This window comes from Alteromonas sp. KUL106 (assembly GCF_009811415.1).
Classification (GTDB): domain Bacteria; phylum Pseudomonadota; class Gammaproteobacteria; order Enterobacterales; family Alteromonadaceae; genus Alteromonas.
In genome coordinates this window covers 1-57671 of record NZ_BLIG01000058.1, presented here as the reverse complement: position 1 = coordinate 57671, position 57671 = coordinate 1, and the positions used below count along the sequence as shown (strand labels likewise).

Genomic DNA, 57671 nt, shown 5'->3' with positions numbered 1-57671 from the left:
AGCTATCGTCTACGCGGCTTTTCCACCTCGTTTTTTAGCTGCGCTAGAAGAATTAATTTTTGCTACTAACTCTTCATGGTCGAAATCATCAACATTGATTGTACGAAGTCTGCCGGCTTCGGTTTTACGAAGTAGGGCGGCTTCTTCCTCGTTAATAATTTCTTCGGCGAGGGCTTCGTCAGCAAGCACGTTAAGACGCGTAAAGGGAAGTTTCGCTTTTTTGTGTTTGCAAATACGATCGAAGATAGGCTCGCATGCCAACACGTCGTCGAGGGTCTGCTCAAGATCGCCGAACAAGCTGCCTTCTTCACGGCTTAGATATTGACCATAGCCTAAGCGGCTACGCGCCGTTGAAGGCGTTTGGAGCATTTGAGCAATCGCATGCTCTGTCTTGTCAGACGGCTTACCAATACGACGACCAAACGGAATGACCATCACACGAAGTGCCGCAGCAATAGCGCGGTTAGGGAAGTTCGCTAAGAAGTCGTCAATTGCGGTTTCGATATCGTGTAACGTAGTTTGCATTGCCCAGTGTAGAAGAGGAAGATCCTCTTTTAGGCGACCCTCTTCGTCAAAGCGCTTGAGGGTTGTGCTGCCCATATATAGGCCACTGAGAATATCACCTAAACGTGCAGACAAACGCTCGCGACGCTTAAGGTCTCCGCCAAGTACACCCATAGAAACATCGGTTAACAACGCAAGGTTAGCACTATAGCCTTGTAGAAGCTTGTAGTAACGCGCAGTTTCGTCTGTAAACGGTGCATTGCTAAACGCACCATTAGTCAACGAGAACCAAATACTGCGAACAGTATTTGCGACAGCAAAACCTATGTGACCAAACACGGCTTTATCGAAAGCCTTAAGCGCTTCTTTCTTATCTTCGATAGAGGCTGCTTGAATTTCCTTAAGCACGTATGGATGACAGCGCATAGCGCCCTGACCAAAAATCATCATGTTACGTGTAAGTATGTTAGCACCTTCTACAGTGATTGATACGGGCACGCCTTGATAACCACGACCTAGGTAGTTATTTGGACCAAGCATGACGCCTTTACCACCGTGGACATCCATCGAGTCATTAATAATCTGACGCATTTTCTCGGTTAAGTGGTACTTACAGATAGCAGAGATAACTGAAGGTTTCTCACCTAGGTCAACACCTACCGTTGAAAAGCGGGTTACACCATCCATCAGATATGCATTACCGCCAATACGCGCAAGCATTTCTTCCACACCTTCCATATGGCCAACTGGCATACGGAATTGACGACGAATGCGTGCGTATGCACCTGTAGCAAGTGATACTGATTTTGCGCCACCAGCGGCAGATGAAGGAAGAGTAATACAGCGACCTACCGACAAACATTCAACCAGCATACGCCAGCCGCGTCCCGCCATCTTCGGGCCACCAATGATATAGTCGATCGGCACAAAGATATCTTCACCCTTAATAGGACCATTTTGGAATGGGGTATTAAGTGGGAAATGACGACGACCAATTTCTAGGCCTTTGGTATCGCGAGGAATAAGGGCGCAAGTAATTCCTGGCTCTTTGTTATCGCCAAGAAGACCTTCAGGGTCTTGAAGTTTAAACGCGAGTCCGATAACCGTAGCAACAGGCGCAAGGGTGATGTAGCGCTTGTTGAAAGTGAGGCGCATACCCAATACTTCTTCGCCATTCCATTCGCCTTTGCAAACAATACCCACATCAGGAATAGCGCCTGCGTCTGAACCGGCTTCTGGGCCAGTCAGAGCGAAACAGGGGATCTCTTCACCCGCGGCAAGGCGAGGTAAATAATGATCTTGCTGCTCTTTCGTTCCATAGTGTTGAAGTAGCTCACCCGGACCTAACGAGTTAGGCACGCCAACCGTGCTAGACAACACAGCACTAACACCCGCAAGTTTCTGTAATACGCGCGACTGTGCGTATGCAGAAAACTCAAGACCGCCGTATTCTTTTTTGATAATCATGGCGAAGAATTTGTGTTCTTTTAAGAACTGCCAAATTTCAGGAGAAAGATCCGCGTCTTTATGGTTAATTTGCCACTCATCAACCATTGAACATACTTCATCACATGGACCGTCTAAAAATGCTTGCTCTTCAGCAGTCAAGCGACCCTTAGGAATGCGGTGTAGTTTGTCCCAATCTGGCTTACCGCTGAAAATATCGCCATCCCACCAAACAGTACCGGCATCAATTGCCTCTTGTTCAGTACTCGACATCTCAGGCATAACTTTGCGGTAAAAGGCGAGAAGCTTTTTAGAAATATGTTGTTGTCTGATATTTGATAATGTGAAAGGTAGCGTCAGAGCAAGAAACACTACCCAACCCAACAGGCCAATGTCGCCGAACAGGGTGCCTAAAATCATCACACCCGCGCCCATAGCAACAGCTGTCACTAAGCTGGTACGTTGATAACTAGCAATTGCTAGCGTCAGAACGACCAATAAAAACCATATAAAATCTGCCATACTTCACTCCTGAAAGGCGTTGAACGTTACGCTTGTCATGTTAAAAACTCTACCAATCGCTCTATTTTGTTAGACAATTTTCGAGGTCAGACCAGCATGCTGTAAACCTATTATTTAACAGGTCAAAGATCAAGATTTTTACATGAATATTCTATTAACAAAGATATAAATAGTAGGTTGACGCTCTAGAGATCTGTACTAAGTATAGCGCTTAGTTATAAATTCAATTAAGTAAATAAATTTTTTAATAAAAAGGAATTCAAGATGGAATGGAATAATGCGAAGGCTCAAAACAATAAAACCCGTCGACCTTTGAGTAGCCGGCGGGTTTTTATTATTAACAACTCAAACAACTAGCTTAGAAATGTGGCTGAACACTTATATGGTAGTGCCATTTTACTGCATCTCGAAAGACTTAAGTTTAATGTCGCCTTGTTCATCGCCTTCTTTAAATTGTTGCAATCTAACCAGAGTGTAATTTAACGAAGGAGCGAACCAAGCAAAAGTTTCTCGCGTTTTCGATTCTCGAATCAGCTTAACTTTGACGGTTTCGATTTTTCCGTACGGTAAGGACAGCACTTCTTCATCTACAACTTGGACACCATAGTGCCTGAGTTCGCCGCGGTAATTAACAAAGTTATAGTCCAACGACGTTTCACCTTGCGCCAAACGTTTGGCAAGGTCAATTCGATAGATTTGGTTGTCAAATTCGCCGTTCCAGTTAAATGTGTCGCCATTTTCAACGGAAATTTTGCCATCGCCTTGATGACTGAACGTCACTTTCAGTTCTTTATCTGGACCAGTGCCTGAGCGATTGTAGTAATACTCCGACGGTATCACTGTGTTTTCGTCCACAGTGAAAATAGAGTGTTCGCTACGTTTGTCGGATAAAAAAAACTTCGACACCTTTGACGTATAAATTAAAGAATACTGCTGCTCGCCTAACTTAGAAAGTTCGATATTTGCTTCGCCAACATCGTCGCCCCATTTGTAAGCCGTATAGGTTGCTTTATAAGGCTGAAGCGGTAGCGTGGTGCTTGAGTTGGCCTGTGAGGCGACTGAAAGCGAAAATGCTAGCAGTGCGCCTAACGCAAAAGGCTTAGTCGTTTGCATAACCAGATTCTGGAAGTTCTTGCTCATCTAAAACTGCCTTATTGTCTCGCATCGAAAGTCGTCCTGCGCAAAACCAAGAGAGCACAAGTGGATAGATGCGACGTTCCTGTTCTTGAACACGCTCAGCCAAGTCGTCGGCGGTGTCTTCTTTAAACACTGGGACACGGCTTTGAATAATAACGGGGCCGCCATCAAGTTCCGGTGTTACAAAATGCACGCTGACACCATGCTCTTCGTCGCCATTGTCGATAGCTCGCTGATGTGTGTTCAACCCTTTGTACTTTGGCAACAAAGATGGATGAATGTTCACTAATTTTCCAGTAAAGCTGTCAACGAACTCTGGCGTTAAGATGCGCATAAAGCCCGCAAGAACTACACAATCGGCGCCAAACGCATTGATTTGGGCTTTTAGTGCTTCGTCATAAGATTCTCGAGATTCGAAACCAGTATGGTCTAAACATACCGCTTCAATACCGGCTTCTCTGGCGCGCTCTAATCCGTAGGCAGTAGGTCTGTTACTAATAACACCGCTGATTTGGGCGTTAAGACGCCCAGCCGTTATCTCATCAATAATCGCTTGCAAGTTACTTCCGTTTCCGGAAATAAGTACGCATAGTTTGGTTACCGTATTACTCACGCGTTGATCTCTACTTGCTCGTCGCCATCTTTCGCTTCGATGTCGCCAATCACCCACGCATTTTCACCGTGCTGCTTAAGAATATCCAGCGCTTGAGCCGTGTCGGCTTCGTCAACAACAATAACCAGGCCTACACCGCAGTTAAAAGTGCGGTACATTTCATGGCGAGTAACGTTACCATTCTCTTGTAACCATGAAAAAATACCAGGCCATTTCCACGTGCTCTCGTCAATGACTACTTTTGCATCATCAGGAAGTACGCGAGGAATATTTTCCCAAAAGCCACCGCCTGTAATGTGAGAAATAGCGCTTACCTGTACTTCTTCTAGTAGTGCCAAGACCGACTTAACATAAATGCGAGTAGGCTCTAGGAGGTGTTCAATGATTGGCTTACCGTTGAGGTCGGCATTCACATCAGCGCCGCTCACTTCGATAATCTTTCTTACTAATGAATATCCATTAGAGTGTGGACCTGAAGACCCAAGGGCAATAAGCTTCTGACCCGGTTTAACGTTGCTGCCATCGATAACTTTGTCAGCTTCAACAACACCTACGCAGAAACCCGCAATGTCGTAGTCGCCGTCGTGGTACATGCCCGGCATTTCTGCAGTCTCACCACCAATAAGTGCACAACCTGCTTGCTCACAGCCCGCACCAATACCAGTAACAACGGATGCGGCTACATCGACATCAAGCTTGCCTGTGGCATAGTAGTCCAAGAAGAACAATGGCTCAGCGCCTTGCACGATAAGATCGTTAACACACATTGCAACCAAGTCGATGCCAACACCATCATGGCGGTTTGCATCCATCGCAACTCTTAGTTTTGTGCCCACGCCATCGGTGCCTGAAACAAGTAGCGGCTTCTTGTATTTAGTAGGCAGTTCGCATAATGCTCCAAAGCCACCCAAGTTACCTTTTACTTCTGGTCTATGGGTTTTCTTGGTAACAGATTTAATGCGTTCAACAAGTTGATTACCTGCATCGATATCTACGCCTGCATCTTTGTAACTTAAAGAGGTTTTATTTTCGCTCACGGTTGGGCCCTGAAACTAAGAGGTAGAAAACCGCGGATTCTACCAGCAAGTCTGCACAAGTCCAATTTGTGACGGCTATTTTATGCGCTTTTTGATCTTTTTTATTTTAAGGGTGAAATTAAATTCAATATAAAAGACAATAGCAGACTATTTTGGTGAACATCTTGCTTGATAAAATGCTATGCCTTTGAAGTAGGGCAGGGAGTTCGGCAGTGCAACAGCCATGTCGAGTGGCGTTGAGAATTATAAACTGTCGGTTTGCTAGGTAAGGAATTGATTTTGAGAGAGTATGGAGTGTCAATGTTAACGGCAGTAGAACGCAACACCAATAAAGGCAACAGAAAAAGATGGCGTTGTAAGCAGTTTCTGGGGCTCTCAATAATTGCTTTGCTCAACTATACAACCCTTGTAGATGCTGCCCAGCGCGTTGTGGTGAATGAAGCCCAAATTCAAGTGGACGACCAATCGCAGAAGACGCAACAAGCCGCCCAGAAAAAAGCGTTGAGACAGGTATTTGTAAAAATGTCTGGTAGTACACGGGTCCTTGAGAATGCGGGTATTCGCGCGGCGCTAACCTCACCTCAGTCATTGCTTCGCTCTTATCGTTTTGCATTTGAAAATGGTAGAACCTATTACGTTGCCGAATTTGATCAAACTAAGCTAAGTGAGCTACTGCAGCGCGAAATGCTCCCACTTTGGGGCGACAGACGACCTGAGACAATAGTTTGGCTTGCTAAAGAGGACGAAAGCGACGCACGAATTATTCTAGATGAATCACTCAATACGGAACTTCAGCACGCCCTTAAACAGACTGCGAAAGAGCGAGGAGTTCCGCTGAGTTTACCTTTGATGGATCTCACCGACAGTGTAAATATTTCTACTTATGATGTGTGGGGGCGATTCGCGGGGCCGTTGCGCACAGCGTCTGTACGTTACAATGTTGATAATATCATTGGAGCACGTGTCTATCGAAATGATGCTAGTGCAATACCCGATTTACCTGATAACGCTGTGCCATCGGGAACGGTCGAGTCTTTAGATGATGTGCTTTCTGATGAAACACTCACAAATGAACAAGACGTGGATGCGGTTGACGCTTTGTCAAATAATGAGAATAACGATTTCATTGATCAGCAAGCCATTCAAGCAGAACAAGCGAATATTGAAACACCTGTCACAGCAGAAGATAGCACACTCATTCCCTTTACCATGGATGAATTTGCTGATTATGCTAAGCGTGCCGAAGAGGGTGAATACGCGCTTGATTGGGTGTTCATCGGTGGTGGTAAGGTCAGTTACGGTAGCATTTATGGTGATTCTCCCGAAGCGCTAGGTAGTCAATTAGTCGATGCTTATTCGAATTATTTGTCTTCACTTTATGCCGTTGTTGGTATTGAGGCTTCAGAGCGAGAAGTAGTAAACGTGTCAATTGCAAACATTGGTTCGATAAGTAGCTACGCCAGTGCTACCGATTATCTCAACAGTTTGAGCGTTATTGAAAGCGCCTCATTAATTGAGCAATCTGGCTCGGTGGCCGTCTACTCGTTAACGCTGATTGGTACGTACGATGATTTACTCAACAGCATTAAACTTGAAAGTAAGCTTCGTCCTGTTACCGATGCGTATGGGCAGACCGTAAAAGGGCACAGTTTCTATTGGAACAAGTAAACTAGTATGCAGCTGCCTTTGCCAGTAACGTTACCCGTAGACGAAAATTTTGATAGTTTCGTCAATACGGGCAATGAAGAAGTGGTCTCGGTGCTCGAGCAGATTGCAACTGCACTGCCACACTGGCGTCAAGCAATTGGTCTGGGACCGCTTGCGTCACTTCAGCTGCCGTTGCTTACTCTCTTAGGCAGCAGTGCCATCGGTAAAAGTCATCTACTTTTTGCTACATGCCACCAGTTGGCGAGTAAAGCAGTGAGTCATCTTTATCTGAATTTAAATGACTATAAGGCATGGTCTCACGATATTTTTGAAGGGCTTGAAAACCTCTCACTCATTGCGTTAGATAATATTCATGCAATTGCTGGCGATACAGATTGGGAAGAAGCATTATTTGATTTGCTTAACAGAGTTGTAGAAACCAAACACGCATTGGTTATTTGTACAAGTCACTTAGGACCTTCAAATCCTGCGTTTACGCTACCGGACCTGAGATCTCGTTTAGCATGGGGCGTCATTTATCATGTGAATCAACTTGATGATGCAGGGCGAGAAGAGGCGGTTCGACTACGTGCAGAAGAACGTGGACTGAAGCTATCTAAGCAAGCCAGGCAGTTTCTCTTACATCACAGTGATCGAGACTTAAAAAGCTTGATGTCATTACTGGCACGATTAGATACACGTTCACTTCAAGAACAAAAGCGTCTCTCGGTCGCTATGGTTAAACGAGAGCTTAATCTCAAAGATCAATAAGCCGTTAGCGCCGATTTCTTCGACTATTCGTAAACATACCTAATTTGCTGAGACGTTTAGCAAACACCAAAAACTACTCATTTGCTTTCCTGTTACCAGTTCGTGACGTTACTTTGAACTCTTCGCTCACCGACATCGTGTTCTCTTTGCTTAAATGATGTGCTGCACCTTCGATGTGTTCAAAGTTATTATTATTACCTGATTGGGTATCGGGGTGATTACTTGAGGCTGAGTCTCGCCAGCTGATATTTGTTGGAAGCATGAAAGGCGCTGGCAGTGAAGCCTGAATACTGGGTATATCCAATTCGGGAAGTATTCTACTAGCCACATAATCAATGCGCATAGTGACATTGTCACCGCTTATGCGATTTCGTTGCGCCCACGTCGGTATAAAACTGCCATCTTCTAACGTATCTCGGGAAAAGACACCAACATCAGCTTCGGCTTGTAGGCGGTACAACATCATGAAGCGTTCAAAGAGCATTGCGAGATCTTCACGTTCGGTGAGATAGGCATATAAATCTATCGCGCCATCGTCCTCAAACCAATTAGCGACCTGTTGGGCGGTGTAATTTCGTTGCGTGCTAGATGCGGTGACGCCGCCAAATCTTACTTCTGCAAGCGCGTGTAGCTGAGATGACGTAAGGGGAAGAGCAGTCGTCAGTCCTGTTGAAATAGGAGAACGGTCGTCAAAGGACGAAAGTGGGCTTGCACTGCCATTGAGTTGCTGCCATTCAGTATAGTCAAAAAAGTCATTTGCGTGAGCAAGCTCATGATACAAAAGATAGCTTAGGGCCGCTTCAACGTCGGTTCCGTTTCTGGCCTGCCTTTGCGCGATATCTGAGGTATTGATGATCGGAAAATAGTACGCGCCATTCTTCACGTAGCGCCATGACGTTGTAAAGTCGAGATCGTTACCGAAACCACTTCTATAGTCTGGGCGCGTGTTTAACGTATCCCTTTCTTCGGGGGTTCGCCATAGGTTGTTTGCGTCCAAGTAAATGGCGCCTGTTGCTACCCAATAAAACGATGGGCGAATGTCGTAAGAAATAACGACCGCCGTGGTTGCACGAAAAAGTTTTAACATATCTTCCTGTGTAGAAGAGGTTTCTAAAAACGCCTTAAACGCATCACCCATCCAAGGATGAGAAACGTATGTTCTATCAAGAATATCGTCTATCGATGGGGTTTCACCGACTTGGGCTATAAGGGGTAAGGTGGAAAATGTGCAACTATTCGCCACTTGATTATTATAGACACATGCTTGTAGGGCTTCAGCATAAGGGCTGTCAGCGCGATAAGGCATCATATGAGCACTGACTGTCTCAGGAATTGTCGCCTCATCGTCTACAAAGAAACCGTTGCTGTTGATATCAATATTCTTAACGAGTACTTGCGCAGTGTCGACAAGTGTTTCGCCATTAGCCAGGGTGACAGCACTTTCTATTTCTATCACGGTGTCGCTATTAACACTTGGTGCCTGGAAATAGATTGAGTGAGAATAATCGCCATCATCATAGTCAAATTGGCTTACCGCAGGCCCTTTTATTTGACGCCAATCAATCGCTGTAATGTCCAAGTTTTCCGCTCTAACCGTATCCACTCGCAATGAAACTCGGCCGCCTTCTGAGGCTTCATGGCCTAAACGCAAAGCGGCGAGCGGGGCTGAATTTTCATCGACCTGCAGTGTGATGCTGTCAGAGACGCGAGTGCCATTCACAAACACGGCATTAACCGTTATGTCATAGCTACCCGATGCATGTACGTCGAAACCTATTGCTTGGGTATGGGCGTTGAGAGGCTGTTGTGCTAGGCCTGAAACATGCCACTCGATGTCGCGAATAGCTGTGCCGGTCGGTGACATTACAACGAAATCGACAGTGTCCCCAGACATTGCACCCTCGGGGCCCAATATATTTACAGTCAGCGGTGCTGAAGGTGTTGAAGGTGAAACATCATCGTTCGACCCTGAACCGCCACAGGCCGTCAGCAACGTCAATGAGACAAAAAGCGAACCAATTTTAGAGACGCGATTTCTCATATCAACCCCCTCATTACATGCAAAGCTACAGACTGCATCTTTTTCAAGTACTCGTTTTACAGAATATTATTGCTGACCTTGTTCGAAGCGTGCTTTTTCTTCTGCCATCTCGTCTTTTAACTTCTTTATCCCTAGACCTAGTTCTCTGCCTCGCTTTCTAGCGAAGGCACTGCAGCCGATAAACATACCGGTACAAAGCACGATTTCTATCACTGCATACCAGCGTTCATCGGGAACGGCGTATACAACAGTGCACCCGTGAATAAGGTAGAAAAGAACGATAAAGTTTGCCCACGCATGGGTATAGGGTTTGCCTTTCAGAACGCCCCAGTACGGTAACAATAAAGGTAAAATGTAAAATAAGGCAATGAAAAGCGGCGAGTACGTATGCATTTTAATAAATGTGAACTGCCACAACGTTATCCAAACGATTAATCCAGTGTGACTAATGAGTGCTAGATAGCGAAAAAAGCGCGTATCTGATGCCATGTTATTTCTCCGATAAGATCGTGTTTCAAATGATCTGTAAATTTTCGTTGTTAGGTGTCGTGCTCAAGTTTTTTCGCCAATATCGCTAGCCGCTTTCCTTGTGCAAAGCACAGCGCTTTTTCGTCTGCGCTTAGTCTATCTGGCGCAGCATTGCCCGAATGTGCTACATGGGTCACACCGTATGGTGTTCCGCCCGTTGTCGTGTTGTGCAGTTCCGGTTCACTATAGGGTAAACCGCAAATCACCATGCCATGATGCATCAACGGAATCATCATTGAGAGAAGCGTTGATTCTTGACCACCATGCATAGATGACGAGGATGTAAATACACACGCAGGCTTATTGATAAGAGAGCCTTTTAACCATTGACTGCTTGTCGAGTCTAGAAAGTGCTTAACAGGCGCGGCCATGTTGCCAAAGCGAGTAGGGCTGCCAAGGGCCAAGCCACTGCACTGCTCAAGCTCCTGAAGGGTTACTTCTGGGACATTATCGCACGCCTCTTCTGATGCATCACGACCCTCTTTTACTTCGTTGATACTTTTGACAGTTCGCACGATTACCGGCGTATCTTGCGAAGCGATTCCTTGAGCTATGGCGTCAGCCAAGCGTTTGGTGCTGCCGTGCCGGCTGTAGTAAAGTACAAGGATAGGGCGCACTAGAGTATTTCCAACACTGACTCAGGTGGGCGGCCAATCCTTGCACTGTCGCCGTTAATGACAATTGGACGTTCAATTAATTTTGGTGAGGCCGACATTGCCTCAAAAAGCGCTTCGTTGGTCACTCTACTGTCGCCTAAATTCGCAGTCTTATATTCGTCCTCTTTGATACGCATCATTTCTCTGACCGATTCAACGTTAAGTTTTTTAAATATATCTTTTAGCTCTTCAACGGAGAGAGGGTGCTTTAAATACTCGACGATGACTGGCGAAATGCCTCGTTCTTCTAAGAGAGCATGAGTTTGTCGACTCTTGGAGCAACGTGGGTTGTGAATAATAGTGATAGCTGTCATAGATATCCCGATCGTAAGTTCATTTTGTTTGGCGCGAACTATTGCGTTTTTGTCATAGAATATCAAGCAGTTTACCGACAAGAGCACGCTTAAGAGTGCAACATTAAAAATCGAAGCGAGAATCAAATCTATTTTCTGCGCGACAAAATTAAAATAGAGATAGAAAATAGAATCTGGCACTATGGATTCAGTTCAGGCTATTTGGATTATCAAAAGAATTTTATGAGTGTGTCAGCATCACGCGTACCTGGTACAAAAGCCAAATTCTTCCTTACTCTGTTCCTAGTTGCTGGGGCTGCACTCGCGGGTATGTTTACCTATCAATCACTTTTGCACGATTTTGAAACGTTAGACGGTAAAACCTATCGTTGGAAAGCATTACAGGGGCAGTGGGTAGTGATTAATTATTTTGCTCCGTGGTGTGCGCCTTGTCTTCGTGAAATGCCCGAACTGGCGGATTTTAATTCGTCATTGCCTGAAAAAACGCGACTTTTTGCCATCAACTATGACCCGAAAACCCCAGTTGAACTGGCTGAAATGACGAAGGCCTTTAACATTACAATACCCGTTATCGTGAGTGCTAAAGATACGATTCTTCCAATGAAAAAACCTCCCTATTTACCTGCCACATTTATTGTTGGGCCAGACGGTAAGGTGGTTGACACCATAATGGGGGAGTTAACGGCCGAGCACCTGCGACAGCGGCTAAAAGAGCTTAAAGGCGCTCACTGATTCAGTGATTAGCGTTTACAACCGTTCTAGCCTTTCTTCTTGGTCTCTAAATTGCTTTATTCTTGCTCTTATTCTTTGCTTTTCCAGATGGTCCTCTCCTGCAAAGTTGTAGGCATACTGTAATTCGTCAACTGCACGATTATAGGCCCCATAAAGCGCGTAAACCTCGGCTTTACTCTGATGCATTTGAGAGAAGCGCTTTGATTTTTGATACGCTTCACTCATTAGTTGATGCGCAATTTGATAATCTTTTTTAACGAGTAAAAAATCTTTCAATAGAGAAATAGCGTCTTCGAAGCGTTGTGCGCTAATTAACGCATTTGCCTGATTAAGCGCTAATACCTGGTTTCTTGGATTATGCTCTACATGGGGACTCAACAAATTCACAGCTTTGAGCGGTTCACCCAAAGAAATATAAATATCAGTCAGAGCATCTAGATAGAAAAGGTTGCTGCTGTCGCCCGCTATTAGCTCGTCCATGATCGCTTTTGCTTTTTCCGTTTCTTCTTCGCGCATGTAAGCCAGCGCTAGACCGTAAAGCGACGCCTCTTTGCTGCGCTGGACACTTTGCTGCACCGCTGCTTCATAGTATTCAACAGCGTAATCGGCCTTGAATGAATAGCGCGCTTTTATTCGCGCTTTAGCCAATTCAAATTGTTTATTAATGGGAAGGAACCGGCGAGGATAATCACCCGCTCGGCTTCTGGCATCAGCAATCCTAGTCTCAGTTAAGGGGTGCGTAAGAAGTCGCGCGGGCGGACGGGATACCATACGGTACTCTTCAGCCATGGTTGAAAAGAAAGAAGCCGCGGCGTTAGGATCAAAACCAGCTCGTGCTAGCATAGATATACCAATGCGGTCAGCTTCCTGTTCATTCGTACGTGTGTAATCGATTTGTAGCTGAGCTGATGCGGCAGAACCTGCCTGCATTGCAGCAATGCCTGCTTCGGGATTGGCCATGGCTATAAGCACACCACCTATAAGCGACGCTAACGCTAAAGGTGAAGAGCGCTGTTGCGCCTGCATACGCCTTGCTATGTGACGCTGAGTTACGTGAGAAATTTCGTGCGCCAGTACAGAGGCGAGTTCACTTTCATTTTCGGCCCGTCGCATTAGCCCAGTATGAACCCCGATGTGTCCGCCAAAAAAAGCGAAAGCGTTTATGGCGTCGTTATTGACCCAAAAGAATTCAAACGGGAATTTCGCATTGTCTGCATGAACGACTAAGCGGTTTCCCAAATCCTGTAAATACTCGTCGAGCACAGGGTCTGAAATGATTGGGCTTTGTCCGCGCATTTGGCGCATAACGGCATCGCCCACAATCATCTCTTTATCAAGTGATATTGCATCTGAGGCAACAACGCCAATCTCGGGAAGCGCGTTTTTATTACTGTATTTGGCATCTTGCGCTACAGCCGTTAAGCTCGAGGTGAGCAGGAAGGAGAGGGCAACCAAAGATGCTGAAATCTTATTTTTCATGAACCTACAATTATTGTACACGTTTAATAAGCTTAAGCTAGGTGAGCAGGAAGGAGAGGGCAACCAAAGATGCTGAAATCTTATTTTTCATGAACCTACAATTATTGTACACGTTTAATAATGCTTAACGCTTAGAGCACTAAGTTGCTAAACAGTTTCAAATTTTCTCGTTTCTTACAAGCTTTCTTTTCAAAGAGATATAATGCCGATGTTATAACACTTATACTATTTTAGTTAATTCGCCTCTCCTTGTTTCTAGTATATTGATATTCAAATAGAGAAGGCAGAGATGATCGTATACGGTAAAATCATCATACCAGTTTGATTTTGAAAGATTCTTAAGTTCTACTTGTTGCTAACTGATAGTGCTATCAACTATGATGCGTATCCTATTCTTAGTTACTTCTGGGCGTGTTTATGATTAGCGTTTTTGGTCGTTGGTACCGACGCAAATTTTCCGATCCTGATGCAGCGATGCTGCTCATTCTTATCCTTATAACAACGGCCGTTTTGCTATTGTGGGGCGGATTAATCATGCCGGTGTTGGTGGCGGCAGTGATTGCCTATTTGCTTGACTGGCCCGTATGTCGGCTGGCGAATATTGGCGTTGGAAGAACGGTAGCATGCGGTATTGTGATGCTTGGTTTTATTACGATTACCATTTTTACGCTCATCGGTCTTGTGCCCATAATCTCAAAACAAAGTGTTAATCTAATCCAAGAAACGCCACTTATTTGGCAAAAAGCACAGGAATGGATATTAACCCTGCCTGAAAAATACCCCGATTATGTACAGGTATACCAAATACATCAAATGATGGAGGGGCTTAATGACAAACTCGTTGAAGTAGGCGAAACCCTTATTTCGGCATCGTTTAGCAATATTGCCAACTTCGCAGCACTCCTTGTTTATGTGATCCTTGTGCCTTTAATGGTATTTTTTATGTTAAAAGATAAGCTCTTTTTTCTAGAGAGTATCTCTCGCTTACTCCCGAAAGAGCGCCGCCTGATCACACAAGTTGGCCACGAAATGAATGCGCAAATTGCTAATTACATTCGCGGGAAGGTAATAGAGATTATCATTGTGGGTGCCGTTAGTTGCGTCACATTTGTGCTTATGGATTTGCGTTACGCAATTTTACTTGGCGTTTTAGTGGGGTTCTCTGTCCTTATCCCTTACATAGGCGCGGCTGTTGTTACGATCCCAGTGGCGGTGGTGGCTATGTTTCAATGGGGTATATCGCCAGAGTTTTGGTATCTGATGATAGCCTACGGCATTATTCAAGCATTGGATGGAAATTTATTAGTGCCATTGCTTTTCTCTGAAGCGGTGAGCTTGCATCCCCTGTATATTATCGTCGCGGTGTTAGTATTTGGCGGTTTGTGGGGGTTCTGGGGCGTGTTTTTCGCTATCCCGCTGGCAACCTTGGTCAAAGCGGTCATTACTGCCTGGTCGAGCAACCCGGTAGTGGTACCTGAACAAGCCCAGTAGTCAGTCAATTAGGTTACACGTAACCCTTTTAAAGCGAAGTGCTGTTATCAACGTGTTCAACGTTTGCACAAGATTTCAATTCGTAAAAAAGCCTCGGTAAAGTTAACACTTCCGAGGCTTTTTTAGTTGTTGGTGCGAGCTTTAGCTATTTAAATAATCTAAGACGACGGTGTGGTGGTCTTTTGTTTTAAATTTATTGAAAACGTGTTCCACAACGCCGTTTTCGTCAATTAAAAAAGTGAGACGGTGAATGCCATCGTATTCTTTACCCATGAATTTCTTGGGGCCCCATACGCCAAACGCGTCAGCAACAGCATGGTCTTCGTCGGAAAGCAGAGTAAAGTTAAGGTTTTCTTTCTCAATAAACTTTGGAAGACGCTTCACCGCGTCAGGGCTAATACCAAGCACTACCACATTTTTTTCTTGGAGGTCTTGATTAACATCGCGCAGGCCTTGAGCTTGCACAGTACACCCTGGCGTCATTGCCTTTGGGTAAAAGTACACCAACACTTTTTTGCCTGCAAAATCGGTGAGAGATACGGTTTGGTCTTCGTGGTTCTGCAATGAGAATTGCGGCGCTTTGTCACCAGCTTGTAACGTTTTCATTGGGATCCTTTTTCTGTTTATCTACAACTTTGCCTGTCACGTTTAACGACGCAAACAGGGTCATTAGATCAGTTTCTAATGTGTCTACATTTTCGTTAGTGGGAAGGGACACTACGAACTTACAGCGCATATTATCCTTACCCGTCACTTTATCTTTAAACGTGCGCTGTCGAAATGCGCTTATCATAGCGTGACGCTCTGCAAAAAAGCCGGTCACTGACTTAATAAGGCCCGCAGCATCTTCACCGCTAAATTCAACGTTAAAAAGATGGGCGAGATTTTGTTTTTCGTGGTGGCTTGTGCGCTTCATCATCGACAACAAATCAAGTCGCTGAAACAAGGTCGGGAGAATACACTCTGCCTTAGTTATCGCGCTTTGCGTTCCCTCAATGATCATAGTCAATGAGAACTCTTTGCCATAGATGGCCTGCCTACTATCAAGAATATTGCACTGTGCTTCCGATACGGTAGTAGCAATTTCACTCAATATACCCGTATTGTCTGTACCTAGAATGGTGACGATAAGTTGGTGTTTCGACATCTACTTCACTTCAATGGTAACAATGGCGAGATGTTAGCACAGAGTTTTTTTGGAAGTCAGTGCATTTTTGAGGCCTTTGAATAAGATATTGTCAAATACTTATCATTTTACACGCGCTATTACTTGTGTTTAAGCACTGACATATTTACCATGTGCGCTCACATTTTGCGGAGAGATTATGTTTACTGGTAGTTACGTAGCACTCGTCACGCCGATGCTCGAAAACGGCGATATTGATTACAAGTCTTTAGAGAAACTTGTGAAGTTTCATGTAGAGCAGGGCACTCACGGAATAGTGTCGGTTGGAACTACTGGTGAGTCAGCAACCCTACCTTTCGATGAGCACATCGAAGTTGTTAAAGAAACCGTGGCAATGGCGTCTGGTGCTATACCCGTTATTGCCGGTAGTGGCGCGAACTCGACAGCCGAGGCTATTTTTCTTACTGAGCAACTAGGCTCAACAGGCATCGATGGTTTCTTGAGCGTTGTGCCTTATTATAACAAACCTCAGCAAGCGGGTATGGTGGCGCATTTTAATGCTATTGCAGACGCCAGTGATTTGCCCGTTATATTGTACAACGTACCGGGGCGCACGGTTGCGGACATGTTGCCTGAAACGGTAGCAAAGTTAGCGGTACATCCGAACATTGTTGGATTGAAAGACGCGACGGGTAATATAGCGCGCCTCAAAGCAACCCAACCTCTTGTTCCTGATGACTTCGTATTATTAAGCGGTGATGACGGCACAAGCTGCGAGTTTATGTGTGAAGGTGGTCATGGCGTAATCTCAGTTACTGCCAACATCGTACCACAAGCCATTTCAAAGATGTGTGAAGCAGCATTGAATGAAGACTTTGACACCTGCCGTGATATTGATGAGACGATAAAGCTGCTTCATAGCGAACTATTTATAGAGCCTAATCCAGTAATGCCTAAATGGGCATTGTATAAAATGGGCATGATGGAAAGCGCTGTTATGCGTTTACCAATGGTTTTACCGGAACTATCAAGCCAAAAACGTATCGAAGAACTACTAAAAAAATACGCATTGATTTCTGGTTAATAAGGAATACAGATGAAAAGAACGCTGGCTATAGCAAGTTCAGTAGCGATGGTTGTACTTGCAGGTTGTTCAAGCCAAATAGATAGAAAAACCGCGTCGGGCAGCTACGAATACTTAAAAACAAAAGAAGTAAAGCTGTTAGAAGTGCCTTCTGAACTGGAGACGCCAACGTTTTCACGTGATTTTGAAGTGCCTGCATTAGGTCCGAAGGCTGACCCAAGTCTTGTTGGTAAGTCATTGGCTGTTCGCTCGCCTGCCTTGGTTCTCCCGCTTGTTACGGGTTCACATGTTGAAGAAGGTAAGAATTCTGCAACAATTTGGTTTGATCAGGTAGACGACAGTCAGCCGTTAAGCCAAGCTATTTGGAACTCTCTTTTGAGCTTTCTAGACGAGCAGGGAATTGGTGTTGATAGGTTTAGTCCTGAAGAAAAAGTGCTAGTGACTGACTGGATCGTCATCAAAAAAGAAATCGAAGGTCCGTGGTACAGTTTCACTGACGAGGAAAGCGAGATTGGTGAACGTTTCGAGTTCAAGTTAGACGTAAAGCCGCACGGCCGAAGCGCTGCATTGACCGTAGATCTGAAAGATTACATGCAAACCATAAATGGTGATGTGGTGTCTGAAGTATCTGCTATTGAAGAACGACGTGAAGAAGTTGAGGTACTTAACCAAGTCATCGGCCATTATGAGTATCAGATTCAATTAGCCGAGACTCGACGAATTGCTCGTATACGTCAAGGTATCCAAACAGAGATGGGCTTTAACGATGATGGCGACGCGGCTTATATTGTTGAAGCGCAGTACGATGTAGCGTGGCCGAGAATGTTGCTAGTGCTGCGTAAGCTTGGCTTTGACGTGAAAGATTTAGATAAATCCAACGGCCTGCTATTCGTCACCTATAATGGTGACCAGGGTAGCTGGTGGAACGGTTTATTCTCAAGCGATGATAAACTTCTTAAAAAGGGTGAGTATCGCTTGAAAGTTGCAAGAGCGGGTGCGGATCGCACATCAGTGACTTTCATGAATAATGAGAGCGTGCCGTTTGAAGCAAATCAGGTTTCCGACCTTTACAGTGCATTTGTTGAGGTCATGTCAGAAGATAATCTTGATATATAACTGAGACTGAGAATGGAAAAACGTGACGAGCTTTACCGTGGTAAAGCAAAAACTGTTTATTACACTGATGATAGCGATAAACTGATCCTTCACTTTAGGAACGACACTTCGGCGTTTGATGGTGAAAAAATTGAGCAGTTAGAGCGTAAGGGTGAAGTAAATAACAAGTTTAATCACTTTATTATGACGAAGCTTGAAGAAGCGGGTATTGCAACGCAAGTTGAAGCGCTGGTTTCTGATACTGAGTCATTGGTTAAAAAGCTCGACATGATACCTGTTGAGTGTGTCGTGAGAAACTTGTCGGCGGGCTCTTTGGTACGCCGCCTAGGTGTGGAAGAGGGCAAAGAACTTAACCCACCAATTTTCGAGTTCTTTCTTAAAAACGACGCTCTGCATGATCCTATGGTCAATGATTATCACATCTTATCTTTTGGTTGGGCCACAGAGGCTCAAATTGCTGAGATGAAAGCGTTGACGTTCAAAGTAAACAGCGTGCTAAAAAACTTGTTCGATGAGGCGGGAATGCTGCTTGTGGACTACAAACTAGAGTTTGGCGTCGATAAAGATGGCAATATCGTTTTAGGTGATGAATTTACACCTGATGGTTGTCGATTGTGGGACAAAGAAACCCGTAAGAAGATGGATAAGGATCGCTTTAGACAAGGTCTAGGTTCTGTTGTCGAGACTTACATTGAAGTGGCTGAGCGCTTGGGTTTATCGTTGTAACTCGCCACGTTTTACCAACTTTTTAAAAGAGGACCTAGGGGTCCTCTTTTTTTATTTTGTTTTTCTTGATAAGTAGCGCAAACTGACCAACAAAGCCAAGCCATTCCTGCATTCCCACGCTTTGCTAGGAAACTTGCCAGCACCCTCTGAGTAGGCAATTATCTATGCGGATTAATGGTATAAAACGCACGGGTAATAATTGAACGTCTCCGTGTTAAAAGAAACTATCGATTCACGATGCGTAAGTAGAAGGAATTTGAAAGAAGCGCAGTTATCGATATAGCACGGTGAGGCTATACAGAACAAAGGTCGAAATAAGGAATATATTCGTGTTAAGAATACTCGTGTTAGTGTCTATCGCTATGTTTGCATTTGCAGCAAACTCATTGCTTTGCCGTATGGCACTTACCAGTACATCAATTGACCCTGTTAGCTTTACTTTATTACGATTAACAAGCGGTGCAATAGCACTTGCTATGCTATCTTTTATCGCGCTGCGTCGTAATGGCAGTAATTGTCCATCATCAAACCTATGGCGTGGCCTCACCAGCAATGCCAGCGCATTAGGTGGCGTTACGCTGTTCATTTATGCGATATGTTTTTCTTACGCGTATATTTCGATGTCTACCGGAACGGGGGCTTTGCTTCTATTCGGCGCTGTTCAACTTTCTATGATCTCAGTAGGCCTTGCAAGGGGAGAACGATTTAAAAGGCGACAGTGGTTAGGTTTTGTATTGGCGTTTACTGGCTTGATCATTCTTCTTCTTCCTGGAGCATCGGCTCCTTCATTGTTCTCTGGTGCTGTTATGACTCTTGCTGGTGTAGCTTGGGGCGTGTATTCGTTGGTGGGTAAAAAGAGTACGTTTGCTCTTCTCGCTACGTCAGGGAATTTTATCTTGGCGACTTTGCTGTGTATGCCACTTATTCTTGTTGTTTTGTGGATAGATGAAGGGGTATTTAGTCTTGATATAGCCGGAATAGGGTATGCACTCGCTTCGGGGGTTTTTGCTTCTGGCTGCGGTTATGCCATTTGGTACGGCGTATTACCACTAATAAAGTCAACCACTGCTGCTACCGTTCAACTCAGTGTCCCTGTTCTCGCTTCACTTATGGGGTGGGTAGTGTTAAGCGAGGCGTTGACGATGCAAATAGTTATTGCTTCTTTCATTACTTTAGGAGGCATCTCCTTGGTAATGAGAAAATAAAATTAAAAATACGTAGCTATCGGTTTAAGAAAACGCTCTTTTTATCACCGTTCGATGTATTAAAAGATTATTAAGGTAGTATTTGAGCGTTTCGAGGATGACAACGAATCGAACATCATTTTTCACAATTAAAGCGGTTAAAGCACCTATTGCCGAGCAGTCTAATTTATCATCAAATGATACCGCTACTGCTTGCAAGGACTGAAGTGAACTAATTCTAAAAATAATGTAATCTCAAGCGTTTATTTAGGGTGGCACGTGTTGTTATCTGGTATAAACGCTAAACCGCTGGCGGGAAATGTGTTTACGAAGGAGTGAGTTTTGAAGTTACCCCCAACTATTCTAAACGATCATGAAAGGGTTAAGGTTGTAGAGCGCCTTGGTCTACTTGACACTTTACCCGAAGAGCGTTTCGACCGATTTACTCGTTTGGCGTCCAGTATCTTCAACTGTCATTTTTCGACAATCGCGCTCATCGACGCAAAAAGACAATGGTTCAAGTCTTCAGTTAATCTTGATATGAGTGAGACCGAGAGAGAACTTTCATTCTGCGCTCATACGATAGCTCAACGAGATGTACTGGTCATATCTGATACTCACAAAGATATTCGATTTAAAAACCATCCTTTCGTTACAGAACATCCGCATGTCCGATTTTATGCTGGGGTTCAACTAATTGTAGAAGGTCAGCCAGTTGGAACCCTATGTGTTTTCGACAGCGTGGTAAAAACGTTTGAAAAGGACAAAATTAAGCAACTTATCGATTTAGGTAAACTTGTTGAATCTGAGCTTGAACGCCAGCAAATTACAGAATTGTCGAACAAGCTCGAGGAGTATCAGCGTCGTTTGGCACAGACAGAGAAAATTACGCGGGTAAGAAGCGCAATATTGGAAAAAGTGGTTAATGCCGAGTCACTGCAAACGGTGTTAAACGATATTGTTTATGCTATTGAAGCTGAATTCACCGATCAAATATGCAGTATTTTGTTGCTAGAAAAAAACAGGCTAAAGAAAGGGGCAGCGCCTTCACTGCCTGATTTTTATAATGAAGCTATCGATGGTGTTGAGATAGGGGATGGTGTGGGCTCCTGTGGGAATGCCGCCGCAACTAATACTCTGACAATTGTAGAGGAGATAAGTACACATCCGTTTTGGGCTGAATGGAGAGAGTTAGCTGCAAAAGCGGGAGTAGGCTCGTGTTGGTCACAACCTATCCACGATTCTAAAGGGGGCGTTATTGGTACTTTCGCCATCTACCACAAAAACAAAGCTATTCCTTCTTCAGAAGAGATAGTGTTAATTGGACAGTTTGCACATCTTGCAAGTATTGCAATAGAGAGAGAGTTAGCAAAAGAGCTTATTTGGAAACAGGCGAACTTTGATGTGTTAACAGGCTTACCTAATCGCCACCTAATGCTTGATCACTTAAAACTTGCGATGGCCTCAGCCGATCGCGAAAAAGAAAAAATAGCGGTTATTTTTCTGGACTTAGACAATTTTAAAGATATCAACGACGCGCTCGGCCACGAGGTTGGCGATAAGTTACTGATAGAGTGTGCCGCACGCATTGCTAAGGTGTTACGCGCCAAAGATACAGTGTCTCGGTTAGGCGGTGATGAGTTTATTATTATACTCAATACCATTGCTGGTTTGAGTTCAATAGAAGCGGTAGTGCATAAAATAGTCGACGCTATTGCTAAACCCTATTTGCTGAATCATGAACGTGTACACTCTAGCGCCAGCTTAGGAATAACGATATATCCAGACGATGCCAGCGATATAACAAGCGTGTTAAAAAATGCAGATCAAGCAATGTATGGCGCTAAAGCTAAAGGTAAAAATAGTTACCAATATTACACGCACGAAATGCAGGCGGCGGCAATAAAAAGAATTACATTACTCAATGACCTTCGTTATGCGGTAAAAAATAAAGAGTTGTTCATTGAATATCAACCTATCCGTAGCTTTGATAGCAATAAGGTTGTGAAGGCCGAGGCGCTAGTTAGATGGCAGCACCCCACGAAAGGAAGAATTCCCCCAGACGAATTTATTCCACTTGCTGAGGAGTCGGGCTTAATTATCGAAATCAGCAACTGGGTGTTTGATGAGGTGTGTAGGAATATAAAAAATTGGCAGGCGCGTTTTAGTAGCGAACTACAAATTAGTATCAACACGTCACCTAGCCAGTATTCTAACGCAGAATCGAATATCACAGAGTGGCTAAAACTATTATTAGATAGAGGCATATCAGCGCGCTCAATTCTGTTGGAGGTAACAGAAAACTTGTTAATGGAAGCGAACGACATCGTGTCTAAAAAACTCTTTGAATTTAGGCAGGCCGGGGTTGATATCGCTTTAGATGATTTCGGAACGGGCTTTTCTTCTATTTCGTATTTGAAAAAATTTCCAACCGACTTCATCAAAATAGACAAAAGCTTTGTCAAGTCAATGACGGATGTGAGCAACGATAAGATTTTGTGTGAAGCTATCATCGTCCTTGCAAAAAAACTTGGTATCAGTGTGGTAGCCGAAGGCGTTGAAACGCAAGAGCAGTATGGGATTTTAAGGCAAATGGGGTGCGACTATGCACAAGGCTATCTAATTGCACGGCCATTGTCTGAAGATGATTTTGAGGCTTATTTAGTGACACATTAGCGCAGTTAACGCTGCGCTAATGTATTGGTATCTCTTCGTTATGAAAGTGTGGCAAGAGATTTGCCGGAGTACGTTTCAAGTTCCTCTGTGCGGTTTTCTTTTATCTTGTTAGCCCAATTAGCATCCTGAAGAAGAGCTCTGCCTACAGCAACTAAATCAAATTCTCCAGCGTTTAAACGCTCAAGTAGGTCATCAACAGAACGCGTACTAGAATCTTGCCCTTTGAACGCGCCAAAAAAATCATCATTAAGACCCACCGAGCCTACAGTTATTGATGGTTTGCCGGTTATCTTTTTAGTCCAACCGGCAAGGTTTAAATCGCTACCTTCAAATTCATTTTCCCAGTAGCGGCGCTGTGAACAATGAAATATATCGACACCCGCATCGCTTAATGGGGTTAAGAATTGTTCAAGCTCTTGAGGAGAGTGAGCGAGTCGTGCGGTATAATCCTGTTGTTTCCACTGCGAGAACCTTAGAACGATGGGAAAATCAGAACCTGTGGCTGAACGGATAGCTTTAATAATTTCTACGGCAAAACGACCACGGTTTTCCATATTTCCGCCCCAGCTGTCAGTGCGTTGATTAGTGCCTTCCCAGAAAAATTGATCAACAAGATAACCATGGGCACCGTGTATTTCGATGCCATCCATACCTATTGCTTTTGCGTCTGACGCAGCTTGAGCAAATGCCGCAATCACAGCTTCAATATGCTCAACACTCATAGGCTCAGCGCCTTGCTTACCGGGCTTAAAGAGGCCAGAAGGTCCTGCGCTAGGAAGTTCAGGGTAGGGCGCTTTTTCTGCAACACGTGCCATTCCTACGTGCCACAACTGAGGCATTATTTTTCCACCCACACTATGTACTTCATCAACAACCTGTTTCCAACCAGCGAGTGCTTGCTCTCCATGAAATTGAGGAATATTTCCATCCATCGTTGCTACTTTATCATTTACCGTCGTGCCTTCAGTAATGATGAGCCCTGTACCCCCTTGAGCTCGGCGTTTGTAATAAGCTGCAACATCAGCCGTCGGTATTCCGTTGGGGGAAAATTGGCGTGTCATCGGCGCCATTACTATGCGGTTATTTAATGAAAGTTTATTGTTCGAAAAAGGCGTAAACAGTGCGTTAGCTGCCATCTTTAATTCCTGAATATTATTGTGCTTGTAAGGCCTTCTTGGTACTAAACTTAGCCTGCACTTTGCTGTGTCGGACAAACAAACTCTGAAAAAACAGTTGTGTTTTTTCACTAGCTAAGCGCTATGCAGATCGTACCCAAAGAAGGATGAGCCAAAAGGACCACGTAAGATGTTTGATACTACTGAGGGAAGGCGTCAAGTCAATTTTCAAATGTTGATAGTACGCCATAAGTAAAAGTGAATTATAGCGCTTCACCGAGAAGCGCATTTCTAGAAAGAGTATTCATCAATCAAGAATTTCAACGATTTCTCTGGTGGCTTGGATGAGCCGTACGACTTTGTTTTCGATTCGCACTGTAACCAGTCCGTCATCACCTAAGGGAACAATGACACGAGCGTGATCGTAAACATGTTTGTCTAAACGATTGCCAACGGATAACTTCTTCTCCCAGCCTGGCGGCAGTTCGCCCGTGCGCTCATATTTTTTCTCAATACAGCGACAGTGCCTATGAATGGTAAAATCTTCATTGTTTTCCTCTCAAATTACAAAAAAGTATCACGCTACCTTTGCTGCTAGAAAGCCGCATTTTGGAACCAAAAGTGTTAAATACTTGGTGCTCAGCGCATTTTTCAAGTCGAAAAGTAACGTTTTTAGCCATGCAGTTTCAACACGCCATAGTTTTATTTGAGCGAAAACTGTGCCAGTGAAGAGATATAACCTAGAAAAAGCGTAAGATCTGTAGGTCAGGTCATGCTACATTTGAAAACTCGCTTGAATCAGGTGTTTAGTTGATAAAAATTGGGGATGGGGTAATGAGTGAAATCGCATTTACGCGTGAAGAAAAGGTGGCGTTAGTCGCAAAACTGCAACGTTATTTTGACGACGAATTAAATGTGGATCTCGGACAATTCGACGGTGAATTTTTGCTTGATTTCATTGGTAAGGAAATTGGAGCATCGTTTTACAACAAGGGCGTAGATGACGCAAGAACTGTTGTGGCCTCCCGACTTCAAGTTATCGATGAAGAACTATATGCTATTGAAAAGGCCGTATAGATTAGGTGTTTGAACTAAATCAAGCCTGCGGTATGCAGGCTTGATTGTATTACTCTTTTATAATTCCTGAGCGGTAGGACGAATGATCATCTCGTTGATGTCCACATCACCGGGTTGTTCAATGGCAAATGTTACTGCGCGGGCGATTGCATCTGCGTCAATGGCTTCGTTGTACATATCTTCCGCCATCTGTTTTGAGTCTTTATGAGAAATATGGTCGGTTAATTCGGTAGCGACTGCGCCGGGTGAGATATTGGTTGAGCGAATCTCGCCATTAGATTCTTTTCTAATACCCTCGCTTATCGCCTTGACGGCAAATTTAGTGGCGCAGTACACCGTAGCACCAGGAAATACCACATGACCTGCAACCGAAGACAGGTTAATAATATGGCCGCTTTTCTGTTCACGCATTTGTGTGAGCACCGCTGCAACGCCGTACATAACACCTTTAATGTTTACATCGATCATCTGATCCCACTCGTCAACTTTCATCTCATCAAGCGGTGCGAGAGGCATCAGGCCTGCATTATTTACCAGTACATCAATGCGTCCATATGTCGCTTTGGCAGCGTCTGCAAGCGCCTGTACGTCATCTTTTTTTGTGACGTCTACAGTTTTGTATATCGCTTCGCCCCCCGATGAAACAATCTCATCGACAAGTTTCTTTAAGCGTTCTTCTCGGCGGGCGGCAAGCACTAATTTTGCGCCTTTACTCGCCAACATTTTGGCCGTCGCCTCGCCGAGCCCACTGCTAGCGCCTGTAATAATGACAACTTTCCCAGATATTTCACTCATAACATTTTCCTTACGTTTGGTCATAAGTTAATTCCTACGTATGGATAGTGAACTGGATTACTTAATAGAAAAATTTGATAAGGCGTTGTTGTTCAAACGAGTGAAAAAGAGGCTTCGCTTTTACAGACAATGGATGGGGTGAGTGCGTGTCAAAGTGGAACTTTAATTTTTAGTGGACATTTAGCCACACAGCAGCATGGGAGTATTTCGTCGTCGTCAATAAAGGCAAGGGGATCGGTCGTGTACTCGACTTCGCCTTCAATGAGCTTAGTTCTACATGCACCACAAAAGCCTTCACGGCAATGATAATGAATATGAACGTCAGCTGCTTCAAGAGCGCTTAAAATAGTGGTGTCAGAAGAGGCATGGATCTCGCCCACATCGACAACGTCGATGCGGACGGATTTTTCATTGCTATTCATTGAGCTGTGGTTTTACAGCTCAAAATCGGCAAAGTCGTCTTCGCTTACTGCTGAGTCAATCTGACCCACAAGATAAGAGCTGATTTCAGACTCTTGAGGGGCAACCTGAACGTTGTCAGAATTCAGATAGTTATTCATCCACGGAAGAGGGTTGCTGCTGATATCAAAGGGGGCGTCTAAACCAATTGCGGACATACGTTGATTAGCAATATATTCAACGTATTGGCAAAGGATTTCTTTGTTAAGTCCAATCATTGAACCGTTTTGAAACAGGTAGTCAGCCCACTGCTTCTCTTGCTCAACGGCATTCATAAAGATGGCTCGAGCCTCATCTTTACACTCTTCTGCAATTTGTGCCATTTCAGGGTCGTCTTTTCCCTTAGCCCACAGGTTCAGGACGTGTTGTGTTGATGAAAGGTGAAGGTTTTCATCTCGTGCAATTAACCGAATAATTTTCGAGTTACCTTCCATCAATTTTCTTTCAGCAAACGCAAAGGTACAGGCAAACGATACATAAAAGCGGATCGCTTCTAATGCGTTTACAGAATTCATACAAAGGTAGAGCTTCTTTTTAAGCTCGTACATGCTGATGGTGTGTGCTGTACCATTAACAGTATGAACACCTTCGCCCTGGGTCTGCCAAAGCTGAGTGGCAAAAATTAAGTCATCGTAATACTTAGAAATGTCTGCAGCACGACGCTTAATTTCATCGTTCACGACGATATCTTCAAAAATTTCACTAGGGTCTGAAAACAAATTACGCAAGATATGCGTGTATGAGCGAGAGTGAATTGTTTCAAAGAAAGACCATGTTTCTACCCACGTTTCCAACTCTGGTAGTGAGATAATAGGTAAGAACGCGATGTTCGGGCTACGACCTTGTACAGAATCTAACAGCGTCTGATACTTAAGGTTTGAAATGAAGATGTGCTTCTCTGGATCGGTTAACTTCTGAAAATCAACCCGATCGCGAGAAACATCAACTTCTTCAGGACGCCAAAAGAAGCTAATTTGTTTCTCAATAAGCTTTTCGAATATGGCATGCTTTTGCTGATCGTAACGTGCAACGTTTACCGGATTACCGAAAAACATCGGCTCGATCAATGGATTGGTACTTTGCTGATTGAACGTAGTATATTTCATGATGGCCTAACTAAAAACTTAGTGATTAACGCGTATTATTGTTTGTGTTCTTGCTGCGAAACTTCAATGGCAAATGCAGTTAGCTCCTTTAACGCATTTACCATCTAAACAGTGGAGCGTGCCTTAAATTTTACACGCACCGCCTGCACAATCATCATCTTCCTCTACCACCACTTCTTCCTGACGTGGCATTGGCTCACTCGCTTTTGCGTCTAACGCAGATGTGTCCGATGCGCCGTCACGAGTGTTATGGTAGTAAAGAGTTTTAACGCCAAGCTTATACGTAGTAAGAAGGTCCTTAAGAAGAAGCTTCATTGGTACCTTGTTACCTTCGTAACGGCTTGGATCATAATTTGTGTTTGCCGAGATAGTTTGATCGATAAACTTCTGCATGATACCAACAAGTTGCAGGTAACCGTCGTTTGAAGGAATATCCCAAAGTAGCTCGTATTGGTCCCTAAGCGTTTCGTACTCAGGTACAACTTGCTTAAGAACACCATCTTTGCTCGATTTAATGCTGATAAAACCACGCGGTGGCTCAATGCCGTTTGTCGCGTTAGAAATCTGAGAAGACGTCTCTGACGGCATTAATGCTGACAGCGTAGAGTTACGCAAACCGTGAGTTTTAATTTCTTCACGAAGTGCATCCCAATCGTAATGAAGTGGTTCATTACATACGCTATCAAGGTCTTTCTTGTAGCTATCAATAGGCATAATACCTTGAGAGTACGTGGTTTCATTAAACTTAGGACACGCGCCTTTTTCTTTAGCCAGGTTGTTTGACGCTTTCAGTAGGTAATACTGCATTGCCTCAAACGTGCGGTGGACAAGAGCATTTGCACTGTGGTCTGAGTATTTTACGCCATTTTTAGCCAGGTAGTAGGCAAAGTTGATAACACCAACACCCAGCGTACGACGACCCATTGTTGCGTTATATGCAGCAGGAACTGGGTAGTCTTGGTAATCAAGTAGGTTATCTAGCGCACGTACTGCAAGATCAGAGAGTTCTTCAAACTCGTCCAGTGATTTAATCGCACCTAGGTTAAACGCTGACAGCGTACAAAGTGCAATTTCACCGTTTTCGTCATTAACATGCTGCAGCGGCTTTGTAGGAAGTGCGATTTCGAGGCACAGGTTGCTCTGACGAACTGGCGCTACTTCTGGATTAAACGGGCTATGCGTATTGCAGTGGTCAACGTTTTGAAGATAAATACGACCGGTACTTGCTCGCTCTTGCATGAACAAGCTGAACAATTCCATCGCTTTAATTTGCTTTTTACGGATGCTGTCGTCGTTTTCATATTTAACGTATAGCGCTTCGAACTTCTCTTGATCAGCGAAGAATGCATCGTAAAGACCAGGTACGTCAGAAGGGCTAAATAGTGAGATATAGCCGTCTTTCATCATACGCTGGTACATCAGTTTGTTGAACTGAACGCCGTAATCTAGGTGACGTACACGGTTTTCTTCAACACCACGGTTGTTCTTTAGCACTAACAGTGATTCCACTTCCATATGCCAAATAGGATAGAACAGCGTAGCGGCACCACCGCGAACACCACCTTGTGAACAGCTTTTAACGGCTGTCTGGAAATATTTATAAAACGGAATACAGCCTGTATGGAATGCTTCACCGCCACGAATAGGGCTACCTAGTGCGCGAATACGGCCTGCATTTACGCCGATACCAGCACGCTGGCTTACGTATTTAACAATGGCACTTGCCGTTGCATTGATTGAGTCTAAGCTGTCGCCGGTTTCGATAAGTACACATGAACTGAACTGACGCGTTGGCGTACGTACCCCCGCCATGATCGGCGTAGGTAAAGAAAGTTTAAATGTAGACGCGGCATCATAAAAACGACGGATGTAGTCCATCCGTATAGCTTTGTCATAATTTGCAAACAGACAGGCTGCGACAAGGATGTAAAGAAACTGCGCGCTCTCATAAATCTCGCCAGTAACGCGGTTCTGGACAAGGTACTTACCTTCAAGCTGTTTTACGGCCGCGTAGCTAAAGTTCATGTCGCGCCAATGGTCGATGTACGTATCCATTTCTGCAAATTCTTCAGCAGTATAATCTTCAAGCAAGTGTTTATCATACTTACCCATATCAACCATTTTACCTACGTGCGCAAGCAATGAAGGTGGCTCGAACTGACCGTAGGCTTTTTTGCGAAGATGAAAAATTGCTAGGCGCGCAGCTAAGTACTGATAATCAGGAGCGTCAGTAGAAATGAGATCAGCCGCTGATTTGATCAGTGTTTCGTGTATTTCACTGGTATTTATACCGTCATAGAACTGGATCTGAGCCTTTATCTCAACCTGTGATACAGAAACGTTCTTAAGTCCCTTTGCTGCCCACGTAACGACTTTGTGAATTTTCTCTAAGTCGATTGTTTCTTTTTCACCGTTGCGTTTGGTGACGAATAAGTTGTTGTTCATGTTGCTGGCCGTTTGTCTGTTAGCGCTTGATGCGAGGGCGGTAGAACGCCCATTTTCTTTTTAATTATCGTGTGAACTACTGTCATTTAAATTGGCTCACGCCAAATAACGATTCACTCAAAAGCGGCCTAAACCAAAACTTTAGAAGTTCAAAGTAGAGACTGCTTTGTCATTTATTTAACTGCTTTTTTCTCAGCGAATTTGTCGTCGCATTAACGCGATGAGATCTTTCATCGGTTCGAAGGCTGCGATCTGGCGATCCTGTGAATGGGTGTGGATCGCTTGCTGAATCAAACACAAGATAGTGAGGTTTTAATCGTATTGCAACCCAATATCTGGTGGTATTTCCAGCACTCAAACTGGCATGAAATTTATGTTAGTAACGACTAACTTTTTAGCGTTCTACAAGCATTAAATATCGGGATTGCAAGCATTTTAAATAGAATCTTTGCCATAAAAATTAATTTATTCTTAAGATTCAATTTTTATAAAAACACGATATATGGTGTTTAAAATATGCACGCAACCCAAGATATAGTGTTAATTTAGTCTTGCGCCACAGTATATAGTAAGTAGTTAACGTCTACGTTATTAGACGAAAGATAAAAACCCTGAGAAATGGGATCCATGTGAAGTCCTGTCATGTCGCGGGGCAATAAACCCGCTTTATCAGTCATCGACATAAGTTCGGAGGGTTTTAAAAATTTGTTGTGATCGTGGGTACCTTTAGGCACAAGCTTAAGTACGTACTCAGCGCCAACTATTCCCATTAAATAGGATTTTAAGTTTCTATTAAGCGTGGAAAAGAAAACATGACCACCGGGTTTAACCAACTTCGCACAAGCCATAACCACAGAGGCAGGGTCGGGCACGTGCTCAAGCATTTCCATGCAGGTTACCACGTCAAATGCGCCTGCATTTTGTTGTGCAAAGTCTTCAGCGGTAGCACAAACGTAGTCGACTTTTACTCCAGATTCTAGGCCATGCAGTTTAGCCACTTCCAACGACGCTTCCGCCATATCTAAGCCTGTAACAGACGCGCCAGCGCGGGCCATCGATTCAGCTAATATGCCGCCACCACAACCAATATCGACAACTTTTTTGTCAAAGAGTCCTTCGCTGTGCTGATTAATAAAATCCAGGCGCAGGGGATTAATAAGATGGAGAGGTTTAAATTCACCTTCGGGATCCCACCAGCGAGAAGCCAGTTCAGAAAACTTATTAATTTCATTTTGATCTACGTTCGTCATGAGTAAAACAGTCCTTAATCTATCTCTTTTTAAGATATCCCAAATCAGTTAGGTGTTTCACTGTTTTTAGATCGATTTAGTGTTTTTCTATGAGAGGCTGAGCGAAAAATAATCGCTTGTCTTTTTGTTAACTAATAAGCGTAATTAACCGCTACATAAATCTGTTATCAAGTGGTACACTCGAACAACGATTATGACCCACATAATAATAACAGTGCGCGCCCAGTCTTATTTCTACAATGATGTAATGTAAGGCGCTGGATAACGCAGAACAAACCAAAAAAAGGGATTAAGCAGTTTATGTCTGATAACGCTAAAGAAATCCTCCCCGTTAATATCGAGGAAGAGTTAAAGAACTCATACCTTGATTACGCGATGAGCGTTATTGTCGGGCGAGCCTTGCCTGACGTAAGAGATGGCTTGAAGCCAGTGCACCGTCGCGTGCTGTTCGCAATGAACGAACTGAAAAATGACTTTAACAAGCCATATAAAAAGTCTGCCCGTGTGGTAGGTGATGTAATAGGTAAGTATCACCCACATGGTGACTCTGCGGTCTACGATACGATAGTCCGTATGGCGCAGCCGTTCTCTCTCCGTTACATGTTGGTAGACGGGCAGGGTAACTTTGGCTCAGTTGACGGCGACTCGGCTGCTGCTATGCGTTACACCGAAGTTCGAATGGCCAAAATTGCCCACGAACTTCTCGCTGATCTGGACAAAGAAACGGTAGATTTTGTACCTAACTATGACGGTACAGAATTTATCCCAGAAGTACTGCCAACCAAAGTTCCCAATCTTTTGATTAACGGCTCTTCAGGTATTGCGGTAGGCATGGCAACGAACATACCGCCTCATAACCTCACTGAAGTGATTAACGGTTGTATTGCCTTAATCCAAGACCCGTCGATTACGATTGACGACTTAATGACGTATATACCAGGCCCTGACTTCCCAACAGCGGCAATGATCAGTGGTCGTAAAGGAATTGAAGACGCTTACCGTACTGGTCGCGGCAAGATTTACCTTCGCGCTAAAGCTGACATCGAAACTGACGCAAACGGCAAAGAAACGATTGTCGTCAACGAGATCCCTTATCAAGTCAATAAAGCACGTCTTATTGAAAAGATTGCAGAGCTTGTTAAGGAAAAACGTATCGAAGGTGTTTCTGCGCTTCGCGATGAGTCTGATAAAGACGGTATGCGCATTGTTGTTGAAGTTAAACGCAACGAATCTGCCGAAGTACTACTCAATCATTTATACGCCAATACTCAGCTTCAAACAGTATTTGGTATCAACATGGTTGCTCTGGATAACGGCCAGCCCAAAGTATTTAACCTAAAAGAAACGTTAGAGTGCTTTATTCTTCACCGCCGTGAAGTAGTGACACGCCGAACGGTGTTTGAATTACGCAAAGCCCGAGACCGAGCTCACATTCTAGAAGGTTTGGCTATCGCACTGGCTAATATTGACCCAATTATTGAGTTGATAAAAGCATCGCAAAGCCCAGCTGACGCCAAAAAATCCTTAGTTGCACAAGGCTGGGATTTGGGTGACGTTGCACAAATGTTAGAGCGTGCAGGTGATGACGCGGCGCGTCCAGACTGGCTGATGCCGGAATTTGGTATCCGCGACGGCAAGTACTATCTGACAGAACAGCAAGCCCAAGCTATTCTTGACCTTCGCTTACATAAGCTAACGGGTCTAGAGCACGAGAAGATCCTTGAAGAATATAAACAACTTCTTGAGCTGATTGCTGAATTACTTCACATATTGAACAGCCCAGAGCGTTTAATGGAAGTAATTAAAGAAGAACTCGAAAAGATTCGTGATGAATTTGGTGACGAGCGCCGCACAGAAATTACTGCCGCAAGCCACGATATCGATATCGAAGACCTTATCGAACAAGAAGATGTTGTTGTGACGCTCTCTCGTGAGGGTTACGTTAAGTATCAAAAACTGACTGATTACGAAGCGCAGCGTCGCGGCGGCCGTGGTAAATCTGCAACGAAGATGAAAGATGAAGATATCATCGAGAAACTCTTGGTGGCTAACACGCACGACCACATCTTATGCTTCTCTACCCGTGGACGTTTATACTGGCTGAAGGTCTATCAATTGCCGTTTGCGAGCCGAAACGCACGTGGACGCCCAATTGTAAACATTCTTCCTTTAGAAGATAACGAGCGCATTACCGCTATTCTTCCTATTAAAGAATTTGAAGAAGGCAAGTTCGTGTTAATGGCTACCGCAAACGGTACTGTTAAAAAGACTGATCTGAGCCTATACTCTCGCCCTCGTTCAAGCGGTATTATTGCTGTTAATCTGAATGAAGGTGATGAGTTGATTGGTGTCGATATTACCCACGGTGATGACGACATTATGCTGTTCTCTGACGCGGGTAAAGTCGTTCGCTTTAATGAAAAGCTTCGCGATAGTGAAACGGGTGAAGTCAAGCGCGATCCCGAGACGGGTGAAGAGCTGTTAGCACTTCGTCCTATGGGACGTACCGCAACAGGTGTTCGTGGTATTCGCCTACAAGATGGTCAAAAAGTGGTTTCACTGATTGTGCCTAAAGGTGATGGACCCATCCTCACAGCGACAGAAAACGGTTTTGGTAAACGTACACCGTTAGAAGATTACCCAGCTAAGAGCCGTGCAACACAAGGTGTTGTTTCTATCAAGGTATCTGAGCGTAATGGTAAAGTAGTTGGCGCTGTACAAGTCGATGAAAGCAATGAAATAATGCTTATCAGTGACCAAGGTACACTGGTACGAACTCGAGTGGGTGAAGTATCGGTCGTGGGTCGTAACACACAAGGCGTTCGCTTAATACGGACAGTTGAAGGTGAACACGTTGTAGGGTTACAACGCATTGAAGAAGTTGACGAGTTACAAGAATTAGATGAAGACGGTAACCCGATAATTTCAGAAGACGCAGCAGAACAAGCAGAAACTGCTGTTCAAGAGCAAGATAACACCGCACAAGACGGTGAAAGCTCAACGACAGAAGAGTAGGGATAACGCGCGAGAAATATGTCTTGCGCATTGTCAGTGTTCTTTAAAACAAGCGGCTTTAGCCGCTTGTTTACCTAATAGCCCTCGAAAGTAAAGCAAACTCGTGGGTTAAACGGTAATTATCTACAGGTGTTGAACAACGCGATGAAAGAGGTTTTTAACTTTAGTGCTGGCCCGGCCATGCTTCCTAAAGAAGTGATGCTAAAGGCTCAAGCAGAATTTACAAATTGGCGCGACTTAGGCTGTTCTGTGATGGAAGTTAGCCACCGCGGCAAAGATTTCATTGAGATTGCAGCGAAGGCTGAACAAGACTTGCGCGATTTGCTATCCATTCCGAATAACTACCACGTACTTTTCACCCATGGTGGGGGACGCGGACAATTTGCTGCAGTGCCTCTCAACCTGTCAACTGCCAACGATACCAGTTTGCACCTAGTGAGCGGTTCTTGGTCAAAAGGCGCGGTAGACGAAGCGAGCAAATATAATACTGCAGTGGTTGTCGGTGAGGTGTCTGAAAAAGATGGCCTACATTACATTGCACCGCCTCAGTTGAGTGATATTGACCAGTCTGCAGCATATTATCACTTCTGTCCTAATGAAACGGTTGACGGTATTGCTTTTGATTGGTTGCCAGAGTCAGGTAACGTGCCGCTGGTATCGGATATGTCTTCGACCATATTGTCTCAGCCGTTAGACGTGGCAAAGCACGGTGTTATTTATGCTGGCGCGCAAAAGAATATTGGCCCAAGCGGTTTGTCTGTAGTCATCGTTCGCGAAGACTTAGTCGGCAAAGCGCGTAAAGAAACGCCGTCTATCTTCGATTACGAACTCGCCGCTAAATCAGACTCGATGTACAACACACCGCCGACGTTCTCATGGTATTTAGCTGGTCTTGTCTTTGAATGGTTAAAAGAAATGGGTGGCGTTGACGCTATGGCGAAGCGAAATGCGGAAAAAGCCGCACTTTTGTATTCAGCTATCGACAGTTCAGATTTTTATTCAAGCAAAGTACATCCAGATAATCGTTCCAAAATGAACGTACCGTTTCATTTGGCAGACCCAGAATTGGATAAACTGTTCCTTCAGCAGTCGCAAGAAGCGGGCTTACTTGCATTAAAGGGACACCGTTCGGTAGGGGGCATGCGTGCGAGTATTTATAATGCAATGCCTGTTGAGGGCATTGTTGCGTTAGTCGAGTTTATGCGCGAATTTGAAAGAGTGAATGGATAAAATGGAGCAGTTAACATTAGACCCGATTGCAAAGGTATCGGGAGAGGTCAATGTACCTGGCTCAAAAAGTCTGTCTAATCGCGCACTATTACTTGCCGCGTTAGCTGAAGGTGAAACGGAACTGACCAACTTGCTTGATAGCGAAGATATTGAGCATATGCTTAACGCATTAACCAAGCTTGGCATACACTACCGCCTTAGCGAAGATAAAACGCAATGCGTGGTGCAAGGAAACGGTGGCGCCTTTAATGTGGCTGAGCCGTTAGAACTTTTCTTAGGCAATGCAGGTACAGCCATGCGCCCATTATGCGCTGCGCTCGCAGCGAGTAATGTTGATACCGTACTGACGGGTGAACCGCGTATGGAAGAGCGCCCAATTGGCGACTTGGTCGATGCACTGCGCGAAGCCAATGCCGAAGTAACTTACCTTAAAAACGAAGGTTACCCGCCACTGCAAATTAAAGGTAAAACATTAAACGGCGGCGAAATGTCCGTTGACGGCAGTGTTTCTAGTCAGTTCTTAACAGCACTTTTAATGGCTGCACCGTTATTTTCAGGTGATGTGACCATTCGCATCAAAGGCGAATTGGTATCTAAACCTTATATCGATATTACCTTAGACACCATGGCTAAGTTTGGTGTGACGGTCAAAAACGACAGCTACCAAACCTTTACGGTTTCTGGTGATGCTAAATATGTTGCGCCAGGTAAATTTATGGTTGAAGGTGATGCTTCGTCGGCATCGTACTTCCTTGCAGCCGGCGCCATCAAAGGTGGTACGGTACGCGTAACCGGAATTGGGCAAAACAGTATTCAGGGCGACATTCGCTTCGCTGATGTGCTTGAAGCCATGGGTGCGAAAGTGGTGTGGAACGATGAGTATGTTGAAATTACCGGTGCGCCACTGAAAGGCGTGAACATGGATATGAACCACATTCCAGACGCCGCTATGACAATTGCCACTACAGCATTATTTGCTGAAGGTCCAACTACTATAACCAACATTTACAACTGGCGGGTTAAAGAAACTGACCGACTTGCGGCGATGGCAGCTGAACTTCAAAAGTTAGGTGCGAAAGTGGAAGAAGGACATGACTATATTACGGTGTGGCCAACGGATTCGCTAAAACACGCAGAGATTGATACGTATAATGATCACCGCATTGCTATGTGTTTCTCGCTGGTTGCTCTGAGCGATACGCCGGTAACGATCAACGATCCTGGTTGTACCCGTAAAACGTTTCCTGACTACTTCACGCGCTTCAAAACGCTTTATAACGCGTAAGGGAAACTCGTCTAACAAATGCAGCGTTTGTCATTTATTCGCTGCAGACTTGTTGATCTGTGTCAGACATTATCCGAATGTTCAATGCCACTTGATGTAGGTGGCATTGCTTATCCTGTGCTAAAGCGTATAATTACGCGCGATTTTTGTAATTTAAATGATGGAGCAGGTATGCATTCCACACCCGTAGTCACGGTTGACGGTCCAAGTGGTGCTGGCAAGGGTACTTTAAGTAGTTTGCTAGCAAAGAAGTTAGGGTGGCATTTTCTAGATAGCGGCGCAATTTACCGCGTACTAGCAGTTGCTGCACTTCACCACGACCTACCGTGTGATGATGAAGAATGTGTTGTTCCTCTAGCAACCGGTCTTGATGTAAGTTTCGAGACGAATGGCGATACTACCCGTATTATTCTAGAAGGCGAGGATGTCACTGACGATATTCGCACCGAAGAGGTTGGAGCGGTAGCATCAAAAGTTGCAGCACTGCCCCGCGTTCGCGAAGCATTGTTGCGCAGACAGCGTGCCTTTCAGCAAGATCCAGGATTAGTTGCGGATGGTCGCGACATGGGAACAGTTGTATTCTCTGATGCGCCTGTAAAGATTTTCCTTACAGCGAGCGCAGAGGCCCGCGCTGAGCGCCGTTATAGCCAGTTGAAAGCAAAGGGCATGGATGTTAATATTGCGCGCCTTTTAACCGATATCAAAGCGAGAGACGAGCGTGATACACAGCGAGCGGTCGCGCCATTGGTACCGGCACAAGATGCAGTAATTATAGATTCAACGGACTTGGATATTGACCAAGTCTTTGAAAAAGCGATGGATATTATCTCCTCACGCCTTTAATGACGAGAGCCGAACGCATCCAAAGCAGTGTTGCTACAGGGAGTGGCGACGACATTTAATAACCCCGCGTTATCCGGATAAGAAGCGTGGATATCAACTTAAAAGTTTATTTGAGACTTATGACTGAAAATTTTGCACAACTTTTTGAAGAAAGCTTACAAGAACTAGAAACACGTCCTGGTTCAATTGTAAAAGGTACTGTTGTTTCTATCGACAAAGACATCGTTCTTGTTGATGCAGGCTTGAAATCAGAAAGTGCTATCCCAGCTGACCAATTTAAGAACGCTGAAGGCGAACTAGAAATCGCTATCGGTGACGAAGTAGACGTAGCACTAGATGCAGTTGAAGATGGTTTCGGTGAAACGATTCTTTCTCGCGAAAAAGCGAAGCGTCACGAAGCGTGGGTTGAGTTGGAAAAAGCTTACGAAGATAAAGTCACTATTAAAGGCGTTATCAACGGTAAAGTTAAAGGCGGTTTCACTGTAGAAGTTAACAGTGTACGCGCATTCCTTCCTGGTTCTCTTGTTGACGTACGTCCAGTACGTGATACTACGCACCTTGAAGGCAAAGAGCTTGAGTTTAAAGTTATCAAGCTAGATGCGAAGCGTAACAACGTTGTTGTTTCTCGTCGTGCAGTTATCGAAGCTGAAAGCAGCCAAGAGCGTGAATCACTACTTGCTAACCTTGAAGAAGGTCATGAAATCAAGGGTATCGTTAAGAACCTTACCGATTACGGTGCGTTCGTTGACCTTGGTGGCGTAGACGGTCTTCTACACATCACTGACATGGCTTGGAAGCGCGTTAAGCACCCAAGTGAAATCGTGAATGTTGGCGACGAAATCAACGTTAAAGTACTTAAGTTCGACAAAGAGAAACAGCGTGTATCTCTTGGTATGAAGCAAATGGGCAACGATCCATGGCAAGAAATTGCGTCTCGTTACCCAGAAGGTACTAAGATCAACGGTCAGGTTACTAACCTTACTGACTACGGCTGCTTCGTTGAAATCGAAGATGGCGTTGAAGGTCTTGTACACGTTTCTGAAATGGATTGGACTAACAAGAACATTCACCCATCTAAAGTTGTTAACCTAGGTGACACTGTAGATGTAATGGTTCTTGAAATTGACGAAGAGCGTCGTCGTATTTCTCTTGGTCTTAAGCAGTGTATTGCTAACCCTTGGGAAACATTTGCTGAGTCACACGAAAAAGGTGACAAAGTGTCTGGTAAGATCAAGTCAATCACTGACTTCGGTATCTTTATCGGTCTTGACGGCGGCATCGACGGTCTAGTTCACCTTTCTGACATCAGCTGGAACAAGTCTGGTGAAGACGCGGTTCGCGACTACAAGAAAGGCGACGAAATCTCTGCAGTTGTACTACAAGTCGACCCAGAGCGTGAGCGTATTTCTCTTGGCGTTAAGCAAATCGAAGAAGATCCTTTCAACAAGTATCTGACAGATAACAAGAAAGGTGCTATCGTTACTGGTACAGTAACAGCAGTTGATGCGAAAGGCGTTACTGTAAACCTAGCTGAAGAAGTTGACGGTTACATCCGCGTTGCAGACCTTGCTGTAGAGCGTATTGAAGATGCAACTGAAGCAGCAAACGTTGGTGATAGCATTGAAGCGAAATTTATGGGCGTTGACCGTAAAAACCGCACTGTTAACCTATCTGTTAAAGCGAAAGATCAGGCTGACGAAAAAGAAGCTATCGATAAAGTTAACCAACAAGAAGATGTTGGTTTCGCTAACGCGATGGCAGAAGCATTTAAAGCTGCTAAAGGCGAGTAATGCTTTTGAGGGTGTGCATCTGCACACCCCATTCGCGATAGCTGTTTAAACAATAATATTGACAATGAGGTTAAGCATGACCAAGTCTGAATTAATTGAACGGCTCGCGGATCAAGCGCGTCATATTCCGGCGAAAGAACTCGAACTGGCAATAAAGGAACTTCTGGAACAAATGGCGCAAACCTTACAAAAAGGTGAGCGTATTGAAATCAGGGGTTTTGGTAGTTTTTCTCTTCACTACCGCGCACCGCGCGTAGGTAGAAACCCTAAAACGGGTGAAACAGTTAAACTTGACGGTAAGTATGTACCGCACTTTAAGCCTGGGAAAGAGCTTCGCGAACGGGTAGACGCCTCAATCGCATAACGCAATTTAAAAGCCGCTGTAAAGCGGCTTTTTTGTGTCTGCCCAATTTTGCTATTCTAAACTCACCCTTCGGGAAGGTCTGGCAAGTTTCCTTGCAAAGCGAGCGAATGCAGGAATGGCTGTTCCCTTTCACATTCCCAGAATGTAGCTAGATAGTTTGCCCGTACCTACTAATTAGGCAATTATCTATGCGAATTGGTAGAAATATACGTACGTTTAATTTTTAATACCTATTGACCCCAAGTTAACTAGGGTTATATATTATTCAAATAAAAATAAACGGTAACCATGAAGCAATGTCAGCCGGCGAAGAACAAGCAATAATAAAACAATACCAGCCGCTTATTCGTGCACTCATTCCTTATGAACAACAAAATAAGTTGTTGGAAGGAATCAACAAATTCTCAAAGCGTCTTCCAAGTAGTGTTCGAAAGATAGTTAAAGAGGAAGTCGTTAGGCTGACTTCTCTGACAGACGCACCTGCCGATAATTCAGCTTTCGCGCAATTTCCCGTTATGAAATTTAAACATTTCGGGGTTCAAATGCGCCTTGATAAAGTTGGCGCACAAATACTTAAAAACGAAACATCACTTTATCAGGACAGATATACGGTTGGTGTGTTTGAGTCCGTGATGAACTCAGACTTTTACCAAAATCAGATAAAGAAAGAGCAATTTAAAAAAATTGTTGATGCTTTTAATGTTGAAAGCCAATCGTTCACGGATATAGATTTTGGCGACGACATAGCTATTCGTCCCAACTTCACCATTTCTTCCGCAGAGTTCGAGAAGGGACGGCATTGCTCAATTAGCGCTATGTCCCATAAAGAACTTTCCCTTGAAACCAAAAGGCCTCCAAACGCCTCCACTGGTGATGTGCTTACATTTACGATCCCTGAAGTTAAAGGTCTTACTAAAGAGCCGACTGAGATAAAAGTGGAGTTAGAAGCGGTAAAGTATAATAAGGACCTTGGAAAGTATGAAACCTCATTTGTTTTTCAAAAAGATGTCGATAAAGAGTTCATTGCTTTATTAAAACGCTACATTGCTGTCACGGCTTACAAACAGCCGCTCCAACGTGATTTAGAAATTGAAAGAGCAATGCAAGAATTGGAACGTGACCGAATATTAGAGAATAGCCCTTGGTTACCTGTTTTTCTTGCACCTGAAAAAAGATCGTTAAAGCCCGTTATCGCACTTTTCACAAAAGCCAATGTAGAGCATAACAATGCTGAAAAATTATTAGCCAGTCTTCAAGATAAGCCAATTTTTGCGACACTGGTTGAAGAACTGCGAAAATACAATGAGGCGTATGTTTTTCAAGGAAATATCAAAACAAAAAGCGGCAATGTTCAAATAACGGCAACTCACAGGCAGCTTTTGGCGCTACAGCAGCTCAATGCCCTGGTATATTTACTCGCAAAAAGCGGCGATTTTATATGTACCCATTGCCGTCTCGATACCGTGAGTCGACAAGATAAACAAAAGGCGTTTGCAATTCATGATATTGCCAGTAAAGAGTTCGAACAACTTGCACAGATCTCTCACGTACTGTATTGCAAAGATGTCTCATCTTATCTGACCAACTTGACGCTCGCCGCGAAGTGTGACTTTAAACCTTTATCCAAATCGCTAAAGGCCAGTGGTAATAACTGGCATATCGATTACGTTATGGAAGAAGACTTAGACCGGCGCTCCGAAACACGGTATATCATTGATAAGCCCGCATCAATTAAAGTTGGACTACTTTCTTCTCTCGATGCCCGTGTGGCAGATTTAAGTGCGAGCGGAATGAAACTTCTTGTGGCACCAAATAGTGAGTTACAAAAAGAGATCCGTGTATCCGTACCAGAGCTAAAAATTAAAGGTGAAAAGTATAAGCTCGTTCATTATCAAGCCAATACCGGAGTAGCAAGACTTTGTCTTTTAGAAGAGACAAGGAAAGCCAGGGTAGGTTCGAGTGTTGATAGCATGGTTGAGGAAAATACTGCCTATTTCAAATTGAGAGATATTGCACGTATACAGCGTTCAACGCATCGCTTCATATGGGAGCTTGCTGTCAGGCATATGCCTTCTTTAGCGGTATTATGCGTAATGAACCGTTTCACATTAGATAGGCTGAAAACCGTATATCAGAGTGAGACATCTGACGATCTTTATCCTTTCTCACGAACACAAAATATTATTCCTCTGCACGGCTTTTTTGCAGATAAAGGGCAAGCGAAACCTAAATCCAGAATACTAGAAGGGATGTTTAAAGAGACGTCCAATCAATCGCTGGTTGTGCATTGCGTGAGAAAAAGTGACAGCAGGCTAGTTTATATTAAAGAGCGAGACTTTCTGTATTCTAAGCTACGCACGCAGATTAAGACACAGCTTGATGATGGTAAGATACAGTTAAGCGCCACGGACGTGACTGCCATTCGCTGTCATGGCGCCATCACTCCCTTAACGAAAAAACGATTGGCACAACTGTCTAAAATAGACAAAGCCATGTATGTGAAGCTAGAAACAATGCAAGCTGGCTACACACATTGTATCTTTATCACCAACATGTCGGCATTGCATCATGATTTAGTTGTCGACAATCTCATCGCCAAACCTATGCGACAAGATCTTCAAGAAGAGGGCGCCGCTTAAACGCAATTCGCCTACGCTTTTTGTGTTATCTCTTTTCGCATTTTGCTATTCTTGTAAACAAATCAATAAAAAGGGTTTAGTGTTGAAAGGGATCCTAACGTTTCTTATTATCCTAGCGTTGCTTTTAATTGCATTTGTGATTGGCTCGCAAAACGAAGCACAAGTGACGGTTAATTATCTGATTGCGCAGGCAAATATACGTCTATCGACTCTCATTGCGATAACGTTATCAATTGGAGTAGTGGTTGGTATCCTTATTATGCTGCTTAGTTGGCTCAAGTTAAGAGTTCAGCTGATGGGTGCTCAATCGAAAATACAGAGTTTGGAACAAGAACACTAATGCTCGAACTGCTGTTTCTTCTTCTGCCTGTTGCGGCAGGCTATGGCTGGATAATGGGCAGAAATAGTGTCCGTCAAGCCCAGCGAAAACAGTCAAGTATCTTATCAAAGCATTATTACAAAGGTTTAAACTTTCTCCTTTCAGATCAGCCGGATAAAGCTGTAGACACGTTAATCAAAATGATTAATGTCAACAGTGACACGGTTGAAACACACATCGCAATGGGTAGTTTCTTTCGTCATCGGGGGGAAATCGACCGAGCGATAAAGGTACATCAAAACCTGGTGAGTCGAGACGAGCTTCAACCTGCGCAGCGTGAGAACGCCCTCAGAGAACTTGGCCATGACTACACGCAGGCAGGATTTTTAGAACGTGCTGAAAATGCATTTCTTCAGTTACTTAATAGCGAAAAGCATTACCTCGTCGCGCAGCAGCAGCTTTTTAGCATCTACCAGACCACTAAAGAATGGGAACGCGCCATAGAGTTGGCTGAGAGAATGGTGCAGTGTCACGGCGATAACGATGACGTCTGTGAGCGACTGGCCCATTTTTACTGCGAGCAAGCAGCGGTAGAGCTCAAAAATGACAGCCAAGGAGCCGCGTTAACCCTATTGCAAAAAGCTGTTAATGCCGACGAGCACGCGGTAAGACCTTGGTTAATGTTAGGTGATATTGCCCTTGAACAGCAACGCTACACCGACGCCAATGCTTATTTTACGCAAGTCGCAGAACGTGACATTAATTGGTTTAGCGAAGCGGTGCCCAGTCTTGAAAAAATAGCTGAAGAAACCGACGACTGGGACAATTTCCAGAAGAACTTGGAAGCACACTGGCAAGAGTGCGCAACTTCATATTTGGCGATGGTTGATATTCTGATGAAGCGCGGTGAAACGCGTCAAGCCGCCGAGTATCTGCTTGAACAACTTCGTAAGCGTCCCACTATGCGCGGTTTTAAAACCTTAATGGGGCTCTATATTGACCAGTTATCAGATAAAACCACCGCTGATAGCCTGCGTCTTTTGAAAGACTTGGTGGAGAAACAGATGTCTCAGCGACCCAAATACCGCTGTGGCAGCTGTGGATTTTCTGGTCGAAAACTATATTGGCTTTGCCCGAGCTGTAAAAAATGGGGCGTAGTAAAACCTATAAAAGGGCTAGACGGAGAATAAAAGAACATGCATGACCCACGCGTTATTGTTGCCTTAGATTATGACAATAAAGACACAGCTTTGGCGTTTGTAGACAAATTAGATCCAAACTTGTGCAAACTAAAAGTGGGCAAAGAGATGTTCACCTTATTTGGGCCTGATTTAGTAAAGATACTGATTGCGAAAGGTTTTGATGTTTTCCTCGACCTGAAGTTTCACGACATTCCCAACACTGTCGCCAAAGCATGTAAAGCGGCCGCAGACCTTGGCGTTTGGATGGTAAACGTACATGCTTCTGGTGGGCTACCCATGATGCAAGCAGCGAAAGAAGCAATCGCAAATAGTACCAATCCGCAGACCAAGCTTATAGCGGTAACTGTGCTAACCAGCATGGATGAGTCACAGTTGGCTGACGTGGTTAGCGGCGTGACGCCTGAGCAACAAGTGCTGCGCTTAGCAGCGTTAACTGAACAAGCGGGGCTTGACGGTATTGTTTGTTCAGCGCAGGAAGCGAGCGTGTTACGCGAAAGACACAACGACGATTTTCTGCTCGTCACCCCTGGCATCCGTCCTATTGGCGCTGACGCCGGCGATCAAAAACGGGTTATGACGCCGCCTGATGCAATGAAAGCCGGTGTGAGTTATTTGGTGATGGGGCGGCCTATTACGAAGGCGGACGACCCCATAGCGGTATTAGAAGCCGTAAACGCTTCAATTAATAGTTAGGTTTGTTGGTATAAGGCATCGTGCAGCAACAAGGCCTTAATGTGTAAAAGTGGTGTGATAGAGACGCTTCAGAGAATGCCGCTTTCATGTCGACTTGGACTGATATTAATAATAAAAAAAGCTCGGATGTGATTTTCACATGCCGAGCTTTTCATTGATGAGGCTAGGAGGTACAGCCTCAAGTCAGGATTATTCGCCCTTTAGCGCGACTTCCGCTGGCGTATAGGTAAGACCTAATTCTTCACCAAGCGCGTCAACAACGGCTTTATAGGTGACTTTTCCTTCGTGAACGTTCAAACCATTTAGCAAGTGCTTATCGTCTAACATTGCTTTTGCTGGCCCCTTGTTGGCAAGGGCTAGGCCGAACGGCAATGTAGCATTGTTAAGTGCCATTGTAGACGTGCGCGCTACGCCACCTGGCATGTTTGCAACACAGTAATGAACCACATCATAAACAATGTAAACTGGGTCCTGGTGTGTTGTGGCTTTTGAGGTTTCAAAACAGCCACCTTGGTCGATAGCAACGTCTACAAGCACAGAACCTGGTTTCATGGCTTTAATTTGTTCGCGAGTAAGAAGCTTCGGAGCGGCTGCACCAGGAATAAGTACGGCACCAACAACAAGATCCGCTTTTGAAGAGTAATGCTCAATAGCATCAACCGTAGAATAAACCGTTTTAACTTGGCCATTAAAGATGTCATCGATTTGACGAAGACGAGGAAGTGAACGGTCTAGAATAGTCACATCAGCGCCAAGGCCCAGTGCCATTTTTGCCGCGTTAGTGCCCACAACACCACCACCGATAACCAAAACTTTACCCGGCGCTACGCCTGGTACGCCGCCAAGAAGTGTACCGCTGCCACCGTGCGCTTTCTCAAGGTAATGCGCGCCAGCTTGAACAGACATACGACCGGCTACTTCACTCATAGGTGCAAGCAGTGGAAGGCCACCGCGGTCGTCAGTCACCGTTTCGTAAGCAATACAGGTCGCGCCTGATTCAACCAGTAGCTTAGTTTGGGTCGGGTCTGGTGCTAGGTGAAGATAGGTGTAAAGCGTTTGGCCTTTGCGCAACATTTTACACTCGTTGGGCTGAGGCTCTTTTACTTTTACGATCATTTCCGCTTCAGCAAATACTTGCTCAGCAGTTGATGCGATAGCAGCACCTGCCTCTACATACATCTCGTCAGTGAAACCGATAGCGTCACCGGCGTTTGTTTCTACTAGAACGCTGTGACCGTGGCTAACAAACTCTTTTACTGCTGCAGGCGTTAGGCCAACACGGTATTCGTGGTTCTTAATTTCTTTTGGTACACCAACTAACATGTATAGTCCTCAATTTTGTAGTGAGCTTCTAAGTGGCTCGGGTTGAACTTTTGCGTCATTGTGTTCGGCCTTGAAGCCCTTGAACATATTTGCGGAGTATACGTGATAAAAAAACGAACTATCTGCTGAAGAAAAAGCATTTGTAGCATATAATTCTTTAAAAGATGGTTTTGTAGATATTTTATATGTTAGTAAAGACACCCAAGCACCTTGACCGAATAGACAGGAATATATTGGTGCAACTGCAGAAAAACGGCCGTATATCGAATGTCGAACTGGCCAAAGAAGTAGGGTTAAGCCCTAGTCCTTGCTTAGAGAGAGTGAAGAGATTAGAGGCGCAAGGCTATATTAAGGGATATCACGCAGTCGTTGATCCAGAGAAACTTGGCGCTGCAATGCTTGTCTTTGTAGAGATCACGCTAACCAAAACTTCAGTTGATATCTTTGCAGAATTTTCTGCTGCGGTAAAACTGCATGACGATATACAAGAATGTCATTTAGTATCTGGTGACTTTGATTTTCTTTTAAAAGCACGGGTGGCGGATATGGGGAGCTACAGAAAATTACTTGGCGATACTTTATTACGCTTGCCCGGTGTGAGTGAATCGCGCACGTACGTTGTGATGGAAGAAGTGAAAAGTACGTCGTCGCTACGTATTAATTTGAAGTAATGAAAGCGTGGCTCACAAGCGTGTTTTTGTGGTAGGCTGTGCAAAAATACAGTGTTTGTGTTTAGACCAAGGATTGTTGGTAATCACAAGCATGGGGTAGGGGAGGAACGTAGTGGTTTCGGTATTACGTTCAGCAACTTGCCAAACATAAAATAATAACTAAGTAGGGACTGCAAAGAGTACGCTAAGCTCTTTGTTGCGGTTAGCGTACAGATAGCTTTCATAAGCAAGCTTGACTCGTTTATGGGGCTATACGCGATAGAAATTGAAGGTTTTTAGGGTTATGGCGCGATTAACAGGGGTTCAGCGAGTGTGGGAAGCAGGTATGATTATCGCCTGTGTTTTCGCCTTCTTCTTATTGCTGGCACTAGTATCTTTTCATCCAGGTGACCCAGGTTGGAGTCAGGCTGGGTTACAACTAGACATTCACAACTGGGTTGGAGCAACAGGAGCTTGGGTTGCAGACCTACTGCTATTTTCTTTTGGCTTTCTCGCCTATTTGATGCCATTTGGATCTGCTTTTTTAGGGTGGTTTTTATTTCAACACATAAAAGAGCTGGATGAGTTCGACTATCTTACCATTGGACTGCGTATTATTGGTGGGCTACTGATGGCTCTCGGCGCAACTGGGATAGCCAGCATCAATTTCGATGATATCTATAATTTTTCAGCCGGTGGTTTTGTTGGTGATGTGATCAGTTCAGCGCTTATTCCTTACTTTAATACCGCCGGTACTATTTTACTGCTTCTTTGCTTTTTCTGTACGGGTTTTACGCTACTAACGGGGATAAGCTGGCTTACGATTATTGATAAAATAGGGGAAGGTACGCTGTGGCTAGGGCGGAAGACGCTGTCCGCACCGCAGAGTTTGTTAGCACTTGAGATGCCAAGATTGGCGCTGGCTAATAGATCGTCTGGTCAGGAAAGTAACGAAAGTGCTGCACTTGATATTACTAGTATGCGAGCAGAGCCCTTGGCTACTGCGGAACAGACACAGCAACCGCAAGCACAAAAGACGTCGCCTTCTCGCAGTGAACCTACTTTTGGTATCGAAGAGGTAGAAGATGAACCTCCATTTTATACCTATAACAGAGACGAACCCGTTCAAACTGAGCCTAACAATGGGCTTAACACAGAAGAAAAAGACGCCGCGTCAGTTGACAATGACACTGAGACCAAGAAGTCGGCTTTTTCTCTATCGGGCATGCGCAATGCGGTTACTGGTAGCTTTAAAGACAAAGTGGGTTTGGGCAAATCAAATCAAGAGGATTCAGCGCATTCACCCATTGATAGCGCACAACACGAACATGGTCAGCAGCCTCAACAGAGCCCGCATATTAATTTCGACGATTTAGAGGAGTTTGACGAAGACCTGCCTTACGAGACAGGAAGTAAGCCTTTAGCTTCGACAAACAACAGTGTTTCATCAGCGGATGATAGTCAGCCTTCAGCACCCGTCGCTCAAACGCAACCCTCGCATTTGCAAGAAGAAACACAAGCCGTTGCTCAGACATTTACCCCAGCTGCACTTGGTGCTAAACCCGTTAAAGCGAGAGCAGGGGAAGTCGACCCAAACTTACCGCCTATGCCGTCGTTCGATTTACTTGAGCGCGCAGACAAACACGAAAACCCGCTTACACCAGAAGAGATTGAAGGCATTTCTCGTCTTGTAGAAGAAAAACTTGCCGATTTTAATATTGAGGCAACGGTGGTGGGTGTCTACCCAGGTCCGGTTATAACCCGATTTGAGCTTGATTTAGCGCCAGGGGTCAAAGTTAGTAAAATTACTGGATTGTCCAAAGACTTGGCTCGCGCAATGTCGGCCATTTCAGTACGCGTGGTAGAAGTTATTCCGGGTAAATCAGTCATTGGCTTGGAACTTCCCAACAAAAAGCGTGAAATGGTGCGTTTAAGCGAAGTGATTAGCTGCGATACGTTCCAGTCGAATAAGTCGCCATTAACCATGGTGTTGGGCGCTGACATCTCAGGCCAACCAGTAGTGGTTGATTTAGCAAAGATGCCTCATTTGCTCGTAGCGGGTACAACCGGTTCAGGTAAGTCAGTGGGCGTAAACGTCATGATATTGAGCCTTCTTTATAAGAGCACACCCGAAGACGTTCGAATGATCATGATTGACCCGAAAATGCTTGAGCTCTCGGTTTATGAAGGTATACCTCATTTGCTTGCCGAAGTGGTGACAGATATGAAGGAGGCGGCCAATGCGCTTCGTTGGTGTGTTGGTGAGATGGAACGTCGCTATCGCCTAATGAGCGCCCTTGGTGTTCGAAATCTGAAAGGTTATAACGCGAAGGTTGAAGAAGCCATTGCTAACGGTGCACCCATTAAAGATCCGCTCTGGAAAAACGAAGAGAGCATGGACGCGGAAGCGCCAGACTTAGCCAAACTTCCTGCTATCGTGGTGGTGGTTGATGAATTTGCCGATATGATGATGATCGTTGGCAAAAAGGTAGAAGAACTAATAGCACGCATTGCACAAAAAGCCCGTGCAGCAGGAATCCACCTTATTCTCGCTACGCAACGTCCGTCTGTCGATGTGATTACCGGTCTGATTAAAGCGAACATTCCGACCCGTTGTGCATTCCAGGTTTCAAGTAAAATTGACTCAAGAACCATTCTTGACCAGCAAGGTGCCGAAACATTATTGGGTATGGGGGATATGCTTTATCTTCCGCCGGGTAGTCCGGTACCGACGCGTGTTCACGGCGCATTTGTTGACGACCATGAAGTACACGCCGTAGTGGCTGACTGGCAGAAACGGGGAGAGCCAGAATACATTGATGAGATCCTGAATGGCGAGGCATCAGCTGAAGTGTTATTACCTGGTGAGCAGCCTGAAGGCGAAGACCAAGAATTTGATGCATTCTACGATGAAGCGGTAGCATTTGTGACCGAAACACGTCGCGCGAGTGTTTCAAGTGTGCAACGTAAATTTAGAATTGGTTACAACCGTGCAGCGCGCCTAGTTGAACAAATGGAGATGAGCGGTGTCGTAAGTGCACAGGGGCACAATGGTAATCGCGAGGTACTTGCACCGCCGCCTCATAAAGAATAACGAATGGATTGAATAAATGAATAAAGCAGTTTCGGTTTATTTTGTAAGTGCGTTGGCAACGATGAGTTTCGCAGCGAATGCAACGTTAGAATTGGATTCTAACCTCAAGGAATTCGGCACATATTATGATGCAGACACTGTCGGTAAAGAACTTGCCGACGACACAAATGCGTCGATGAACAATAGTCAATCTCCAAACGTTACGACTGACACCGATGACTCTTCGAGTTCAGCGCTGCAAGCACTGTTAAGCGAGATGAAACAGTTTCGCGCAAGCTTTGCTCAAACCGTGGTAGACGGGCAGCAGAACGTTGTACATGAAGCGCAGGGCACGCTCACCATGACCCGTCCGAATAAATTGCGGTGGGAAACAACGTTCCCCGATGAAACCTTATTGATAGCTGATGGTGAAGCAGTTTGGAATGTGGATACCTTCGTAGAGCAAGTAACGATATTATCTCAAGACAATGCGATCAAAGATAACCCTATCGTTTTGCTTACATCGACAGATGAAGCAACTTGGTCAAAATTTACAATAGATCAAATGAGCAGCGTCTCGGCGGTAAACAGCGACGACAACGGTAGTGTTTTACAAAGCTTTCAAATAACGCCTAAAGAAGAAGGCGGCCAAATCGTAACGCTTACACTCACGTTTAACGAAGATAATGCGCTGGCATCGCTCAACATGCTTGATGCACAACAGCAAATTAGCACGTTGGTGTTTAATAACATTGAAACGCGTTTTCCAGTTCCTGCCGATACGTTTTCAGTTGAAATTCCAGATAGCTTCATCATAGATGACCAGCGTTAATCAAGACTTCGCGCCGTTAGCGGCGCGTATGCGCCCGGTTACCATAGAGCAGTACAGCGGTCAGGAACATTTACTTGGCGAAGGTAAGCCTCTTCGTAAAATGTTAGAGGCAGGTCACTGCCATTCTATGATTTTGTGGGGGCCGCCCGGTACCGGTAAAACTACCCTTGCTGAACTCATTGCCCAATATACCAACGCATCTGTATTGCGAATTTCTGCGGTTACCTCTGGGGTTAAAGACATCAGAGCGGCGATGGATACGGCTGAAGATAACGCACGTTATAACCAGCGCACGCTGCTTTTTGTTGATGAAGTACACCGGTTTAACAAAAGCCAGCAAGATGCGTTTCTGCCTTTTGTTGAATCAGGCGTTGTGACCTTCATTGGGGCGACCACTGAAAACCCCTCGTTTGAATTAAACAAAGCACTTCTATCTCGGGTACGTGTTTATGTGTTAAAGACACTGGAACAGCACGCATTATCCGAATTAGTCGATAGGGCGTTAAGCGATTCTGAAAAGGGCCTGGGAAAAAGGGCACTAGGTATTGAAGAAACCGCGAGAAATGCACTTATCGATTTGAGTGGCGGTGATGCACGCCGCCTTCTTACCTATTTAGAGCTTGCCGCTGACTTTACAAGCGCAAATGAGATAACCGTTAACGATGTGGAGCATGCAGTAGGCGAGAAAGTTGCCAGCTATGACAATAAAGGCGACACCTTTTACGATTTGATTTCAGCATTTCACAAATCGGTGAGAGGGTCAGATCCAGATGCTGCCCTGTATTGGTATGCAAGAATTCTCGATGGCGGCGGTGATGCGCTCTATGTGGGAAGGCGACTACTGGCCATTGCATCTGAAGATATTGGTAACGCTGACCCAAGAGCGATGCAGCTTTGTATTAACGCCTGGGATACGTTTCATCGTGTCGGTCCTGCTGAAGGCGAGCGGGCTATTGCAAAAGCGGCGGTATACTGTTCATTAGCAGCAAAAAGCAACGCGGTGTACATGGCATTTAATGAAGCAAAAGCTCTGGCGCGAAAAACCTCTGATGCACCGGTTCCTATGCATTTACGCAATGCCCCTACGTCTCTTATGAAAGAGTTAGGCCATGGTGATGGCTATCGCTATGCGCACAACGAGCCAAATGCGTTTGCCGCAGGAGAATCTTACTTTCCAGACAGCCTTACAGGCACCCGCTTGTACAACCCTAACGAGCGTGGTTTAGAAAAAGCACTAAAAGCCAAGCGCGAATTTCTCGATTCACTTAATGCGAGAAGCAATAATAAAAGGTAAAGTTGCAATCGTGCACCGCACCTGAATCGAATAAAGTAGATTAGTCTATAAAAAAGAACGCGCTAGGGAGTTTTTCGTGCCTCAAGGGTTAGCTTTGTATTGTTTTATTGCCGCTGGCGGGGCGACTGGCGCCTGTTTACGCTATTTTGTTACAACAAGTGTTGATTCCTTATTTGGAAAACACATGCCGTTTGGTACACTAACGGTGAATGTAGTCGGGTCTTTCGCACTCGCGTTGTTGTACGGGCTTATCGAAAGACACGATTTAAGCGACTCTCCATACCGAGCGCTCATCGGTGTAGGGCTTTTAGGTGCCTTTACTACATTCTCAACATTTTCCGTTGAAACCTTAACTTTATTAGAGAACGGGTTGTGGCTTAAAGCCGCAGCGAACGTATTTCTTAACGTTGGCGCTTGTCTAGTAGCAGGCTGGCTAGCCATTCAATTAATGAAAGGATAATTAGAAACACATGTTAGATCCAAAGTGTTTGCGAAGCGATATAGAACAAACAGCTAAGCGATTAGCTGCCCGTGGTTTTGACCTCGATGTAGCAGCTTTCAGTTCGCTTGAAGAAAAAAGAAAAACACTTCAGTCCAGAACACAGGATCTGCAAAACGAGCGTAACGTACGAAGTAAATCCATTGGTAAAGCAAAAGCACAGGGCGAAGATATTGCACCGCTATTGGCTGAAGTGGGTAAATTGGGTGACGAGCTTGACGCCGCTAAAGCGGAACTTAGCGAACTGTTAGAAGAAATAAATACCCTTACACAAGGCATTCCCAACTTGCCGCATGAGTCTGTACCAGAAGGTAAAAATGAAGACGACAACGTGGAAATTTCGCGTTGGGGCGAACCACGTACATTTGACTTTGAAGTTAAAGATCACGTCGATATTGCTGAAGGTTTAAACAATGGCCTTGATTTCGCCACAGCTAGCAAACTAACAGGCAGCCGCTTCGTCGTTATGCGCGGCGATATTGCCCGCCTAAACCGTGCAATTGCTCAGTTTATGCTTGATACCCATACCCAAGAACACGGCTATGAAGAAATGTATGTGCCTTATTTGGTCAATGCCGACAGCCTGTATGGTACGGGTCAGTTGCCAAAGTTTGGTGAGGACCTTTTCCACACTCAGCCTGCCACCGAAGAAGGTCAGGGATTGAGCCTTATCCCGACAGCGGAAGTGCCACTAACCAATATCGCTCGAGATGAGATTTTAGATGCGAAAACCCTACCGGTAAAAATGACCGCTCACACGCCTTGCTTCCGTTCAGAGGCTGGGTCTTATGGTCGTGATACTCGAGGTCTTATTCGTCAGCATCAGTTCGACAAGGTCGAACTAGTACAGCTTGTAAAACCAGAAGATAGCTTTGACGCCCTTGAAGCACTTACTGGTCACGCCGAAGTTATTCTGCAGAAGCTAGAGTTACCGTACCGTAAAGTTTTACTTTGTACTGGCGATATGGGCTTTGGCGCGTGTAAAACTTATGATTTAGAAGTGTGGCTACCTGCGCAAAATACTTATCGTGAAATTTCATCATGCTCTAATATGCTGGATTTCCAAGCACGACGTATGCAGGCTAGATTCCGCAACCCAGAAACCAACAAGCCTGAACTGCTTCATACACTTAACGGCTCTGGTTTAGCGGTAGGGCGCACCCTTGTTGCTATTTTAGAGAATAACCAGCAAGCAGACGGAAGCGTTACTATTCCAAAAGTGCTTGTGCCTTATATGGCTGGTCAGGAAGTGATAAAGGCAACTAGCGCCTAACGGGCTGATTTGCGCTGACACACCTAGTGGCAGCGCTTTTTCCTGTTATTCCCACACGAGTTTCTGTATTTTAAAGCAAATTTCAGTGTTGATTGGCTTTACAATATGTGCGGTTTTATACAACGTATTACTGACTCACCTCACGTTATAGCACTTCTTGAAGAAGTAGGGCTTACGCAAACTATCCCGTTTTTTGTTAATGAGTCTTCCACAACGAAAATTATTAACTTTTACCCTGCCTTTGGTAAATCGCCTGAACGACAAATCACTAATTTAATTGTGTCTGGTGATAGAACCGTTGATGCCACATGGTGGTTTGATGCCAAGCCCGATGGCGAAACATTGCAAGTGGGCGATAGAACAACGTTTAATGCTCGCAATTTAGATAGCCCTTATTGGGGGAAGTTTATTCGAGAGCGACGGGCGGTGGTTGTTGCAACAGCAGTAGGGGAGTCAAACCCGCGTGGAAAAGGAAAAGCGCATTATTTAATGAAGCCCACCAGCGGGGCATTACTTATAGGGGCCGTATACCGGAGATTTAGTAATGGACTGTTTACTTGTGCCGTAGTAACACGCCCGCCAATTGAAGGTTTTAGCCAGTTTCATGAAAAATCTATTCCTTGCTTTCTTCCGCATAACGCACATGCAGTCAAAGCATGGTTAGCTGCTGATACTCAAGGGAGACTAAATAATGACGTTGAATTTATGCTAAATCATCCCCGTCTTTATACAGATCTTGAAGTGACGCAGGTAAAGACATTTAAAAACGCTGAGGTAATAGGGGAGCCAGTATTGCTAAAGGCTGAATAAAAGAGACAAATGTCTGTCTGAGATAGCTGTGTAGACATTCATAAGTGAGCTAAGAAAAACTGGCGGCACCAGAAAAAACACATGCCGCCATCGATGACTTGTATAGCGTAAAATACCAATGATCTACTTAAGGTAAGACAGCAAGGTCTCTTCATCGGCACCAAGGACGTTTTTCGTTACTTCTTTATCTACCACATCAGCACACTCTGAAGTCATGCCGTTTCTAAGTTTACCTAAAAAGCCTGGACCGCTAATGATATCGATTGACCCTAACGCGCCTTTCTTTCGCTCTCCGTCCAACCAATCAGCAATGTCGCCAGCGAAGCGTTCGTCTTCTAACTCTGCTGCATCTTTGCGATTCATGCTGTCGACGCCCGGTATTTGAGAGGCGGGCGCAGACTGTCGGCCTGGCCTGTCCGTATAGATATCTTGGTCACTGGCATCACTGAATTCATTGTGCCATTTTTTTACTTCAACAAGCGCAGTTCCATGATTGGTATAGGTATAAGCAATGGCGTTGTCGTGGTTTGCCACAATTACGTAGTGTCTTTGAACTGTCATACAGCCTCCTATTATCCATTTATGTAAAACATTCACGGTTATGACGTTTCGCTCAAGCAGATGTGAAAAATGTGCTTAAAACACTCAATAAACGCTAATGTAATAGGAATACTGCAAATACCAGTCCGCATAGATAATTACCCACTCAGCGAGAGTGAAAATGTTCCGTAATCGCGGCGTGTTACCGTAGGTATAGTGGTTCTACATCAAGGTGACACAACAAAGAGTACGGACATTTTAAACTCGCCCTACGGGAAGGTCTGGCAAGCTTCCTAGCTTCATTCTGGGAATTTGAAAGGGAACAGCCATTCCTGCATTCCCACGCTTCGCTAGGAAACTTGCCAGCGCCTTCTGAGTGGACAATTATCTATGTGGACTGGTATAAGCTCGGTTATGGGCGATAAATAAGGAAATGACGCAGAGGGGGAATGTTGGCTTGTTGGTAAAAATAAAAGGCTAGCGTCAATGACTAGCACTTTTATTCAATGGGGATCAAAGGTTACCAATACTGCTTTATAGACATCAGGCAGGTTTATAAACACTTGGCTGGTTTGGGTAGCCCGGCCAATTTTGTGGCTTGCTTAGCTGGGCCTTTTTTGAACAACCTCTGCAGATAGCGACTATTGCCTTTTTCGGGTCCAAATTTGTTAGCCATGGCTTTTACGAGGGCGCGAATAGCAGGGCTGGTTTCATATTCTTCGTAAAATGCGCGCACAAATCGCACGACTTCCCAATGGGCCTCGGTAAGTTCTATATTTTCTTCTTGCGCCAGCAACTCAACCATACCTTCTTCCCAAAGGGTGTAGTCGAGTAAATAGCCCGCTTTGTCTGTAGGGATTTCTTGTCCCTTATAATGAAAGCTGTAGGTTTCTTGTGTCATGAGAGCGTGACCCATTGAGTATTTCGTGCTGACAAAGCAGCAAGTTCTTTATTGGAAATCGGGGTTATCTGTGCTGGCAGGTTTACACCCCTTGAAACAGCATCACTAGAGAGAAAAAACACGTTGAGCTGCGGATTGTTGTTCATAAACGTTGTCAGCGATTCAAAAAACACGGCGTCCACTCCAGGTGCGTAAACACCGTCACCAAGGCAAGCGACACTTACAACCGCGTTTGATTGCTCAAAGGCAGCGGTTAGCAACTGCTTATCCGCTGTGCTCAGCGTCGATGTTAAAATGGTAATAAGCATTAGAAAGTCACCACATGGTCAACACTATGAATGAGGGCTATCTTCTCAGAAGGCGTTAGCCAATGACACTCAAGCTCTTCTACTAGCTTTGTATTGGCGAGCACTCGCTGAATGTTGAAGGTATCAGCACTCGTTGCACACACATAGCATTCTTCAATATCGAAAAAAGGCATACTGGCTAAACGTTTCGTATGGTTCTTCAGTCCTTTAGTAGATGCTGCTTTAACAAGCTGAAGCACGCCTTGGTTCTCAAAGAGCACTTTTACGTCGTGCCCATAGTTGGTTGCCGCGAGCGCAAAATCTAAACCGTCTTGGCTTCTGGCATTGGAAAAAGGGCTTTGAGTAAATCTAATCAGTAAATTTGCCATTAGAATTGCACCAGCCTGTTACACGCGTGTAGCGCGGAGAAAAACTCGCCTAAGCCAGCTTGCTCAAAGGGGGCAGCTAAATTGGCGTATGCGATGCCGTTCTCTTTTGCTTCTAGTTCACTCACGATGCCTCGTTTGACAGCGGCGGTGATACACACTAAAAGCTTGATGTTGTGCGCGTCAGCAAGTGCTTTCCAGTCATCAAGTACAAACAGTTCATCACCGGTATTAAGCATTAAGCTGTTGGTGTGGTGAACCCCTTCACTATAAAAGAAGACGTTATTAACGACATCACCATTATCGATAACACCTTGTATAAAGCCAAGGGCCCGCAGTGCTGCATCGCCGTCAAACGGTGAGGATGTGATAAGTATTGAATATTCTGCCATATAAATAAAAACACCCCGGTTAAGGGGTGTTTATCTTTTCAACCTTTAACGGTGTATTAATCGTCGCCGCCAAATGCACCTAGAAGGTGAAGGATAGACGTAAACAAGTTGTATATGTTCAAGTATAGCGAAACAGTCGCGCGAATGTAGTTTGTTTCACCACCGTGGATGATACGGCTTGTATCAAACAGGATAAAACCTGACATGATGAACACAATCGCTGCACTGATTGCTAGGCTTACCGCTGGAACCGCGAAGAAGATGTTCGCAATTGCCGCAACAAGCACAACAACCAAACCAACTACCAAGAAGCCACCCATGAACGAGAAGTCTTTCTTAGTGGTAAGCGCATAACCAGAAAGCGCGAAGAACACAAGGGCTGTTGCACCTAGGGCTTCCATGATTAGCCCTGGCCCTGCTACACCTAAATAGAAATTAAGCGTATAACCCAGTGATGCACCCATTAAACCTGTGAATGCAAACACCCAGTAGATACCAGATGCTGAATCCGCTTTTTTCTGGACAACAAATAAAGTAATAAAAGCGCCGATAGTCATAACAAGAGACATCATAGGAGAAATGCCTACCGCCATTGCTATACCAGCACAAACCGCACTAAACGCTAGTGTCATCGCAAGCAGCATATAGGTGTTGCGTAGAACCTTGTTCGTCTGCAATACCGATGGTTGAGATGCACTTGAATACATCGAACGTTGATCCATTGTTTCCTCCAACAGGACTTATGATATGACCAAAATGGTACACAATTAATTAGTGTATGTTGTATGGGTTTTAGTTCCCATTTTCAAGTAGTTTCAGATGAAAATGGTGTCAGGTGAATACAAAATCTTTTTTTATACGATTTAAGCTGCGTATTTGATTGAATTCTCAGCACTTAACCAAGTTTTTTAATTTTTCGCTTTACAGTTCTGAAAATATCATTAAGATACGCAG

General features: G+C 44.6%; 51 protein-coding genes. 27 read left to right on the top strand and 24 right to left on the bottom strand.

Translation table 11 applies throughout. The annotated features are described in order from the left end of the window. Positions 1-9 precede the first annotated feature (9 nt). The 4 genes from fadE to purM all read right to left on the bottom strand — a co-directional run bounded on the left by fadE (position 10) and on the right by purM (position 5259). Positions 10-2472 (bottom strand): acyl-CoA dehydrogenase FadE, encoded by a 2463-nt coding sequence (fadE, locus tag GVO63_RS18925; RefSeq protein ID WP_159581959.1) that lies wholly within the window; start codon positions 2470-2472, stop codon positions 10-12. Between the two features lie 396 nt (positions 2473-2868). Further along, positions 2869-3612 (bottom strand): DUF3108 domain-containing protein, encoded by a 744-nt coding sequence (locus GVO63_RS18920; RefSeq protein WP_201285096.1) that lies wholly within the window; start codon positions 3610-3612, stop codon positions 2869-2871. Further along, positions 3572-4222 carry a phosphoribosylglycinamide formyltransferase gene (gene purN, locus GVO63_RS18915; RefSeq protein WP_159489639.1) on the bottom strand — a complete coding sequence of 217 codons (651 nt, stop codon included), beginning with the start codon at positions 4220-4222 and terminating at the stop codon, positions 3572-3574. The genes GVO63_RS18920 and purN overlap by 41 nt, the downstream gene beginning before the upstream one ends. Then, on the bottom strand, positions 4219-5259 hold the full coding sequence (purM, locus tag GVO63_RS18910) for a phosphoribosylformylglycinamidine cyclo-ligase (protein WP_159581957.1): 1041 nt from the start codon (positions 5257-5259) through the stop codon (positions 4219-4221). Before purM ends, purN begins: the two co-directional genes overlap by 4 nt. A 300-nt stretch (positions 5260-5559) precedes the next feature. On the opposite strand from purM, the gene GVO63_RS18905 reads away from it, so the two are divergent. Both GVO63_RS18905 and hda read left to right on the top strand, forming a co-directional pair. Then, positions 5560-6927, top strand: coding sequence for a DUF2066 domain-containing protein (locus tag GVO63_RS18905; RefSeq protein WP_159581955.1), 1368 nt, complete (start codon positions 5560-5562; stop codon positions 6925-6927). A gap of 6 nt (positions 6928-6933) precedes the next feature. Continuing rightward, entirely contained in the window at positions 6934-7677 is a 744-nt protein-coding gene (hda, locus tag GVO63_RS18900) for a DnaA regulatory inactivator Hda (RefSeq protein ID WP_159581953.1), read from the top strand. A 73-nt stretch (positions 7678-7750) separates the two neighbouring features. Here hda and GVO63_RS18895 read toward each other — a convergent pair whose 3' ends face one another. The 4 genes from GVO63_RS18895 to arsC form a co-directional block, all read right to left on the bottom strand. Further along, positions 7751-9718: a hypothetical protein gene (locus GVO63_RS18895; protein ID WP_236552212.1), complete on the bottom strand. Its 1968-nt coding sequence runs from the start codon at positions 9716-9718 to the stop codon at positions 7751-7753. Between the two features lie 66 nt (positions 9719-9784). After that, the gene (locus GVO63_RS18890; protein WP_159489649.1) at positions 9785-10207 is read right to left on the bottom strand and encodes a DUF2069 domain-containing protein; all 423 of its coding nucleotides are present in this window, start codon (positions 10205-10207) and stop codon (positions 9785-9787) included. A gap of 50 nt (positions 10208-10257) precedes the next feature. Further along, positions 10258-10863: an NAD(P)H:quinone oxidoreductase gene (gene wrbA / locus GVO63_RS18885; RefSeq protein ID WP_159581951.1), complete on the bottom strand. Its 606-nt coding sequence runs from the start codon at positions 10861-10863 to the stop codon at positions 10258-10260. Beyond that, positions 10863-11216 carry an arsenate reductase (glutaredoxin) gene (gene arsC, locus GVO63_RS18880; protein ID WP_159581949.1) on the bottom strand — a complete coding sequence of 118 codons (354 nt, stop codon included), beginning with the start codon at positions 11214-11216 and terminating at the stop codon, positions 10863-10865. The genes wrbA and arsC overlap by 1 nt, the downstream gene beginning before the upstream one ends. A gap of 309 nt (positions 11217-11525) precedes the next feature. Here arsC and GVO63_RS18875 point away from each other — a divergent pair, with 309 nt between their 5' ends. Then, a complete protein-coding gene (locus tag GVO63_RS18875) occupies positions 11526-11948 on the top strand; it encodes a TlpA disulfide reductase family protein (RefSeq protein ID WP_236552214.1) in 423 nt (140 codons plus the stop codon). Between the two features lie 15 nt (positions 11949-11963). Here GVO63_RS18875 and GVO63_RS18870 read toward each other — a convergent pair whose 3' ends face one another. Continuing rightward, positions 11964-13427 (bottom strand): M48 family metalloprotease, encoded by a 1464-nt coding sequence (locus GVO63_RS18870; protein WP_159489654.1) that lies wholly within the window; start codon positions 13425-13427, stop codon positions 11964-11966. Positions 13428-13844: 417 nt separating this feature from the next. Between GVO63_RS18870 and GVO63_RS18865 the strand changes: the two genes are divergently transcribed. Further along, entirely contained in the window at positions 13845-14918 is a 1074-nt protein-coding gene (locus GVO63_RS18865) for an AI-2E family transporter (protein ID WP_159489656.1), read from the top strand. 141 nt (positions 14919-15059) lie between these two features. On the opposite strand, the gene bcp is transcribed toward GVO63_RS18865, so the two are convergent. Both bcp and GVO63_RS18855 read right to left on the bottom strand, forming a co-directional pair. Then, complete coding sequence (bcp, locus tag GVO63_RS18860) at positions 15060-15524, bottom strand: thioredoxin-dependent thiol peroxidase (RefSeq protein WP_159489658.1); 465 nt, start codon at positions 15522-15524, stop codon at positions 15060-15062. Next, the gene (locus tag GVO63_RS18855) at positions 15502-16065 is read right to left on the bottom strand and encodes a glycine cleavage system protein R (protein ID WP_159489660.1); all 564 of its coding nucleotides are present in this window, start codon (positions 16063-16065) and stop codon (positions 15502-15504) included. Before GVO63_RS18855 ends, bcp begins: the two co-directional genes overlap by 23 nt. 178 nt (positions 16066-16243) lie before the next feature. On the opposite strand from GVO63_RS18855, the gene dapA reads away from it, so the two are divergent. From dapA to GVO63_RS18830, 5 genes are all read left to right on the top strand, one after another. Continuing rightward, positions 16244-17128: a 4-hydroxy-tetrahydrodipicolinate synthase gene (dapA, locus tag GVO63_RS18850; protein WP_159489662.1), complete on the top strand. Its 885-nt coding sequence runs from the start codon at positions 16244-16246 to the stop codon at positions 17126-17128. Between the two features lie 12 nt (positions 17129-17140). Beyond that, positions 17141-18244 carry an outer membrane protein assembly factor BamC gene (gene bamC / locus GVO63_RS18845; protein WP_159581945.1) on the top strand — a complete coding sequence of 368 codons (1104 nt, stop codon included), beginning with the start codon at positions 17141-17143 and terminating at the stop codon, positions 18242-18244. Between the two features lie 12 nt (positions 18245-18256). After that, positions 18257-18970 (top strand): phosphoribosylaminoimidazolesuccinocarboxamide synthase, encoded by a 714-nt coding sequence (gene purC / locus GVO63_RS18840; protein ID WP_159581943.1) that lies wholly within the window; start codon positions 18257-18259, stop codon positions 18968-18970. A 329-nt stretch (positions 18971-19299) separates the two neighbouring features. Next, positions 19300-20175: a DMT family transporter gene (locus GVO63_RS18835; RefSeq protein ID WP_159581941.1), complete on the top strand. Its 876-nt coding sequence runs from the start codon at positions 19300-19302 to the stop codon at positions 20173-20175. A 321-nt stretch (positions 20176-20496) separates the two neighbouring features. After that, positions 20497-22830 carry an EAL domain-containing protein gene (locus GVO63_RS18830; protein WP_159581939.1) on the top strand — a complete coding sequence of 778 codons (2334 nt, stop codon included), beginning with the start codon at positions 20497-20499 and terminating at the stop codon, positions 22828-22830. Between the two features lie 38 nt (positions 22831-22868). Here GVO63_RS18830 and GVO63_RS18825 read toward each other — a convergent pair whose 3' ends face one another. Continuing rightward, on the bottom strand, positions 22869-23966 hold the full coding sequence (locus GVO63_RS18825) for an NADH:flavin oxidoreductase (protein WP_159489672.1): 1098 nt from the start codon (positions 23964-23966) through the stop codon (positions 22869-22871). An 813-nt stretch (positions 23967-24779) separates the two neighbouring features. Here GVO63_RS18825 and GVO63_RS18820 point away from each other — a divergent pair. Next, the gene (locus GVO63_RS18820; protein ID WP_159581937.1) at positions 24780-25022 is read left to right on the top strand and encodes a DUF2164 domain-containing protein; all 243 of its coding nucleotides are present in this window, start codon (positions 24780-24782) and stop codon (positions 25020-25022) included. Between the two features lie 57 nt (positions 25023-25079). On the opposite strand, the gene GVO63_RS18815 is transcribed toward GVO63_RS18820, so the two are convergent. From GVO63_RS18815 to ubiG, 5 genes are all read right to left on the bottom strand, one after another. After that, a complete protein-coding gene (locus tag GVO63_RS18815) occupies positions 25080-25817 on the bottom strand; it encodes an SDR family oxidoreductase (RefSeq protein WP_159581935.1) in 738 nt (245 codons plus the stop codon). A gap of 149 nt (positions 25818-25966) precedes the next feature. Continuing rightward, complete coding sequence (gene yfaE / locus GVO63_RS18810) at positions 25967-26239, bottom strand: class I ribonucleotide reductase maintenance protein YfaE (RefSeq protein WP_159489678.1); 273 nt, start codon at positions 26237-26239, stop codon at positions 25967-25969. Between the two features lie 12 nt (positions 26240-26251). Continuing rightward, on the bottom strand, positions 26252-27382 hold the full coding sequence (nrdB, locus tag GVO63_RS18805) for a class Ia ribonucleoside-diphosphate reductase subunit beta (protein WP_159489680.1): 1131 nt from the start codon (positions 27380-27382) through the stop codon (positions 26252-26254). A gap of 123 nt (positions 27383-27505) precedes the next feature. Beyond that, complete coding sequence (nrdA, locus tag GVO63_RS18800) at positions 27506-29827, bottom strand: class 1a ribonucleoside-diphosphate reductase subunit alpha (RefSeq protein ID WP_159489682.1); 2322 nt, start codon at positions 29825-29827, stop codon at positions 27506-27508. A 545-nt stretch (positions 29828-30372) separates the two neighbouring features. Further along, on the bottom strand, positions 30373-31077 hold the full coding sequence (gene ubiG, locus GVO63_RS18795) for a bifunctional 2-polyprenyl-6-hydroxyphenol methylase/3-demethylubiquinol 3-O-methyltransferase UbiG (RefSeq protein ID WP_159489684.1): 705 nt from the start codon (positions 31075-31077) through the stop codon (positions 30373-30375). 300 nt (positions 31078-31377) lie between these two features. Between ubiG and gyrA the strand changes: the two genes are divergently transcribed. The 10 genes from gyrA to pyrF all read left to right on the top strand — a co-directional run bounded on the left by gyrA (position 31378) and on the right by pyrF (position 44457). Beyond that, the gene (gene gyrA, locus GVO63_RS18790; protein ID WP_159489686.1) at positions 31378-34092 is read left to right on the top strand and encodes a DNA topoisomerase (ATP-hydrolyzing) subunit A; all 2715 of its coding nucleotides are present in this window, start codon (positions 31378-31380) and stop codon (positions 34090-34092) included. A gap of 144 nt (positions 34093-34236) precedes the next feature. Then, the gene (gene serC, locus GVO63_RS18785) at positions 34237-35322 is read left to right on the top strand and encodes a 3-phosphoserine/phosphohydroxythreonine transaminase (protein ID WP_159581933.1); all 1086 of its coding nucleotides are present in this window, start codon (positions 34237-34239) and stop codon (positions 35320-35322) included. Between the two features lies 1 nt (position 35323). Next, positions 35324-36607: a 3-phosphoshikimate 1-carboxyvinyltransferase gene (gene aroA / locus GVO63_RS18780; RefSeq protein WP_159581931.1), complete on the top strand. Its 1284-nt coding sequence runs from the start codon at positions 35324-35326 to the stop codon at positions 36605-36607. 171 nt (positions 36608-36778) lie between these two features. Then, a complete protein-coding gene (gene cmk / locus GVO63_RS18775) occupies positions 36779-37450 on the top strand; it encodes a (d)CMP kinase (RefSeq protein ID WP_159489724.1) in 672 nt (223 codons plus the stop codon). Between the two features lie 119 nt (positions 37451-37569). After that, complete coding sequence (gene rpsA / locus GVO63_RS18770) at positions 37570-39240, top strand: 30S ribosomal protein S1 (protein ID WP_159489690.1); 1671 nt, start codon at positions 37570-37572, stop codon at positions 39238-39240. Between the two features lie 76 nt (positions 39241-39316). Then, the gene (ihfB, locus tag GVO63_RS18765) at positions 39317-39604 is read left to right on the top strand and encodes an integration host factor subunit beta (protein WP_014949641.1); all 288 of its coding nucleotides are present in this window, start codon (positions 39317-39319) and stop codon (positions 39602-39604) included. Between the two features lie 296 nt (positions 39605-39900). After that, the gene (locus GVO63_RS18760; protein WP_159581929.1) at positions 39901-42243 is read left to right on the top strand and encodes a PilZ domain-containing protein; all 2343 of its coding nucleotides are present in this window, start codon (positions 39901-39903) and stop codon (positions 42241-42243) included. 79 nt (positions 42244-42322) lie between these two features. Then, entirely contained in the window at positions 42323-42583 is a 261-nt protein-coding gene (locus GVO63_RS18755; RefSeq protein WP_236552211.1) for a LapA family protein, read from the top strand. Beyond that, positions 42583-43752, top strand: coding sequence for a lipopolysaccharide assembly protein LapB (gene lapB / locus GVO63_RS18750; protein ID WP_159489696.1), 1170 nt, complete (start codon positions 42583-42585; stop codon positions 43750-43752). Before GVO63_RS18755 ends, lapB begins: the two co-directional genes overlap by 1 nt. A 6-nt stretch (positions 43753-43758) precedes the next feature. Continuing rightward, positions 43759-44457: an orotidine-5'-phosphate decarboxylase gene (gene pyrF, locus GVO63_RS18745; protein WP_159489698.1), complete on the top strand. Its 699-nt coding sequence runs from the start codon at positions 43759-43761 to the stop codon at positions 44455-44457. A 189-nt stretch (positions 44458-44646) separates the two neighbouring features. Here pyrF and ald read toward each other — a convergent pair whose 3' ends face one another. Beyond that, the gene (gene ald / locus GVO63_RS18740; RefSeq protein WP_159581927.1) at positions 44647-45780 is read right to left on the bottom strand and encodes an alanine dehydrogenase; all 1134 of its coding nucleotides are present in this window, start codon (positions 45778-45780) and stop codon (positions 44647-44649) included. 185 nt (positions 45781-45965) lie between these two features. On the opposite strand from ald, the gene lrp reads away from it, so the two are divergent. The 7 genes from lrp to GVO63_RS18705 all read left to right on the top strand — a co-directional run bounded on the left by lrp (position 45966) and on the right by GVO63_RS18705 (position 54211). After that, positions 45966-46451, top strand: a complete 486-nt coding sequence (lrp, locus tag GVO63_RS18735) for a leucine-responsive transcriptional regulator Lrp (protein ID WP_014949635.1) — start codon at positions 45966-45968, stop codon at positions 46449-46451. Between the two features lie 283 nt (positions 46452-46734). After that, positions 46735-49524, top strand: a complete 2790-nt coding sequence (locus GVO63_RS18730; RefSeq protein WP_159581925.1) for a DNA translocase FtsK — start codon at positions 46735-46737, stop codon at positions 49522-49524. 16 nt (positions 49525-49540) lie between these two features. Next, positions 49541-50335, top strand: a complete 795-nt coding sequence (gene lolA / locus GVO63_RS18725; RefSeq protein WP_159581923.1) for an outer membrane lipoprotein chaperone LolA — start codon at positions 49541-49543, stop codon at positions 50333-50335. Next, the gene (locus GVO63_RS18720; protein WP_159581921.1) at positions 50322-51629 is read left to right on the top strand and encodes a replication-associated recombination protein A; all 1308 of its coding nucleotides are present in this window, start codon (positions 50322-50324) and stop codon (positions 51627-51629) included. The genes lolA and GVO63_RS18720 overlap by 14 nt, the downstream gene beginning before the upstream one ends. 76 nt (positions 51630-51705) lie before the next feature. Next, a complete protein-coding gene (gene crcB, locus GVO63_RS18715) occupies positions 51706-52089 on the top strand; it encodes a fluoride efflux transporter CrcB (RefSeq protein ID WP_159489708.1) in 384 nt (127 codons plus the stop codon). Positions 52090-52099: 10 nt separating this feature from the next. Continuing rightward, positions 52100-53401, top strand: coding sequence for a serine--tRNA ligase (gene serS, locus GVO63_RS18710; protein ID WP_159489710.1), 1302 nt, complete (start codon positions 52100-52102; stop codon positions 53399-53401). A 105-nt stretch (positions 53402-53506) separates the two neighbouring features. Then, a complete protein-coding gene (locus GVO63_RS18705; protein ID WP_159581919.1) occupies positions 53507-54211 on the top strand; it encodes an SOS response-associated peptidase family protein in 705 nt (234 codons plus the stop codon). Between the two features lie 123 nt (positions 54212-54334). Here the strand turns inward: GVO63_RS18705 and GVO63_RS18700 are convergent, their stop codons facing one another. The 6 genes from GVO63_RS18700 to GVO63_RS18675 all read right to left on the bottom strand — a co-directional run bounded on the left by GVO63_RS18700 (position 54335) and on the right by GVO63_RS18675 (position 57439). Further along, a complete protein-coding gene (locus GVO63_RS18700; protein ID WP_159489714.1) occupies positions 54335-54772 on the bottom strand; it encodes a host attachment protein in 438 nt (145 codons plus the stop codon). A gap of 532 nt (positions 54773-55304) precedes the next feature. Continuing rightward, the gene (locus GVO63_RS18695; protein ID WP_159489726.1) at positions 55305-55652 is read right to left on the bottom strand and encodes a TusE/DsrC/DsvC family sulfur relay protein; all 348 of its coding nucleotides are present in this window, start codon (positions 55650-55652) and stop codon (positions 55305-55307) included. Next, positions 55649-55960, bottom strand: a complete 312-nt coding sequence (locus GVO63_RS18690) for a DsrH/TusB family sulfur metabolism protein (protein ID WP_159581917.1) — start codon at positions 55958-55960, stop codon at positions 55649-55651. Before GVO63_RS18690 ends, GVO63_RS18695 begins: the two co-directional genes overlap by 4 nt. Further along, positions 55960-56328 (bottom strand): DsrE family protein, encoded by a 369-nt coding sequence (locus GVO63_RS18685; RefSeq protein ID WP_159489730.1) that lies wholly within the window; start codon positions 56326-56328, stop codon positions 55960-55962. Before GVO63_RS18685 ends, GVO63_RS18690 begins: the two co-directional genes overlap by 1 nt. Further along, positions 56328-56717, bottom strand: a complete 390-nt coding sequence (gene tusD / locus GVO63_RS18680; protein WP_159489732.1) for a sulfurtransferase complex subunit TusD — start codon at positions 56715-56717, stop codon at positions 56328-56330. The genes GVO63_RS18685 and tusD overlap by 1 nt, the downstream gene beginning before the upstream one ends. Before the next feature lie 56 nt (positions 56718-56773). Beyond that, positions 56774-57439 (bottom strand): Bax inhibitor-1/YccA family protein, encoded by a 666-nt coding sequence (locus tag GVO63_RS18675; RefSeq protein WP_014949619.1) that lies wholly within the window; start codon positions 57437-57439, stop codon positions 56774-56776. Positions 57440-57671: the final 232 nt, after the last annotated feature.

Coding starts and splice junctions, on each gene's coding strand:
- GVO63_RS18895 (WP_236552212.1), bottom strand. CDS start 9,718: ATGAGAAATCGCGTCTCTAAAATTGGTTCGCTTTTTGTCTCATTGACG.
- dapA (WP_159489662.1), top strand. CDS start 16,244: ATGTTTACTGGTAGTTACGTAGCACTCGTCACGCCGATGCTCGAAAAC.
- GVO63_RS18685 (WP_159489730.1), bottom strand. CDS start 56,328: ATGGCAAATTTACTGATTAGATTTACTCAAAGCCCTTTTTCCAATGCC.
- GVO63_RS18890 (WP_159489649.1), bottom strand. CDS start 10,207: ATGGCATCAGATACGCGCTTTTTTCGCTATCTAGCACTCATTAGTCAC.
- lrp (WP_014949635.1), top strand. CDS start 45,966: ATGTTAGTAAAGACACCCAAGCACCTTGACCGAATAGACAGGAATATA.
- lapB (WP_159489696.1), top strand. CDS start 42,583: ATGCTCGAACTGCTGTTTCTTCTTCTGCCTGTTGCGGCAGGCTATGGC.
- ald (WP_159581927.1), bottom strand. CDS start 45,780: ATGTTAGTTGGTGTACCAAAAGAAATTAAGAACCACGAATACCGTGTT.
- rpsA (WP_159489690.1), top strand. CDS start 37,570: ATGACTGAAAATTTTGCACAACTTTTTGAAGAAAGCTTACAAGAACTA.
- gyrA (WP_159489686.1), top strand. CDS start 31,378: ATGTCTGATAACGCTAAAGAAATCCTCCCCGTTAATATCGAGGAAGAG.
- GVO63_RS18720 (WP_159581921.1), top strand. CDS start 50,322: ATGACCAGCGTTAATCAAGACTTCGCGCCGTTAGCGGCGCGTATGCGC.
- cmk (WP_159489724.1), top strand. CDS start 36,779: ATGCATTCCACACCCGTAGTCACGGTTGACGGTCCAAGTGGTGCTGGC.
- hda (WP_159581953.1), top strand. CDS start 6,934: ATGCAGCTGCCTTTGCCAGTAACGTTACCCGTAGACGAAAATTTTGAT.
- nrdA (WP_159489682.1), bottom strand. CDS start 29,827: ATGAACAACAACTTATTCGTCACCAAACGCAACGGTGAAAAAGAAACA.
- GVO63_RS18700 (WP_159489714.1), bottom strand. CDS start 54,772: ATGACAGTTCAAAGACACTACGTAATTGTGGCAAACCACGACAACGCC.
- arsC (WP_159581949.1), bottom strand. CDS start 11,216: ATGACAGCTATCACTATTATTCACAACCCACGTTGCTCCAAGAGTCGA.
- GVO63_RS18815 (WP_159581935.1), bottom strand. CDS start 25,817: ATGAGTGAAATATCTGGGAAAGTTGTCATTATTACAGGCGCTAGCAGT.
- GVO63_RS18905 (WP_159581955.1), top strand. CDS start 5,560: ATGTTAACGGCAGTAGAACGCAACACCAATAAAGGCAACAGAAAAAGA.
- serS (WP_159489710.1), top strand. CDS start 52,100: ATGTTAGATCCAAAGTGTTTGCGAAGCGATATAGAACAAACAGCTAAG.
- nrdB (WP_159489680.1), bottom strand. CDS start 27,382: ATGAAATATACTACGTTCAATCAGCAAAGTACCAATCCATTGATCGAG.
- GVO63_RS18705 (WP_159581919.1), top strand. CDS start 53,507: ATGTGCGGTTTTATACAACGTATTACTGACTCACCTCACGTTATAGCA.
- GVO63_RS18695 (WP_159489726.1), bottom strand. CDS start 55,652: ATGACACAAGAAACCTACAGCTTTCATTATAAGGGACAAGAAATCCCT.
- bamC (WP_159581945.1), top strand. CDS start 17,141: ATGAAAAGAACGCTGGCTATAGCAAGTTCAGTAGCGATGGTTGTACTT.
- GVO63_RS18855 (WP_159489660.1), bottom strand. CDS start 16,065: ATGTCGAAACACCAACTTATCGTCACCATTCTAGGTACAGACAATACG.
- GVO63_RS18870 (WP_159489654.1), bottom strand. CDS start 13,427: ATGAAAAATAAGATTTCAGCATCTTTGGTTGCCCTCTCCTTCCTGCTC.
- bcp (WP_159489658.1), bottom strand. CDS start 15,524: ATGAAAACGTTACAAGCTGGTGACAAAGCGCCGCAATTCTCATTGCAG.
- lolA (WP_159581923.1), top strand. CDS start 49,541: ATGAATAAAGCAGTTTCGGTTTATTTTGTAAGTGCGTTGGCAACGATG.
- fadE (WP_159581959.1), bottom strand. CDS start 2,472: ATGGCAGATTTTATATGGTTTTTATTGGTCGTTCTGACGCTAGCAATT.
- yfaE (WP_159489678.1), bottom strand. CDS start 26,239: ATGAATAGCAATGAAAAATCCGTCCGCATCGACGTTGTCGATGTGGGC.
- GVO63_RS18760 (WP_159581929.1), top strand. CDS start 39,901: ATGTCAGCCGGCGAAGAACAAGCAATAATAAAACAATACCAGCCGCTT.
- pyrF (WP_159489698.1), top strand. CDS start 43,759: ATGCATGACCCACGCGTTATTGTTGCCTTAGATTATGACAATAAAGAC.
- GVO63_RS18675 (WP_014949619.1), bottom strand. CDS start 57,439: ATGGATCAACGTTCGATGTATTCAAGTGCATCTCAACCATCGGTATTG.
- GVO63_RS18820 (WP_159581937.1), top strand. CDS start 24,780: ATGAGTGAAATCGCATTTACGCGTGAAGAAAAGGTGGCGTTAGTCGCA.
- GVO63_RS18865 (WP_159489656.1), top strand. CDS start 13,845: ATGATTAGCGTTTTTGGTCGTTGGTACCGACGCAAATTTTCCGATCCT.
- GVO63_RS18920 (WP_201285096.1), bottom strand. CDS start 3,612: ATGAGCAAGAACTTCCAGAATCTGGTTATGCAAACGACTAAGCCTTTT.
- purC (WP_159581943.1), top strand. CDS start 18,257: ATGGAAAAACGTGACGAGCTTTACCGTGGTAAAGCAAAAACTGTTTAT.
- GVO63_RS18875 (WP_236552214.1), top strand. CDS start 11,526: ATGTTTACCTATCAATCACTTTTGCACGATTTTGAAACGTTAGACGGT.
- tusD (WP_159489732.1), bottom strand. CDS start 56,717: ATGGCAGAATATTCAATACTTATCACATCCTCACCGTTTGACGGCGAT.
- ihfB (WP_014949641.1), top strand. CDS start 39,317: ATGACCAAGTCTGAATTAATTGAACGGCTCGCGGATCAAGCGCGTCAT.
- GVO63_RS18690 (WP_159581917.1), bottom strand. CDS start 55,960: ATGCTTATTACCATTTTAACATCGACGCTGAGCACAGCGGATAAGCAG.
- GVO63_RS18730 (WP_159581925.1), top strand. CDS start 46,735: ATGGCGCGATTAACAGGGGTTCAGCGAGTGTGGGAAGCAGGTATGATT.
- aroA (WP_159581931.1), top strand. CDS start 35,324: ATGGAGCAGTTAACATTAGACCCGATTGCAAAGGTATCGGGAGAGGTC.
- serC (WP_159581933.1), top strand. CDS start 34,237: ATGAAAGAGGTTTTTAACTTTAGTGCTGGCCCGGCCATGCTTCCTAAA.
- ubiG (WP_159489684.1), bottom strand. CDS start 31,077: ATGACGAACGTAGATCAAAATGAAATTAATAAGTTTTCTGAACTGGCT.
- GVO63_RS18825 (WP_159489672.1), bottom strand. CDS start 23,966: ATGGCAGCTAACGCACTGTTTACGCCTTTTTCGAACAATAAACTTTCA.